The sequence below is a fragment of the Nitrosopumilus sp. genome (assembly GCF_025699255.1).
GTDB lineage: Archaea > Thermoproteota > Nitrososphaeria > Nitrososphaerales > Nitrosopumilaceae > Nitrosopumilus.
Genome location: NZ_JAILWA010000009.1, coordinates 1 through 52682, shown reverse-complemented (window position 1 = coordinate 52682; position 52682 = coordinate 1). Strand labels below are relative to the sequence as shown.

Below are 52682 nucleotides of genomic sequence, written 5' to 3'. Positions count from 1 at the left end.
TCCTGGTGCACTCTCTTGGTTCTGTCCTGGAGCTTCACCACTATTTCCTGGTGCACTCTCTTGGTTCTGTCCTGGAGCTTCACCACTATTTCCTGGTGCATCCTCTGGGGTTTCATTATTTTCATCTAGTTCTTTTGCTAGTTCACTATCCTCACTTGTTTTATCTAAAATATCATCAATTTCTCCTGTTTTGAGAACCTCTAGTGTATCTTCTAATTCTCTAATTGCTTTTTGAGTTAATCCTAAATTCTCTCCTTTTTCTAACATCTCTTCAATGTCTGCAATACTGTTATCTACAAATTCTTGTACTCTTTCATCTTGGCTTTCTTCAGCTGCAGTGTTCATCTGATCTATGATGTCTCCTTTGATCTCATTTGCTAATGCTAATTTTGCCTGAGCATTTGGAATGTCTCCATTTGCTAAAACCTCTTTTGCTAAATTGATTGATTCATCATAATCTTCTAAATTCACATCTATTCCATTTGATTCTGCTAACTGACGTAATTCGTCAATTTCTTCATCAATTTCTGTAATCTGTTCTTGAATATCAAACACATTTGCAGCAGTTAATTGCTTAATAATGCCTGGTGGTATTCCTCCAACTCCCAAACCTTGTCCATTTGAAATTCCGTCATCTGATGCACTTCCAACACCTGCTCCAAATCCTGGTGGAATTTGATTCAATACAAGAGATTCTTCTAATTCTCCAATTACTGATGCTGAATCCTCAAATAATGCCATTGCAATTAGGGCGTGCTCCTCAGCAGTTTCTGTATCGCCTTTTCCTAGAGCATCAATTGCTTTTTGATATTCTTCTTGTCCCATATCATAAAATGTCTGAGCTGTTGATGGTACTTCTCCTGCTGATTCTAGTGATTCTTCAAGGTTGGTTAATGTTAAATCAAGAACCATTTTGATTGGAGAATCTGTTTCAGAATCAACAGTTTGAGCAAAAGCTGAAGGTAAACTAACGGATAATACGAAAAGTGCAATTAGGCCGAAGAGGCTTGTTTTCAACACAGATTTTACGTTATGATTGGTAATAACTGCCCAGTTCGATTTATTCAGGCGTCTGGTTCGAAGTTTTGTCTTAACATAATATAATATTACAAATGGCAAAACAAAATACATTCCAACATTTATCAGAATCACCCCAATGCCAAATCCTAAAACTTCATGCTCAGATTCTGCAAATGTCATGATTGAAAGTGATGACAGTAATGGTGTGATTCCAATTTTTACAAATTCATTAAACATTGGATTCTCTCTTTGATAATCTGCAATGTATGGTGAGAAAGAATAGTAAAATTGATTGAATGATGCCATAAACGCTGTTCCAGAATATGTATTCATCAGTTGATTGTCTCTAATCTCTCTTAGAAACTGAACTTGAGGTGACATTTCTGAACCATATGTTGCAGTTGCAATTAGACATCCTCCACCATCTTCTGATTTTTCATTTGTATTCATGATTTTCACCAAACCTTTCTCATGTGGTTCAATTCTGATCCATGAATGTGTTGAATTTTGATGAAATTGACTGAATTCTACATTATCTCCGTTTAGCAGAACCTCGTTTGGATTTGTCATTATTGCTGTAGGGATGATTGTCAAAACAATTGCCTTGTCTCTAATGATGAATTGAATTTCTTCAGAATTTGCCGAAAATTCATCAATTTTTGCTGCAGTGATTGCCTCTATTTTATACTCTGAATTATCTACTGGCACAAAAAATTCCTTTGATGTGACTGGTCTGATAGAAAAACTCAAAGAAATGTCTCCTGGCGGGAGGACATATTCTTCATCTGTAATCTCAATTGGGATTGTGTTTAATGAAACTAGTTTTGCTAATGGTGGTAAACTGACCTTTGATTGTAGATCACTGGTGTATTTTAGCTTGAAAACCCCTGATTCGTAGGTTAGGATATCTGCATTATATTTGAGATCTACTGCGCTTGCCCCTAATGTGGCAATTTTTAGTAATTTTTGATTTTGAGTGGTGCCTAAAACCACATTTTCTTCATCTATTGCCAAAAGATTTGAAATTTGATCTGAAACTATGTTCACATCAATAGTAGAAACAAATGTTTTTGGAAATAATGTTTGAGAAATCTTTGCTTTTCCTTCTGAATTGACATCTATAATGATGAATTGGTCTTCTAATTGGGAAAATACAGTTGAAACTCCAATTATGATGAGAAGAATTACAATGATTTGTAATTTCATTACTCTACCTTCTAGGTGATGCTGGTCCGCCTACTCCTGAAATGTCAACCCACTGACCATCTACAAATCTTTGTAGTTTGTTTGTCATACTGTTATAGAATAATTCCCCTTCTGTTCCATTGGTAGCAGGTCTACTGAAATATCCTTCTTCAGTATCTAATTCAAATGGATTGGCATTTGATATGAGTTCTATCGTCTCTTCTATTCTTTCCAGATCGCTTTGTAATAGTGTAATGTCTAATGCAAATGATACACATTCAAATTTTGTAACTTCTCTAATCTCTACAGTGCCGTCTTCTTCAGTAAAGAAAATCTTTCCTTTGGAATCTACTCCGTGAACAAAATATTCCACAACATCGCAATCTGAATACACTAATGTTTCGATAACTTCTCCGTCTCCTGAGTAAACATCAATTGAAATATTCATTCCTTTGTTTTTGAGCAGTGTGTTTTTTGATTCTAGAGATTTCTGAACTAATGTATAAAATGGTTTTTTATCTTTACTTGGAACTGATTCTAGTAAGAAATTTGCTTCTCCTTGCACAAACCCTATTCTGGAAAATGAATCAAATGAATTCTCAAAATTTGTTCCTGTAGGGTTTACCCTTACTATGATTGTCTTTGCAACATTGTCATGATTTAGTGTTACACCTGCATACGCTTCAATAATCTCTAGATTGGAGTAAATTGTAGAAAATGTTAGCAAAATTGCTATTGACGTAATCGTAATGACGGCTAATCTCTTATTATTCAATAATGAAATAATCTGATTTTCCTTTATAAGCAATAGTATGTAATTCCACTTTTGGTACCCCAAAAAGAGGAGGTTCGCATGGTTCGAACCATTTTTCACGCCTAATCGAGATCTTTGGTTATATCAATTGTAACCACTACAATCTCTGAAGAAAGATGAACATTGAACAACAAACTCCAACATTTGACTCAAATTCAGTGGTTTTAGACTCTCAAATGGAGTCATTATTAAAAATGACAAATGATGTCATGATGAAGATTAAAATCAATTCAAAGGAGATTTCCCTATGACATATCAGTACCCAGATAACCCTTCAATTGATCTTCTGTTAAAAATGACAAATGATGTCCTTTTCAAACTAAAAACTAAAACTGCGGAGGATTCCTTTTGAATTCTGAAAATCAGATCAGCTTATTTGATAATGAATCAGACACTGCTATGTACAAGCATAAACTAACTCTTGAAAAAATTAAAAATGAACTAATCAGTTTTGGCCTTACCAAAAGTCAGGCAAAGGTGTTCATATATCTCGGCAAGTATGGATCGAAGACAGCTTCTGAGATAGCAAAAGCACTACAATTGCCTAGAACTGAGACATATCATCTGGTCAATTCTCTTCAAAACATGGGATTAGCTGTTGCAGAACTGTCTCATCCTACAAAATACACTGCTATGGACATGGCAGAAGCTGTGGCAACATTGGTCAAACAAGAACAAGACAGAATTGATACCTTGGCAAACAAAGAAGAATCCTTGTCTGCAATGTGGAAAGAGATTCCATTCTTTGCAGTAGAGACTGATGAGTCAAAATCTGAGAAAATGCAATTACTGCATGGAAACGGACCGATCACAAACAAAATCAAAGAAATGGTTGATTCAAGCACCGATGATTTCAGAATCTTTGGCAGTGTATCTGATCTACTCAGAATGTACCATTCTGATGTATTTGACTGGATAACTGATGGTCAAACCAATCTGAAAATGGTAGTTTCACCATTGAACAAAACTCCTGAATTCCTATCTGACATGAATTCCGATTTGATTAGAGCAATGCCTTCTAATTCTGAAAACAAGTGTTTTGTAATAAATGACAAAAAAGAGGTTCTCATCTTTATGCGAAATGCAAATCACCCAACAAGACAAGTTTTTGCTTGGTGGTCTGATTCTGAAACTCTGGTAGATATGATGAGTTCATTATTTGAACTATCTTGGGAAAAAGGAGAGGCACTATATTGAGTACTGTTTTAGCTCTTGAAAGCCTACAAAACGAAATTTCTTTCATGGCACAACATTCGATAAATGAAGGCCGTGAGAATCTAAATGACCTTGAAATTGAACATTTAATCAAAATGACTAATGATGTTCTTCTTAGAATAAAACAACAAACCCAGGAGATGTACAATTGAACTTCTTTAAACAATTTTACTTGTTACTGACAGGTCAAATTGAAGAATTATCTGAGGAAATATCTTGGTGAGTATGGTGAGAAAATTCTACTTACTTCTAACTGGTCAGGTAGAACAATTATCAAAGGAGCTTGACGATGAATCGTTGCGAAGATAGACACGAGAAAAGATACAAGATTACTTACAAGCCTGCACCTGGCGGTAGATATACTCCGCAATGGTTAGTATGCTCAAATTGTGTTGAAAATAAGCACTGTTTTGGAGATGAAGACTTGATCCTCTCTATTGAGAAAATTGCATAATTCAAAAATTAAACCTTCTAACAGCAAGTCTATTCTGTTTCATCTCAAAGTATTAGATGAGGAATTGGAAATTTCCAAAGATCTTTCAGAGTATCCTTGCTAATTGATCAAGTGTGGTGAATTTCATTGAGGTTCGATACGTTCGAGTTCTATTTCATGCCTAATCGAAATCCTTGGTTATATTCATTGTAACTTATAGTACAATGAAGAAAAATGAAAACAACACAAAAAACTATTATGTTTGATTCTCATTCAGAGTATTTCCTTGATGCTGAAATGACGAATCTCTTAGAGATGACAAATGAAACCCTTTTGAAAATTAAATTACGTGCAAAGGAGATTTACCCATGATCTTCCAGCATGTTCAAGATTCTCAAATGGAAACCTTGCTTAAAATGACTAGTGATTTTATTTCAAAAGTCAAACAACAAAACTTGGAGGCTTCTCCATGAACATTTGTGAAATCTGTTTAAAATCATATCTTGTAGGCCACAAAGGATGTTGCTCTACTGATTGCTATCTAAAAGTACTGCAATCAAGACTGGATACTTGCTTTAGAAATGATAAGAGTCATACCCAGTTATTGATGGCTATGAACTAATTTCTGGGATATTTTTATACATTTGAAATTACATCTAGTAGCCTTTTTTTCTCCAGACTGTATTTTTCATGATTTTTTACATAATTCTTGATTGCAATTGCAATCAAATTAGTGTCTAAATTCTCCTTATTTTTTAAAATTGTCTCTAACAGGACTTCTTTAGATGTTTCAAACTCTAATTTTTTCTGAGAAATATTCACAAAATCTGTTCGTTTTCTACATTTTAATAATTACTATTGTTTCCGTCTTGGAAATGTTTTCTAATTTTAGACATTTTGTATTTACTAGAGTCTACTTTGTTCTCTTTTTCAGTTAGTATTTAATGAGATTTATCCCTAGCATATACGATATGGATTCCATGGATGTAGTCGATGAAGTAAACGCTCTGTTGAAATTAGGTGTTGGGGATGCATATAGATTAGAACACATCAAACAATCTTTTATCCAAAATAAGAATATCTGGATTACTGATAAAAATTATCTTAAACGTTTACGAGAAAAATATCTAATCAAACAAACTTTGGATGATTCTTCAAATGAAGAAATAGTTTTTGAAAATGAACCTGAAAATCAAGAAACAATTCATTGTTGGAAATGTGGAAAAAAGGGTCCGTTGGGTGCAAATTTTTGTATGATTTGTGGTTCTTCTCTTTTTGAAGTAGGTGACAATATTGTATCTACTGAACCAAAATCCAGTAAAAACACATTCAAATCTATTCCATTAAAAATTCCAATTATTGTTGGGATTCCTCTTCTTGTATTGATTATTTTAGGTGCAGGATATTCTCAAGGTTATTTTGATAATTCATTTGAACGTAGCTCGTCTCCTGATATTTCCCCATCTCCAACTGTGATTGTTGATGAGGACTCTACTGGTGAGACTGATTCCAAATGTGGTCCAGGAACTGTATATGATTCAGAGTCTAATTCGTGTATTTTAGGCTAGATTTTCTGAATTGAAATTTTTATTTTAAAATAATATAATTTTATACTGTGGATATTGTTATCTCATCAAATAATTCTTCAGCTCGTTTGATAATTTTTTTATCATCTGTATCAGGATCAGCTGAAATTAACACCAAATTTTTTCCGATTGGTACACTAATAATAAGTTGCTTTGTTCGTCTTGATGCGATATAATCAATTGGACCAAGAACATCATCTAACTCTCTTCTCATATTGAAATCAAGTTGCATTTGCATGTATAGCATTCTAATTCTATCTTCTGAAAGCAATGGGGTTGCTCCTTTTTTGAACCCTCCTGCAACTAACCTGCCTAACTCGTTGATTACCCCAACATGACGAATTTTGTCTTCTTCTGATAATGCACTGCATGCTGCATTTAGCTTTTGAATATCTTCGACTGATAAAAGACTCATGTTTTTTTACATTCTTCCCCATTCAAATAGTTTCTTAAAAGAAAAAGGTAATGATTATCATTATTATTGATATTTGTAGTCTTCATTAATTACGTTCTAGCCCTTTGGTTTTTCTCCATTCTATTTCATTTTGTTTCTTACATGAAACATGACATTTCTTTCCTTCTAATTCTGTAATGCCTTCTGAAATATTCATATCTTTTTGGCAAATACAACATTTCATTGTTGGCTAATTATGATTAAACTCTATTAAAACAAATTGGTACATTTTTGGAATAATGCATAAATAATTACTTTCATACTTGATGTATGGAAAAAGCACTCATCATTTCAATAATTACTGTTATCGTATTTGGAATTGGTTTTACTGTTTACATAGCCCAAAATATCACGTGACCCTCTGAACAATGATCACTAGAGGGATGGACCGGATGGGTAGTGGCACTGTAGCGGTTCTTTTTTGAGTTCCGTTGTGCCTAGGAATTTATTTGATTTAGGTTTTCTTGTAATATCTTCATACCTTGTTTTTGTAACATTCAAAAACAGACAAGCTCCTATATGCAATTTTTTTTTTTTGATATAGCATGGGACACAGAAAATCTTTCATTTGGTTATTCGCATCTGTAGTTTTTATGTTTAGTTTGAGTACTTTGCCTGTTATGTCTCAAGATGTATTTGCCCATTCTGCAGTAGTCTCTGCATATACTGCAAATGACCCTGATGATGGTGATACTGTTTTTAGTGCTGGAGATACTTTGACAATCACTACCTCTGCTGCCACAAATGCTACTGTTGGCTCTGTAACTGATGCTACTTTTGTAACTGGGAACTTTACTTTTGCTGTTGATCCCTTGGCAGGACTGACTTTTGGGGCAGGCAATGATTGGACTGCTGAATGGACTGATGCATCAAACTTGGTAATTACCATTCTTAATACTGGAGTAAATACTCCTGTAGTTGGAGTTTCAACAGTTGTTGTTACAGGTGGTAATACTATTGGTGAATCTGGTAATCCTGATGATTTAGGAATGACTGGTCCAGCAGATACTCTTGCGGGTGATTTTGGATTGTTTGTGGCAGCATCTACAACTTCTGATGGTAATGGTAGTGGATGTGATAATTGTGAAGCTCCTACCCTTGGTCTTGATAAAAATAACAAACGATTAGTTGATAATGGTTTTACATACAATGGTAACCCTATAGATGTTGAACGTTACTTTACTCCATATCCACTTGTAACAGTTAATGTAGGAAAACAAAATGTAGCTGAATTCAAAATTTATGATGACAATGGTCCTGATTCAGTATCTCATTTTGAATTGGCTTTTGGTCTTGCCAATGGGGAATCTATTGGAAAAAGTAAAGCTGTAATTAATTGGGATAGAGCATTTGATGGTATTGAAACAATCACTTTAGATGATCCTGAAAATGTATTAGATAATATCAGAATTACTACTTCAGAAGGTTATTGTTCAGAGAAATCCCAACAAAAATGCCTCATAGTTACAGTTGTTCATACCTTTAGAGCACCACTTGACTTTAACATCCTTGGAACAAATGTATGGGATGAAAAACGCAACGCATGGCAAAACTATTACAATCATGGAATTGAGGTTGTAGGCGAATCTCTAAACCCTCCAAAAGAACATGATGGAATCAACAAAGGTCACATTTACCATCTAACTGAAACTAGTAAAACTACTGCAGTTGATGAGTTTGGAAATTCATGGACTTTGCAATATGGTTTATGGAACATGGATTATGTTGATAATAGCAATGCTCCAGTCACTTTGTTTTTGAAAGAAATGACTCCGACCGTTAACGGCTTTGCAGGTTCTGATCAATTTGGAAAAACATACTATTTGACTGAAACTAGTGTAACTACCGCAGTTGATTTGTTTGGTAATGCATGGTCGTTAGAATCTGGCACATGGGTTATGGATTCCATTGACAGTAAAATGATTTTGGATGGTGCTCCTATGGGAGGTTATGACAGAACTGATTCTGAATTTAGCATTTACAAGCATGGGCAATCCTTATTGGCTGAAAACAAACTAAACGACATTTGTTCTAGTTGTTTTGACGAGTCATATGGTGAGATTGATCATATCTTTGCATATGAATTTCCAGCCTCAGAGTAATTTCATTGATGGATTCAAATCTTCACAGTTCCGCAACTCTGATAGTCCTTAAAACCAAAAACAGCTGTAAACTGCTGTAAACAAATGTCTAGAACTGTTTCTGCAAGAATCTCGACAAAGATGCATGATGAATTAAGAGAGCGATGTAATCTGATTGGGGAATCAATTAATGACTTTATTGTAGCATGTATGGAGATTGGTCTTCATAATTCATCAGAATTTAATTTTGGTGATGAGTTGATGGATGAAATTGAAGAAAAAAAGTCAACTTCTTAAAATCTATTGCTACTTTGGGTTCTGTTTCTCTGATGGGACATTTTCTTTGTGTTTTCGGTCGAGACATGACTATATTTCGATAACGTACATTTTCTTATCATTCACTAGCAAGATATTCTCATTTTCAAAAAATCCCATTTGGTTCTTAGATAAATCCACATTTGGGAGTAATTTTTCATGAATTTCGGTTCTTTGTCCTAATTGTACTTCTTTGCCATTTCTAATCACTTTTTTTACATACAAAGAATGCCAAACAAGGAAAAAAACTAATTCATTTTTCCACTTTTCATCATTAGGATCAATAGGATACATTTTTTCAAAAAATGTCTGCAAATCCTTTGCCATGTCCTCTCCAAATTTAGTTAGATTGATTGGGGTGTGTCTAGATTCCTGTGAAAGTGCTTTTTCATCGGTCTCATGAAAATATGGTTTTTCATTGACTACATACAGATGATAATGTTTGTGTTTTTCATCATTCTTTTTTGCGTATATGTCAAGAGGTTTTTGTTTATTTTCAGTAATTTTGATTATTGTATTTTCATAACGTATGGTTTTAACATTTAATGGGAATTTCCCTTCAATTTCTTCTTCTAATTCTTTGATGCGTTTTGGATCAAGGTTTTCCATTTGTCTTTTCTCTTGATGTTAATTCCACATAACTCTGCTGATGTCTTTCCATTTAATCCCATATGAGGTCTGACGTAATTGTGATAAATCGGTACTGTTGCGTTGTAGGTTGAAAATTATGCCTGTTGTCTATCGGTTGATGATAATCATAAATGAACATCATCCAATTAATTATATTTGATATTTGTACCAGTTTTGATATGGTAAACCAATCAATAGTTATTGGAATTGCAATTGGTGTGTTTTTTGCTGGAATTGGAATAGGATATGGAATAACACAAAACTCCGCCCCTCAAAATAATTTCATGCAAATGACACCTCAACAAATGCAACAAATGATGAATGATCCTGATATGATGAACCAGTGGCATCAGACTATGATGAATGACCCACAGCATATGCAACAAATGATGGGTATGATGATGAACAATCCCGAAACAATGACACAGATGCACAACATGATGATGAATAACCAACAGCACATGAACATGATGATGCAACCTATGATGAACACCATGATGAACGATCCACAATATCAACAACAGATGCTTGACATGATGATGCAACATCAGGGAATGATGAGCTACATGGGTAACAATACTCAATGGCAAAACATGATGGGCAATCATATGATGGGTGGCAACATGATGGGAATGCATCCTTAAAAAAACAAAATAATGATTTTGACTATGGTTGCAATCTTGTAACCATACTCAAAAATCTCTTTTACTTTTTGCTTGCGTTTTGAATTACCTTTATCCATTTGTTGTCTCTCTTGATTTCACTCCTGCATCCTTGATCTGTAAAAAATTGGAACATAATGTCCCTAAATGAACAACCAGAGAAAGTCAGGCAAATCTACCTAAGAATGAACAGTGTCGGAATTTTGGTGCTGTTGTCTTGTCGGGACATGAAAATCATAAACCATTAAGATGGAATATCGAAAGATAGGCGTATACTGCAATCATGCAACTACCGATGAAAACTATTGCCCACTTCTTTTTAGTTAACAATCTGTTTGTTTAGAAATGCTATTTTGGATTAAAGTTTTCCACTTGTCTTTACTTTTTTGATTTCTATGCTGCAAACTTCAGCAGAGGTCTTATTATCTAATCTTCTGCGGGTTTGAAGTAATTATGATAAATTTGACTAATCGTCAATCACTGTGATTTTTGAACTCTTTGCAAACCTTTCTCTTAATCCGTCTATATTCCCATCATGTTCTGTGAGAAAATGCTCTACCATCTCATCCAAACTTGAAGATTTTCCAAAATCCGTCTTTGCTATGTTCATTGGCGTTATTTGTTCTGGATGGTTTTCTGACCATTCCATCAATCCTTGTTTGATTTCTTCAGCAATCTTTGCTCGAAGATCAATTCTTTTTACTTCATTTTTCAGAAAATCAATCTCTCTTTGCTGTCTTTCAAGTTTTTCTATTTTCTCAGTCTTCTTTTTGTTTTCATGTCGTAGACGCTTCTCATTTGATATTGTAAGATTTGGGACTGCATTGAGATATTCCTCTGCAAGCTCCAAAGTATGGGTCTTGAAATAGTTCCTATCTAGTTTTATCAATCCCGTATGTCCCATCATGAATTCTTTTTTGATTAGTGATCCTAGTGGAGAATCCCTTGATAGTGATTCCTTGCATGTCTTGTTCCAGAATCTTCTAAATCCGTTCATTATTGGAACTTCGTATCTTTTCCCTTTGATTGATTCTCTTAATCCTGCTCTCTTGATAATTCTCTCCACTCTTCTTTTTACTCCTATTGGCGTAGTTCTTCTAAGCAATGTTCCTTCCTTTTTGAAGATTGGGTCTTTTGGTTTTGGCACTCTTCCAACTTCTCTAGTCCAGTCTGATTTGTAATCCATTATGGCTTCATATGCTTCTGGTGTGATAAATGCAGGATATCCTTCGTTGGTTCCTTGGTAAATTCTGATCATTGCACATGCTACACTTGCATGTTCTTCTTCTGATTCTGTAATGTCAAACTTTAGTTGCCCGTCTACCTGATATATTGGAGTCAGATCCTGCCAGTTCAAATCGAACCCTCCTGCTCTAATCCCTGAACTTGCACTGAGCAGAATTATTGCTCTGTCAATAGAACCGTTGGTAAATTTTAGCATCTTTTGAATCTCATCCCGATTCCATCCTCTGGAATCTGAAACATTGTCTTGTTCTGGAAATGTTGCATAAACCCTATTCCAAGAAATCACAATTCCTGACATGTCAAAAAGTTTCTTTATTGGCTTGAAATAATTACTAATTGAGCTTGGATTGAGATACTCTGAGTTTTCTTTTGCCAGTTTGGTTCTCTCTTTGAGTTTGATTGATAAATTGATCAAAAGATCACGAATCCAATCTGGATCTTCTTTTGCAAGTTTTACAAACTGGTTTACTCTATCTTCAAAATCTCCTTCGAATATGTCCTCAAAAATATTGCACAATACTTGGCGTAGCGTTCTGGTGTATTTCTCTCGGGTCTCCTTGGCTTTGATACCTTGGTGGAATAGCTCTAGAGGGCTTTCCTTGCCAATCCTTTGAAACTCTTCTTTTGTTATCTTCATTTCCTAATTCCATATGTGGGTGGAACCATAAAAGGACCATCAGAGTGGTGGACCGGATGGGATTTGAACCCACGACCTTTGCGGGAAAAAATTTCCTTACGCAGTGTGAGTGCGTCATCCAAACCAAACTAGACGACCGGTCCAAATATTTAGAATAACGAGTAGTTTTTTTGTCTTTGCTATGTGATTATGTCACAATTACCTTGGCCTTTTCTACTAAATCTGAAAAATAATCTATATGATATTACAAGAATTTGATGCAATTATTGACAGGATGAAGTTGGCATTTGAGTATGCTGATAATTTAGGACAGTATGTGGAAGCAGCTAGGATATTGTTTCAAATGAATGATCAACTTCCAGATGATCTTCAGCTTGTCTTTGAGGATCTTGATGATCCTGAAGCTGCAAAATCTTTTGCCAAACAATACTATACAGAAATAAAATCAGCAATTGTAGATTATAGACAAAGATTGATGACTGTTTAATTCTATTTCTTGACCCCGAGATTTCTATTCTTTAGTCTCAAGTATGGGTTTCTGCATTTTCTACATCTGGTTGCATCAATATCATTTCTGCATCCACATTTGAAGCAAATTCTCATAACAAGACGTGCTTGTTGTGCTATTCTCTTTTTCTCCGGGTCTGTAATTGGCATTTAATTGTCTCCTTTATCTCTCTCTTTTATTCTAATCGGATTTTTCCATTTTTCCGGCTAGTAACACTGGTACTTCTGCAGGTCTTTTTGCTACTGGAATGTTTGCTTTATTAAACATCGATACTTTGGATTCTGCTGAACCATAGGTTCCCATTACTATTGCTCCTGCATGTCCCATTCTCTTTTCTTTTGGTGCTGCTCTTCCTGCAATGTATGCTACAGTTGGTTTGTTAAATCCACTATCGATAATTCTTTGAGCCAAAATCTCTTCTGAATCTCCACCTATTTCCCCAACTACTACTAATCCTTCCAAATCTGGAATATCTTTGATCATATCAAATGCATCAATTAGTCTTGTACCGTTTACAGGGTCTCCTCCAATACCAATTGTAATGGATTGCCCAAATCCTGAATTTGTTAGTGCATCAGAAATTTCATAAAGCAAAGTTCCACTTTTTGACAACACTGCAATTTTACCTGCCTTAAATGGCATTGGTGGCATAATTCCAATTTTAATTAATTCTGGAATCATTATTCCTGGTGTGTTTGGACCAATAATCACTGCTCCTTTCTTTTTTGCCAAATCTAATGCTTCCATGGTATCTCTGATTGGTACGTGCTCAGGAATTGCAACTAGTAGTTTGATTCCTGCTTCTAATGCATCTTTGGCAGCTGACAAGAAGAATTTTGCTGGAACAAAAATTATTGAAATTTTTGCATCTGTTGCATCTACTGCTTCTTGCATTGTATTGTAAATTGGTACGCTCTCATTCCATGTTTGCCCACCTTTACCTGGTGTGACTCCTGCAACTATGTTGGTTCCATATTCTAACATTTTACCTGCATGCAATGAACCATATGATCCGGTAATTCCTTGAACAATTACTCCTTTGTTGTTATAATCTGATTCTCCTGGTTTTCCTTTTAGTAATCCAAAAATATCTGTCATTTTTTTATCCCCATCACTGCTGCATTAATTGCCTCTTCTACAGAATCAAATATGTTGGTTCTAGAACCATCAAGCATCTCTTTTGCTTTTTCAGATTCTGTTCCTTTTAGTCTGGCAAATACTGGTAAATCAATTAGGTTATCTTCATATGCTTTAAGAAATGCTTCTGCAACTACAGTGGTCTTTACAATTCCTCCGTAGAGGTTTACTAGGATTCCTTTTACTCTGTCTAACTTACTAATCAAAGTCAATGCTTCGTACACTGATTCTGTAGTTGCACCTCCTCCTACATCTAGAAAGCATGCAGGCTTGCCGCCGTTGTCTGATAACATATCTAGTGTTGACATTACTAATCCTGCACCATTTCCAACAACTGCAATGTCTCCATCTAGTTCAACTAGGGAAAACCCACTTTTTTCAGCTTGTTCTTCTATTGCAGTTTTTTCTTGATATTTTTGTAATTCTGGGTGTCTAAAGTTACTATTATCGTCTGTCACAAATTTTCCATCAAGTGCCATGATTGAATCATCTTGCATTATTGCTAATGGATTTATCTCAACTAGCTCTGCTTCTTTTTCAATTGTAAGTTTTGATAATTTCTTTAATGTATCTACAAATTGTTCTGCTGTGTTTCCTTCTAATTCCATCTCTTTTGCAACTTCTCTTGCAAGTTCATCTGAGACTTCTCCTAATCCCACTTCTTTGATGATTTGGTTTTTTACTGATTCAATCTCTACCCCACCTTCAGTAGATGCAATTATTGTATAGCATCTTTTTGAACGGTTCAAAAACAATGATAGATACAGTTCTTTTTTAATATCTGCCATTTTTTCAAGTAAAATTGCTCTTGCTTTTTCTCCTTTAATTGTCAAGTCCATGACTTGAGGATATTTCAACTCAAATTCGTCATCGTTTTGACATTTTTGAATTCCTCCTGCTTTTCCCCTGCCTCCTACAGGCACCTGAATCTTGATTACAAATGGATATCCTAATTCTTTTGCATGCTTTCTGCCTTCTTCTATGTTAGTTGATGAGATACTTTTAAGAAGATTAATTCCATATTCTCGAAATAGTTCTTTAGCCTGAAATTCTAGTAATTGCATGCAAAAATCATGAATTTTACGGTCTTTATTAACTATGATGCTATTTTAATTGCTCATCAAGAAAATCAATCATTTCTAAAAAGCGATCTTTGCTTTTTCTCAACAATTCTTGCGGATACTCTTCAATTGTAAATACAAACTGCTGATGAAAGCTTGGAACTAAAATGCCTCCTGATGTAACCATCTGTTCAATCACATACCCTTTGGTAAGTGTGCAGACAATTTCCTCATAGGACTCTTCCTCTTCTTCTAGTGTTTGTCTATACAGAACAATGGGTCTGTTTGTTTTTGCAACAATGTTTGAACCCTTTTCTAACAGATCTGACAAATGCTGGATTTGCCAAGCATCCAGACTAATCTGTTTTACCATGATATCAATACGTGATTTTTCTATTTAACCGTGATAAAACAACGCATATTCACAACATGTCGTCAATAAAGTCACCTTGATGATGAATTTTAAATAAAGAAAATGATTTGGCACTTATGCCATATCTAATGCTCTAGAATGTTTTCTTGTATGTGGTCTTTCTCCAGCATATTTTCTTCTCATGTGTCCAGACGGTCTTCCGTAGATTAACTCTAGGAACCAAGACTCATGTTCAATCTCTTCAGCCAAGATGTCTTTTGCAATATCGTATGTAGCAGGATCTTTACCTAAAGTCATTTTGCAAATTTTATCCCAATTGACAATTGCACCTTGCTCTGCTTTAAGACATTTTTCTAGAATCGCTTTATGATCTGTTGGATTTGCTGGAAGTTGTAAGAATTCACAGCCAGAAATTTTGATAAATTCTGTTGCATCATTTGGAAGAGATCCACCTAATTGGTAAATTCTCTCAATACATGATTCGAAGTGACTAAGATCCTCTAATCTTGCATCTTCGATAATTCCTTTCAATCCCTCACCTTCCATGCCTGTACAATGTGCTCTAAGATTGGTAAAGTAATAGTACGCAGTAAATTCTACAGCTGCATTTTTGATTAATTCTTTAACCAACTCATCCACATCTAGGCCGTTTTGTTTTAGAACGTTAATTCCAACAACATTTGGTTTTGATTCGGACATTTGCTTATGTCATTTGTGTTTGTAATAAAAATATTCCATTTCTTTCAAAAAATCATTCTACAGAAATTTTGATTTTTTGACCATCAATATCGTCATCTTTGTATTCTTTACAAGTTTCCTCAAAATTCACTTTTTTGACTCGTACAAGAAATGCTAGTTCCTCAGCTTTATCTTTGACCATTTCAAGTGATTCTTCATCAAGTTCTAAAATTGATGCAACTTCTAGAACATCTGTTGGCGTATATCCTCTTTCTTTTCTTAATGTCTGCAGTCTTCTTGCAATGTCTTTGATTAACCCTCTGGCCATCATCTCTTTATTTCTGGATGTTGAAATTAGTACAATGTAGTTGTCTCTTTTTGCCGCTGCAAAATTCTCGCTTGCATCAAAATCTATTGTAAAATCTTCCTTGTCTAATGAAATTATTTCTCCATCTATATTAAAATCATATTTTGATTCTTTTTGCAAAGATGAAATAATTTCTTCTGGATTTGTTTCATTAAATGTTGACACTAATTTTCCCATGTGTTGTTTTGCTTTTGGTCCAATTCTTTTTCTTTCCAGTTCTACGATTCCTTTGATTGGTAATCCTAATTGTTTTAATTCTAGAATTTGTTCAAGACCTGAATCTCTTTTTGTTTCAAAGATAGAAAATTTTTCTACATTTAGTTGAGATTGCAATAACTCTGATAATGATTGTAGTTTTTGTTTCTGTCCTTCTTTAACACAAATTTGTGCTTCATTTAGAGGCCATCTCCTCTTTAGTTTTCCTTTCATTCTTGCAGCAGATGAAATGGATACAACATCTTTCATAATGTCAAATGCTTCTTCAATTTCTTCATTTACCAATGACTCTTGATATGATGGCCATTTGTCAAGTAGGATGCTTTGTTTTCCGGGAAAAACTGTTTGATATAGATGCTCACTTGTAAATGGACAAAATGGATGAATCAGAATATCTAATGTCTTTAGAATTTCACCAAGTACGGCATAAATTGCCAATCTCCTGTTCTTTTTGCCTTCGTCCTCATCCCATAACTCTCCTCTTGTAATTGGGATGTATATTTGACTAATATTGTTGATGATGTAATCATCAATTGCTTTTGCTCCTTCATGAAACTTGCATGTCTGATTTTTTTCAGTTAGTGTTTGAATTAATTTTTGAAGTTTCGATAATAGCCAAATATCTGGTGACGTAAGCAGATTATTTTGTTTTGCCCATTCGATTGTGTTAGTTTGATCAAAATTGTCGTATTGGCTATTTTGTTGAAAGTACAGGTGCAGATTGAATAATGTATTTATCACCTGGTATGGTCTTGACATTAATTCATCAGTACTGAAACTTAGCGGTTCGATTGGGCTTGCCTTCCACATAAAGTAGAATCTTACCAAATCTGCAGGATATTTTTGAAGCAATTCTGCTCCTTCCAATACATTGCCTTTGCTTTTGCTCATTTTACCTCCTTTCTCATCAAGCACATGTCCTTGAAACAAGAATGCCTTGTATGGCGGTGTTGCTGTGTTATTCAAAATTACATTTTCAATTAACAATGTATATGCCCATCCTCTAGTCTGATCAATTCCTTCTGTAAAGAATGGTGCGGGAATTTCGTTTGCATACTCTTCATCTGTTAATGATGAATATGGAGCTGAACCACTATTGTGCCATGTATCTAAGACGTATTCTTCTCTTTTTGTGTTGACACTGCTGCATTTTTTGCATTTTACTGTAATGTTATCAATCCATGGTCTATGTAATTCAAAGTCTGGTCCATCTGGCAATTTATCTGCAGCATCTACAATATCTTTTCTTGTAAAGAACCAATTCTTTTCACCACAATCCTCGCAATTCCAAACTGGTAGTGGACATCCCCATATCCTTTCTCTAGATATACACCATGGGTGTCTCTCTTTTATGATTCCGAGAAATCTATTCTTTGGTTGCTCAAAATAATATTCTACACTTTCTGCTGCATCAATTGCTTTGTTTTCTAGTCTATCTAATTTGTAAAACCATCCTCTGCGGGCAAGCCATACTATTGGATGGTGTGACCTCCAACAAAGTGGGTATTTGTGCTTGATCTTGCCTATTTTTACTAAAGCATTATGACCTTTTAGATCCTCTACTATCGTCCTGTCTGCATCTCTGACAAACATTCCTTGATACTTTCCAGCCTTGTCTGTGAATTTTACTTCGTCATCAATTGGACTAAAAATTTTGACTTTTCTTTTATTTGCAATTTTGATATCTTCTTCACCGTTTGCAGGTGATAGATGTACAAGTCCACTACCTGTACTTGCATCTACAAATGTTTCAGATACTGCAACATGATAATTATCTAATTTTGAAATTTCATCTAATTCTGGAATTAAATCTAATAGTGGATGGATGTATTTCTTTCCTTCAAATTCAGAACCTTTTACCGTGTTGATAATTTTATAATCTTCAATTTTTAATTCTGTCATTAATTCTTCTAATCTAGTTTTTCCAATGACCCATGTTTCGTTTTCAACTTTAACATAAGCATAATCTTCTTCGGGTTGTAATCCTACCATTGCATCTGTAACCAGTGTAAATGGCATTGTTGTCCATACAATCAAAAATGCATCTTCATTCACTAGTTTTACTTTGTAGTATAGTGAAGGGTCTTTGACTTCTTCATACCCTTGATTCACTTCTGCATGACTAAGTGATGTTTGGCAACTTGGACAATATGCAATAACTGTAAAATCTTCTTCTAAAATTTTATTTTCATATGCTTTTTTGAGCACTTGCCATTCTCTTTCTATGAACTCGTCTCTAAAAGTCCAATATGCTTTTTCATGATTAAATGACATCCCAAGCATCTCATCTACTTCTACCCATGTTTTGTTGAATTTCTCTACAACTTTTTTACATTCTGAAACTATTCTTTCTACTCCGAATTCTTTGATTGCTTCAGTTTTTCCACCTGTGACTCCAAGCTCTTTTTCTACCTGCAATTCTACTGGTAGACCTTGTGTGTCCCATCCACCGTTAAATTCAATTTTTTTGCCCTGTAGTGTGTTGAATCTGTACCACAAATCTTTGATCACCCTGCCTCTAAGGTGTCCTGCATGGGGAATTCCATTCATGGTTGGAGGACCTTCAATAAATCGAATTTTTTCTGGTTTATCTGATGCAAAAATTTGTTTTTCTAAATCTATGGTTTTGATGTATTCTTTTACTTGAGATTCGATTGCTTTTGCATCAAATTTGGCAGAAAGTTCCATCTGGATTTTGATATCTTTGTGGCATTATAAAGCTAAATTGATTTTATGAGACTTGGATTATATAATTGGCCAAAAGATAATTTTTGTTGGTAAATGTATTAGTTGTTGGTTCTGGAGGACGAGAACATGCATTGTCTTGGAAATTATCTCAAAGCAACAAAGTTGAAACTGTCTTTACTGCACCTGGAAATGGTGGGACTCAAAACAATGTCCAAATTGATGTAAATGATTTAGACGGGCTAGCAAATTTCGCTCAAAAAAATAATTGTTTTACTGTTGTTGGACCTGAAGATCCACTGGCTGCAGGAATTGTTGACAAATTCAACAAGTTAAATCTCAAAATATTTGGACCTTCTCAAAAGGCCGCTCAACTTGAATCAAGTAAGATATGGGCAAAGAACTTTATGAAACGAAATAACATACCAACTGCACGTTTTGAAATATTTGATGATGCTCAAAAAGCTCGAGATTATGTTGCCTCGCTTGATTACAATGTCGTTGTAAAGGCAGATGGATTGGCAGCTGGTAAGGGTGTAATTGTTTGTAATAGTACTGATGAGGCATTTTCTGCAATTCAGACAATTTTAATTAAAAAAACCTTTGGCGATGCTGGAAATAGAATAATTATTGAGGAGAGAATTGATGGCATAGAAGCCTCCTACATTGCACTATCTGATGGTGACGTGGCAATCCCCATGGCTTCAAGTCAAGATCATAAGAGAATTTTTGATAATGATGAGGGTCCTAACACTGGTGGGATGGGTGCATATTCTCCTACTCCTATAGTTGATGAAAAATTGGCTAAAATAATTCAAGAAGAAATTATTGAAAAAACAATCAATGCTATGAAAAATGAGGGAATTTTATTCAAGGGATTTTTGTATGCTGGAATTATGATTAGGGATGGACAACCATATGTTTTAGAATACAATGTTCGAATGGGTGATCCTGAATGTCAACCAATTACTATGAGAATGGATTTTGATTTGTATGATTACTTTGTTGCAAGTGTCAATGGCACTTTATCTTCATTACCTCCTGCTTTATGGAAATCACAATCTGCAGTATGCGTAGTTCTTGCATCTAAAGGATATCCTGAATCATATTCAAAAAATGATGAAATAACTGGATTTGATTCTATTCCAAACAATGCTTTTGTTTTTCATGCTGGTACAAAAAAATCTGATGGAAAAATTCTTTCAAATGGAGGACGTGTATTAGGAGTGACTGCTCTTGGTGATACTTTGGATTCTGCTATAACCAATGCATATGTAGCAGCAGAAAAAATTTCATGGTCTCAAAAATACAATAGAAAAGATATTGGCCAAAAAGGTCTTTCTTATCTCTGAGTTTGAAGCATTTTGTCTTCAGTGACTATCCAATCAATCAAAATGTCGTGATCTGATTTTGGAATATTTTTTACAATTTGTTTTTCTAGTGTAATGGAAATGGTTGTAGTTTTATTTTCGGCTAAAAACTTGTCATAAAATCCATGACCGTAACCCAGCCTGACTCCTTTTGGTGATATGCCTACTGTTGGAACTATGATCACATCTAGATTGTTCTCTACCGGACAATCTTCTTTTGGTTCCATTATGTCAAAACTACCGTGTTCTAGGCTTGAAAAATCAACAATTTTTCTAAATTCCATTTTTTCTCCAATTACTTTGGGCAAAAAAACCTCTTTTCCCTGACTGAGTAACTCTTGGATGATGTCTTGTGTAAATATCTCGCTTCCAATTGGATAGTACGCCCCAATTTTTTTGGCATTTTTAAATGCATAAATTTTATTTAATCTTTTTTGGATCTTCTCACTTGCAATCTTCATTAAATCAAATGATGTGTTGTCTCTCTTCTCTAATAGAAGATTTCTGAGAGATTCTTTTTCTGGATTATTTTCCAATTTGACTACTCAATGACGCTGCTGTGATTGTATTTTTTAACAGCATTGCAACTGTCATAGGTCCAACTCCCCCTGGAACTGGCGATGCAAAAGATGCCTTTTGAATAATCTCATCATAATCTGCATCTCCTACCAATTTTTCTTGAAATCTTGAAATTGCTACATCAATTACCACTGCTCCTTCTTTTATCATTTCAGATGTCAATTTGAATTTGGTTCTATCTCCGACTGCTGTAATTATGATATCTGCTGCTTGACATAATTCAGTTAGATTTTTGGTTTTTGAATGACATGTTTGAACTGTCGCATTTTTTTCTAGTAACAAATGATATAGTGGCTTTCCCACAAGATTACTTCTGTTTATCAAAACTACGTTTTTTCCTTCCAAATCAATATTGTGATAGTCAAACATTTCCATTACTCCTGATGGAGTACATGCAACAAGTGCTGCTTTTTTCATTCCGAGCAATCCTGCATTATGTGGAGTTAGACCATCAACGTCTTTTAGAGGTGAAATTCTTGAAATGGTTGCAAACTCATCTAATTGATTTGGTAGTGGTAATTGAACCAAAATTCCATGTACTGAGTTATCTGCATTTAACTCATCAATAATTTTTGTTAAATCTGACTGTGTGATATTTGCATCTAGTTTATGATCTTTAGTTATTATTCCTACTTCTTCACATGCTTTGTGTTTGTTTCTCACATATGTTGCAGAAGCTGGATTGTCTCCCACCAAAACTGTGGCTAAACAAGGCATTATTCCTTGATTTTTTAACTCCTCTGTGGCTTTTTTGACTCTTTCTTTGACTGATTGGGCAATGATTTTACCATCTATTTTTACTCCTACCATACTCTGTTTTTGATTTGTAGATATTTAATTCTTGGAATTCTTTGTGGAAATCTTAGAAAAGAAATTAAATGGTAATTTTTCTAGTCATGTCATGTTTGTAATGATTGCAGATATTCAACTCAAAGATGGGGCTGAAGAAGATTTCAAAAAATGGTTTGCAGAATCAAACAAAGTTTTGTCTGGTTTTCCAGGATTCATTTCAAGAAAATTCTTAAAATCTTCTGACGGAAGTTATAGAATTTTGGTAGAGCATGAGAGTAAAGAGACTTTCATCAAAATGCATCAAAGTCCTGAACATGAAAAAATTCATCCAACTGGACATTCTTTTATGAGTGCTGATCCTCAAAGAAAAACATACACCGTAGCTGCTGAATAAAATTGAAACTAGAGTATGATTTAGATACATATCTCAAAAAAATCAAAAACAGTAGTTCTTATTTTCATACTTTTATAAATAAATATAGTTTAGCTGCAGGAATTTTAGTTTTAAAACCTGGAGAAGAAGATACTCAAACTCCTCATGATAGTGATGAAGTTTATTACATTATTTCCGGAAATGGATTTTTACGAATTAAAGATAAAGATTACAAAGTTTCAAAAGATAAACTATTTTTTGTAGCTAAAGATGTTGAACATTTTTTTCATGGAAATACAAAAGAACTCAAAGTATTGTATTTTTTTGGCGGCCCTGACTCTTAACCTATGATTGTTTTTCTACCTGAAACTCTGATTTTTTTTCGTGCAAACAAATTTACTGCTTCAGGATAAATTCGATGTTCTTCTTTTAGGATTTTTTTAGATAATGACTCTTCTGTATCTTTTTCATTAATTTTTACTGTTGCTTGAATAATTACGGGTCCTGTATCCATTCCTGTGTCTACAAAATGAACTGTACATCCTGAAACTTTGGATCCATATTCTAATGCTTGTTTTTGGGAATCTAATCCTGGAAATGCTGGTAATAATGCAGGATGAATGTTGATAATTCTATTTTTGTATTTCTTTACAAATTCAGGACTAATTATCCTCATAAATCCTGCAAGACATACAAGACCATTTCTTGGTGTAACTCCATATTTTGTTAAAGTTGAAATAATTTTTTTATCATATTCTGCTCTTGTTCCTTTGAATCCTTTACTTTCAACAATTTCTACAGGAACTCCTATCTTTTGAGCAATTTTCAATCCTTTAGCATCTGGTTTGTTTGAAATTACTATTGCTGGGTTGATTGGTATTTTCTTTTTCTTAATTGCCTTTAAGATCGATTCCATGTTGCTCCCGCGCCCTGAGATTAGAATTCCTAGATTTAGCAACTAGTCAATAGTAGATCAAACCTGCAATTTATATCAAATCCGTCAAGCATTATTTTTATTGCCTAGAAAAGTTAGGATGACGAAAAATGGAATCCTGTGCGAAGTTGGCGAAAAACGAGTTAATTTAGATCCTAAAAATAGTGATTCTGCAGGAATCAACTTTGTTTCTCATGCACACTCTGATCATCTTCCATCCAAAAATGGTGGAACAATTCTTTCTTCAATTGAAACAAATGAGATTGCAAATCTGAGAGGATTCAAAATGCTAAATCATGTGGATTCTCTTGATGACTTTTCTTTAATTGATAGTGGTCATATTCTTGGTGCAAAGGGATTGCTATTTGATGATATTTTCTATACTGGAGATATTTGTACTAGAGATAGAGGCTTTCTAAAAGGTGCAAAAATTCCAAAATGTAGGACTCTAATTACTGAATGCACTTTTGGATTACCTGAATTCATTTTTCCCAAATTGGAGGATACTCTAAAACAAGTAAATGAATTGATTTCTGAACTATATGGGAAAGGGATTCCTGTTATTTTGATGGGCTATCAACTAGGAAAAGCTCAAACCATAACTCAGTTTTTTGGACATTGGGGGCCTTTGTATCTACATGATTCCATAAAAGACATGAATTCCCTTCATCAAAGATTTGGTGTTTCATTACCTGATGGAATTGGACATTCTGAAGCTGAAAAAAATGGTTTGTTAGAAAAAAAACCTTGGATAATGATTGCGCCAATGTTGTCAAGTAAAAATAAATTTGTTCAAGACATGAAATCAAAATATGGGGCAGTAACAATTGGATTTAGTGGTTGGGCCCAATCAACAAAATTTTCTTTTGGAAGAAGAACTGATTATTCTATCCCTATGAGTGATCATTGTGATTACGATGAATTAATTGATATGGTGATAAAATCAGAAGCTGAACAAGTTTATACCATCCATGGATTTGTAGATGAATTTGCTGAAGATTTAAGGAAACGCGGCATTAGTGCACAACCTTTACTTGAAAATTCTTTAGATGATTTTACTTAGTAAATTCCCCACACTCACAATCTTCTACTAAACATGTTTCAGAATTTCTAATGTGATCATGTGAGAAATGTTTACAGTTTTTATTTTTACATATTCTTCTTTGAGCTTCTTTCTGTACTACTGCTTGAGCAATTTCATTTGCCTTATCTTTACTGTATCCTTTTTTATCAATATAGAAATGAACTACTCTGTTGTATAGCATCTCTGGATTGAATTGCTTCTCTAACAATACTGTCTCCTGCTATTTCCTCTTCTAAAACTTGATCCTTTATGGCAGTCACATTTACAAGATTCATCATTACAAAATCCTTGATTCTTTTTCATCATATTGTCAGTACGGTTTTATTATATTTGAAGGACTCTTCTTTCTGAATAACCATTTGTTTAATCTTATTCGAAAAAATATGTTATTTTTTAGTAAATTCTAGAATTATCTCAAAATTACGCCTATATCCATTAGATTTGTATGAGTGGCATTAGTAACGATGTTGCCTTTTTGTTTTTGAAAGAATCTTCCAGAATCACTGTTTTTGAGAAATTCTTTCATCATTGATAAATCCACTTTTACATTCTCCGTAATCGCTCCTGCAAAAACTGAATTGCCATCTATTCCATCTGTCCCAATTGAGGCGATAACTATTTTTTTTAATTTTTGAGAATTTTTTAATAGCCGTAAAACTAATTCTTGATTTCTTCCTCCCATTCCTTTACCTAACACTTTGACTGTTGGCTCTCCTCCAAAAAGTATACATGTTTTTTCTTCATCAGAAATTTTTTCAATAATTTTTGTTACTGCTTCTTTAATGTCTCCAAATAATTTCAAAGTAGTTATCTTGTATCCTTTTTCTTTTGCTTTAACTTTCATGGCTTGCAAGCAATCCTTGTTACTTGCAACAACAAAATTCTCAATTTTAGGCTTTGATATTTCATTGGTACTGTTTTTGCCTTTTTCTAAAACATCTAAAACTTCTTGTGGCATTTTCCAACGAATTTTGTATTTGTTAATGACTTCTAAAGCATCTGAGTATGTTGTGTTATCCATGTATGTAGTTCCAGACGCAATTGATGATAGATCATCTCCTTCTACATCTGACATCACTAAACTTACTCCTTCACATTTCATATTTTCCACCAATCTGCCTCCTTTGATTTTTGATAGATGTTTTCTAATACAATTAAACTCTTGAATTGTGGCTCCTGATTTTAGCAGTACATCTGTCACGTGCACTTTATCCTCTAGAGTAATTCCATCTGGCATTGCAAGTAATGATGAGCCTCCTCCAGATACTAGAAAAATTATTAATTCTCCACTCTTTTTATTTTGTACAAATTTCATGACCTCTTTGGCTGCTTTTACACTTGTTTTGTCTGGTTTTGGGTGTCTGGAATTAAAAATCTGAAATTTTTTCCCCTTGATAATGGATTTTGAGCCTTTGGGAATAACGATAATTCCACTTTTTATTGGAACTATTGCATTTAGTGCTCTAGTCATAGAATCTCCTGCTTTGCCAAACGCTACTGAATAAATATTCGAATATTTCTCTAGATTGAAAATTTTCCCATTTATTTTGATTTTATTAGGTGTAACATATTTTGGAAGAATATTTTCTGGATTTGCTGCTTGCAACCCTTCTTCTAAAATTTCTAGACAATCTTTTTTCTTTTCAGAAGTTGCCAAATCATCAAAATTTTGGATTATCATACAGTCATTCACTAATGCAAGATATAATAATAATCAATGATGCTTCTGATTTATGCAAACAGTACGCATTCCAAAAGTTATCAACTTTGGAGAAAATGCACTTGGTGAAACAGAATATCCTAAAAATGCATTAATTGTCACTACGGTTCCTCCAGAACTTTCTGACAAATGGATTGCAAGAATGGGAATTCAGGATTATATGCTGTATGATCAAGTAAAACCTGAACCATCAATTGATGATGTCAATGCTGTTATTTCACAATTCAAAGACAAAAATCCATCTGTCTTGATTGGACTCGGTGGTGGAAGTTCTATGGATGTAGTAAAATATGCTGCACCTGAGATGAAAAAAGATAAGATCTTAATTCCTACAACCTTTGGAACCGGAGCTGAAATGACAACTTATTGTGTTCTCAAATTTGATGGTAAAAAGAAATTGTTACGTGAAGACAGATTCTTAGCTGACATGGCAGTAGTTGATTCATATTTTATGGATGGAACTCCTGAACAAGTCATTAAAAATTCTGTATGTGATGCATGTGCTCAAGCAACCGAAGGCTATGATAGTAAACTCGGTAATGACTTGACTAGAACTCTGTGTAAGCAAGCATTTGAGATTCTTTATGATGCAATTATGAATGACAAACCAGAAAACTATCCTTATGGATCAATGCTTTCTGGAATGGGATTTGGTAATTGTTCTACAACTCTTGGACATGCATTGTCCTATGTGTTCTCAAATGAAGGTGTACCTCATGGCTATTCCTTGTCATCTTGTACTACCGTGGCACACAAACATAACAAATCAATCTTCTATGATAGATTCAAAGAAGCAATGGACAAACTTGGATTTGATAAATTAGAACTCAAAGCCGATGTTTCTGAAGCTGCTGATACTGTCATGACAGATAAAGGTCATTTAGATCCAAACCCAATTCCGATATCTAAAGAAGATGTTGTAAAATGTCTTGAAGATATCAAAGCAGGTAATTTGTAAAAAATCTAATATTTTTTACTTTTTTTCTATTTTCTTGATAAACTGCGAAATTGGCAGCTTGATTAAACTTTTTATTCTAATACTCTGACGTACATGTACTTGAGCGATAAAAAAATAAAATTTGGAATTCAAAACGGCCTAAATGTTGCAAGGGCTGGCTACACAGAAGACCAAATCTTGACTGCATGTATGCTTGCTGATAAAACTGGTTATGATTCAATTTTCTATATGGACCACACAAATGTTCCACAATGGAAAAATGCCACAGTTCTTGATCCATGGGTTATGTTATCTGCAATTGCAGCTGTTACTAATAATGTAGAATTAGGAACTTGTGTCACTGATGCCATACGAAGACATCCTTCCAACATTGCTTTAGCTGCAATTACTCTTGATAGAGTGTCTAAAGGCAGGGCTATCTTGGGAATTGGTGCAGGTGAAGCTCAAAATCTAAAAGAGTTTTGTATTCCATTTGAAAAACCAGTTTCAAAATGGGAAGAACAAATTGAAACTATTCATACTTTATATCAATCAACACCTGATAACACTGTTGATTATAAGGGAAAATATTATCAGCTAGAAGGAGCATGTTTACAAGCTCCTCCAATTAGAAAACCACGTCCTCCTACATACATGGCATCTGGTGGTAAACGTACTCTTGCATTAACTGGAAAACTTGGTGATGGTTGGTTGCCTATAGGTTATACTCCTGAGCTTTTCGAAGATCATAAAAAACAAATCGAAGTTTCAATGGATACTAATAACAGAACCCAAGAGGAAAAAGATAATTTCCAGTTTGCACTGGACATTGATGTTTATTTCTCTGATGATGCAGAAGCTTCTTGGGCTAAAATGAAAGAGGCTGTAAAAGTTAGTTTGTTCAAGCCTGAAGTTTTGAGGGTTCATGGATTAAAAGAAATTGAAGGATTTGATTTTGTAAAATACTTTACAGAATATTCAATGTCTGATCAAAGTTGGATTGTAAAGATGAGAGAAGCTGCAACAAAAATCCCTGATCCTGTTGCTCGTTCATCTACTGCAGTTGGAACTCCTGAAGATATGATTCCAACATTTGAACGATTCATGGATGCTGGTGTTAATCACTTCGTAATCAGATTCTGGGGTAAAAATTACTTTGGCTCTATTGATAAATTTGCCAGTCATGTAATGCCTGCATTACGTGAAAAAGCCAAACAATAAGACGTTCTTTACAATAACATACAGCAAATCATTTAGACCACTAAGATATTCTATGTATGATGGATGACGACCTCCCTGAATCAGTAAAAAAATGTCTGGATATTTTAGAAGAAAATGTGGAAATTTTGGCAAATTTAGAATATGATTTAGAAGATGAAAAAGAGGACGAATTAATTCCTGATATGGAACTTCATAATTTGTATGATATGACTGAGGATGTTGCTGAATCTGCGAAACTAAAACGAGCCGAATCTAATTTTACTCGACGACAAGCTGAAGATTCATTATGATTTATGTGGTCTTTTTTTCTTTGTAAAAGATTTTGCCCTGCGTTTGTTTTTTTGTTTCTCTAATCTTTTTCTAGTACGTTCGGTGGCATTTGTTGAACCTTGTATGATTTTTGTTTTACTGCCGTCTCTTAACATAATCTCTTTACCTTTAAAGCGAAATTCTACATCCCTACATTTTATGTAATATTTTCTGAGACAAAAAAATATTCTATTGTTTGTTCCATGCATTTCTTTGACTTCTTTTGATTTTTTTAATTCATTTAGGATATTTCTGAGTAATCCTTTATCGATGTCTGTAATTCTATGTAATTCCCTAAACCAAATGAATTTTGATTCTGAACCCCATTCTTCTAGAATATTCAAAACTATTTCTGTTGCCTCTTCTCGTTCTTCATCAATTTCATTCATTTTCTTCTATTAATTTCTCCTAAATTTAGCAATTTAGATTAATGAAGAATTTGGATGAAAAAAGTCAAGTTTTAGAATGTTTATTGCTTTTGATAATTTTGGTGATTGGAATCTATGACCAATGAATTCAAAACAGAATGCGATGATTTAGAATGTAGGATTTTAGAAATTCAGGCAATGGCTAAAGAATTAGACGAAGAGGAATAATTCTATTTTTTTGTTTTTCTTTCCTTTATTCTGGACTTTGTAACCTTTACTGTTTGTTTTTGATTGTTCTCCATCTTAGTTGCTATCGAATCTATTTGTTTGATAATTTTTGCCTGCGTTTCTGAAGAATTTGCTTTTAATAATTTCTTTTTTAATTTTTTTAGTTGACTAGTATATGCCTCAAAATCTTCTCGTAATTCATTTAGATATGGATCATTCATTATACTTTTTTATTTTTGTTGTATTTTAGAAGTTTCTATACTCTGGATTTATAATATTATTTGATTCCATTACTTTATGCAACTAACAGGTGTCCTTCAAATCAAATCTTATGAAAAAATTAAAGAATTTTTGAATGAGGAACATGTTGGACGTTTAGCAAGTTTAGATGAGAATGGATATCCTCAGATAATTCCTATGAACTTTGTTTTTTTAAATGATGCAATTTACATGCATTCTCATGTAAGAGGCGAAAAATTAGAAAATATATCTAGAATAAATAAAGTTGGATTTGAAGCTGATAGAGAATTAGAATTCCTGCCTTCTTATTTTGAGGATCCACACAACGCCTCTCTTGCAGATACATTATACATCAGTGTTGTAATAAAAGGCGAAGGAATTCTTGTATCTGATAGAAATGAAAAAACTCTTGCACTAAATGGATTAATGAAAAAATATCAACCTGAAGGACAATATGACCCAATTCAATCTGATATGCGTGTTTTAGATGCTGTAAGTGTCATCAAAGTAATCCCTCAAACTCTTCATGGAAAATACAAAATCGGACAACACATGAGATCTGCAGATAGAATGACTCTTGCACAAAAAATACTAAAGAGAAATTCTCCTTCTGCATTAAGTACTTTGAAAATTATGGGCTTTGAGGTAACTGAGAATGGTTTGAAAATGATTGATGAGCCTGTTTGGTAATTTTTATTTGATTTAGATATTATCCATCTTTACTCTGTTCTTGTTTGCATGTTCTTTGAATTTTTTAAGAAATTCGTTTGTTTTGAGTTTTAATTCTATCATAATTTCCTGCTCTGTTTCTCTAAGTTCTTTATCTACATCCTCGTCCATTTTGAGCACTTTTTATTTTTTAGAATGTAGATTTAAAATAATATCTAATTTCCCAAATTTAGTACTATGTTTACTTGTAGTCTTAATTGTGTAAGCGTTAGCTATAAGTTCAGTTTTGGGGGATTATTTCTGTTGGAACAAACCTCTACATTTGAATTGGAATCTGAATATGCTCCTACAGGAGATCAGCCCCAAGCAATTGATGCTCTCATAAAAGGTGTACAGAAAGGAACTGTTCAGACTTTGTTGGGTGTTACTGGAAGTGGAAAAACCTTTTCTGTTGCAAATGTTATTGCAAAAACTGGTAAAAATACACTTGTAATTTCTCATAACAAAACTTTAGCGGCTCAACTCTATTCAGAATTAAAACAATTTTTTCCAAAAAACAATGTTGGATATTTTGTTTCTTATTATGATTATTATCAACCTGAAAGCTATCTTCCTCAAACCGACACATATATCGAAAAAGATACCCAAATCAATGAAAAAATTGAAAAGCTAAGATTAGAAGCAACTGCAATGTTGCTTTCAGGAGAACCTACCATCATCGTGTCTACTGTTTCTTGTATCTATTCTCTTGGTAATCCAAAAGATTGGGAAGACTTGGCAATTACAATTAACACTGGTGATGAAATTAAAAGAAATGAAATAATTCGTAGGTTAATTGATGCCCGCTATGAAAGAAATGATACTGAAGTTGCCCCTGGAAATTTTAGAGTAAAAGGTGATACTATTGACATCACTCCTGCATATTCTGAAGATTTAGTTCGAATATCTCTATTTGGTGATGAAGTAGAAAAAATTACTTTGTTAGATCATGTTTCATTAAAAGAAAAAAAGATACTATCACAAATGAAAATATTTCCCGCAAAACATTACCTGATTGCAAAAGACGTTCGTGAAAAAGCTGTAAAATCTATTAGAAAAGAATTAGGACAACGTCTACCCGAATTAAATGAATTAGAAAAACAAAGACTTGAAATGCGAACAAACTATGATTTAGAAATGATTGAGGAATTGGGATATTGCTCTGGGATTGAAAATTATTCTAGACACTTTGATGGACGAAAAGCTGGAGAAAAAGCATTTTGTTTAATGGATTTTTTTGGAGATGATTATCTTTTAGTTATAGATGAATCACACGTTACACTGCCTCAATTACATGGTATGTACAAAGGTGATCACTCTAGGAAAAATGAACTAGTAACATATGGATTCAGATTACCTAGCGCATTTGATAATAGGCCCTTGAAATTCGAAGAGTTTGAAAAATATATTCAAAATACCATCTTTGTTTCTGCAACTCCTTCAGAATATGAGAAAAAAACCTCATCTCAAATAATTGAACAACTGGTAAGGCCTACTGGGTTATTAGATCCTTTAGTCGAAATAAAATCTACAAAAGATCAGATGGATGATTTAATCCTAGAAATTAACAAACGAACTACTAGAAATGAACGTGTTTTAGTCACAACTTTAACAAAAAGAATGGCTGAGGATTTAGCTGAATATCTATCAAAAAAGCAAGTTAGAGTCAGATACATGCATTCTGAAATTGAAGGTTTTCAGAGAACTGAAATTATTAGACAGTTACGTTTGGGAGAATTTGATGTATTAGTTGGAATTAATCTTCTCCGGGAAGGTCTTGATATTCCTGAAGTTTCTTTAGTTGCAATTTTAGATGCAGATAAAGAAGGATTTCTTAGAAATTTTACTAGTTTGATTCAAACTTGTGGTCGTGCTGCTAGAAATTCAAATGGAACTGTAATTATGTATGCTGATAATACTACAGAATCTATGAAAAATGCTATGAATGAGACTAAACGACGTAGAGAAAAACAAATTCAATATAACAAAAAACACAACATTGTTCCAAAAACTATAATCAAATCTGTTCCTATTCAAGAAGTTTCTCTAGATGATTCAAAATTAAAATCTGTCCATGATCTTGCATCAGAAATTATTGATTTGGATGCACAAATGAAAAAATATTCTGAAGATCTAGATTTTGAACGTGCAATAGAATGCAGAGATAGAATAAAAAGAATCGAAAAGGAGATTGAATTTAAAAATGACAGAAAATAAATTAAAAATTCGCGGAGCACGCCATCATAATTTAAAAAATTTAGATATAGATATTCCAAAAAATAAACTAGTTGTTATCAGTGGTTTATCTGGTTCTGGAAAATCTACATTAGCTTTTGACACAATTTATGCTGAAGGACAGAGAAGATATGTAGAATCTCTTTCTGCATATGCTCGGCAATTTTTAGAGATGATGGACAAACCAGATGTAGATTCAATTGAAGGTCTTTCTCCTGCCATATCAATTCAACAAAAAACAACTAGTAAAAATCCACGTTCTACTGTTGGCACTACTACTGAAATATATGATTACATGAGATTACTGTTTGCCCGAATTGGAATTCCTTATTGTACAAATTGTGGACGTAAAGTTTCGACCCAATCTGTGGAAAGAATATGTGATTCTGTCCTCAAAGACTTTTCTGGTAAAAAAATACTTGTTTTAGCACCTATTGTTCAGAGAAAAAAAGGCACATATGAAAAATTATTTGAGCAAATCAAAAAAGATGGTTATTCTAGAATACGTCTAAATGGAGAAATTTTGAGCCTAGATGAAGAAATTCCTCCTCTTGATAGGCAAAAATGGCACAATATTGAGATTGTAGTTGATAGGATAACGACTGAAAAATCTGAAAGATCTAGGCTTTTTGAAGCCATACAAACTTCCATAAAAGCATCTAAAGGTGATGTAATGATTGCAAGTGAAAAATCTGAAAAAATATTTTCACAAAACAATGCTTGTCCTTACTGTGGGTTAACTGTAGGTGAATTAGAACCTCGATCTTTTTCGTTTAATTCTCCTTTTGGAATGTGTAAAACATGTAATGGTTTGGGTGTCAAGATGGAGTTTGATGCCGATTTGGTAATTCCTGATAAATCCAAATCTATTTTGGATGGAGCCATTGTTCCTTGGAGTGGTAGATTTTCTGCATTTAGACGACAAGCATTAAGAGCAGTTGGGAAAAAATTTGGATTTGATTTAATGACTCCTTTTGATAAAATAAAATCTAAACACTTGCAAATTATTTTGCATGGTACTGACGATCTCATTGATTTCACATATCGTTCAAAATCTGGTGATTCTTCATGGCAATCTACAAATACGTTTGAAGGTGTTTTATCTAATCTTCAGCGTACTTTTATGGAAACTGATTCTGAATCTAAACGAGAATGGCTAAAACAATTCATGAGAGATACTCCTTGCAATGTATGTAATGGTAAAAAACTGAAACCAGAATCTCTTTCTGTAAAAATCAATGAAAAAGGCATCATGGATGTTTGTGATATGTCTATTGATCATTGTTATGATTTTTTCTCATCTTTAAAACTAACAGAGAATGAACAATACATTGCACGAGATGTTTTAAAAGAAATCAAGGAACGCCTTGAATTTTTGATGAATGTTGGATTGAATTATCTGACATTAAACAGATTAAGTTCAACCTTGTCTGGTGGTGAGTCTCAAAGAATTCGTTTAGCTACACAGATTGGTTCTAATTTGACTGGTGTTTTGTATGTTTTAGATGAGCCTACAATTGGATTACATCAAAGAGATAATACTCGACTCATTAAAACGCTAAATAAACTACGAAATCTTGGAAATACAGTAATAGTTGTAGAGCATGACGAAGAAGTTATACGAAATTCAGACTGGATGGTGGATTTGGGTCCTGGTGCTGGTGTTCATGGGGGAAATGTTGTTTTTGAGGGTACAGTAAATCAAATTCTTCAAAACAACAAATCCGTTACAGGCAAATATCTTAAAGACAACTCTTTAATCAATTTACAAGATAAAATTCGTAATCGTTCAGGTTCACTTGTTATCAGAAAAGCATCTGAAAATAATTTAAAAGATATAGATGTTGAAATTCCTCTAGGGCTTTTTGTTTCAGTTACTGGTGTATCTGGTTCAGGTAAATCTACTTTGATAAATGACATCTTGTTAAAATCTCTAGAAAATCATTTCTATAAATCAAACATTCGTCCAGGAATGCACAAAGAAATACTGGGATTGGAAAACATCGATAAGGTTATTGCAATTGATCAATCTCCAATTGGACGAACACCTCGTTCAAACCCTGCTACCTACATAGGAGCTTTCACTCCGATTAGAGAATTATATGCAAATACTGCTTTATCAAAAGAACGTGGATATGCACCTGGACAATTCTCTTTCAATGTGCCCGATGGTAGATGTTTTGCATGTGATGGAGATGGAGTTAAACAAATTGAGATGCAATTTTTGTCTGATGTCTATGTAAAGTGTGATGAATGTAAGGGTAAGAGATACAATACTGAAACATTGTCTGTATTGTATAAAGGAAAAAATATTTCTGATGTTTTAGATATGACTGTTTATGAGGCGTTAAATTTATTTGAAAACATTCCTTCAATAAAACGTAAATTACAAACGGTATTTGATGTTGGATTGGGTTATATCAAACTAGGACAATCTTCTACAACCTTGTCTGGAGGTGAAGCCCAAAGAGTAAAACTTGCATCTGAATTATCTAAAAGAGGTACTGGAAAAACATTGTATATTTTAGATGAGCCTACCACCGGCTTGCATTTTGCAGATGTTCAAAAACTATTGGATGTGTTAAATAGATTGGTAAATCTGGGAAATACTGTTGTAGTTATTGAGCATAACATGGATGTAATCAAAAATTCTGATTGGTTAATTGATCTAGGTCCTGAAGGTGGTGATGAAGGAGGAAAAGTAGTATCTACTGGTACTCCTAAAGAGATTTCTAAGGCCCCTGGAAGTTATACTGGAAAATATTTGAAAAAATTGTTAAAAAAATGACTTTTGATATATCTAAAATCACGATTCCTACTGATCCCGGTATTTATCTTATGAAAGATGTTGATAGAAAGATCATCTATATTGGAAAAGCAAAAAATCTGAAAAATCGAGTTAGATCATATTTCAATAAAAATCAAAATTATAAAACTCAAAAACTAGTTGAAAATATTTCTGACATTGAATTTGTTTTGACTGACAATGAAAGCGAGGCTTTTCTTTTAGAATCAAACATGATCAAAAAATATCGTCCACGATTCAATATTGAATTAAAAGATCAACAAAGATACACGTATCTCAGAATTTCTGATGAAAAATATCCTAGACTTTTGGTTTCACGTAGAACTCGTGATGGAAAATTTTTGGGAAAAGGAAAAACATATGGTCCTTTTACTCAAGGCAGTTCAAAATTACTCACAATTGGAACTTTGAGAAAAGCTTTCCAAATCAGAATCTGTAAAACTCTTCCAAAAAAAGTTTGTCTAGAGTATCATCTAGGAAACTGTGAAGGTCCCTGTGAATTTAAAGATGCTCAGGAAAGGTATCCTAAACATGTTGTAGCACTTGAAGATGTCTTAAAAGGTAAAAATCAAACAAAAGTATTCACTAAAAAATTAGAAGAAGAAATGCATCAGGCAGCAAAATTGCAACAATTTGAGCGTGCAAAAGACATTCGTGACACTTTGATTAGGCTTGGTAGTCTTCAGACGAAACAAAAAATGGAATATGTTGAAAACTCCGATGAAGAATATTTCGGCATTGGAATAAGAGAACAATCAGCAGTTGTAATGAATTTTAGAATGATTAATGGGGTTATTCGAGATAGTGACAAATATTTTTTTGATTTAGTTGGTGATAATACATTTTCTAATTTTTTATTTCAATATTATTCTACACATAAAATTCCTAAATTTATTTTTGTGAGTGAACTTCCAGAAAATAAAAAACTATTGGAATCCTTATTGTCTGAACAATCTAATTCTAAGGTGACTATTCTTGTTCCCAGTAAGGGAAAGAAAAAAGATATTGTTAATTTACTTTTAAAAAATATCAGATTAATTCATTCTAAGGGTGGTGATCCTGGCCTTGTTGAATTAAAAGAGATTCTGAATTTACCTGTAATTCCTAATATCATAGAATGTTTTGATATATCTAATCATGGTCAAGATTTTGCTGTTGGTTCTATGTCTAGATTTGTTGGAGGAATACCTGATAAATCTGGCTATAGAAAATTCAAAATAAAAACTATTTCTGGTAGAGATGATTTTGCAATGATTGGGGAAATCATTAAGAGAAGATATTATAGATTATTGGAAGAAAATTCTGAACTTCCTGATTTAGTTGTAATAGATGGTGGAAAAGGGCAACTTAGTGCTGCGATGAATTCTTTGAAATCTCTTGGTTTGGATTTGCCCTGTGTTTCATTGGCAAAAGAAAATGAAGAGATATTCTTACCTAGTACTAAAAACCCCGTAGTCATTCCAAAGTACAAACCCTCTTTGAAAATTTTACAGTATGCTCGAGATGAAACTCATAGATTCGGTGTAATGTATAATCGAACAATAAGAAAAAATCAAATAAAATAAGAAAAAAGGAAAATTTTTGGTTAGTTTACTGTGACACTACCAATCATCCATGGATGTACCATACAGAAGTAATCGTAGCTGCCTGCTTTGTCAAAAGTAAATGCAAATTCTGCATCTGCCATTACTAGGCTGCTATCAAATACGCCAGATGGACCATCAGCTGGACTACCACCAGTTACTGTGTGTGCGGCTGTGTCTACGTTAATCCATTTTACTGTGTCTCCAGCTTTAATTTTCAAATTTGCTGGTAAGTAACATGCATTACTTTCTTCACATCCTGGAACTGAAGTACCTTTTGGAATATCAACAGTGTGTGTTTTAGGTCCTGTTGGTTCTTTAACCATTGGTTTTTCTTCTTTAACCATTGGTTTTTCTTCTTTAACCATTGGTTTTTCTTCCATTGCCACTTTGTCTTTTAATTGCACTTCTTTTTCTGCAACCTTTGGAGCGTCTGATTTCACTTTATCTACAATGTCTGCAAATGGGTCTGTTTGCGTCTTGGTTTCTGTAGTTTGTGTTGTGGCTTTTGGGGTAGTAACAGTTGGTGTATAATCAACAGAGTCTCCTACAACTGCAATTCCTACACCTACTAGTGCTATTGCAATTGAGAATACTATTGCTGCTTTGTCTATACCTGCCATAATTGATCCATGACTTTCCATATGGTAAATAAATCTAATCTTCTATCTCTTTCAACATCTTTTTCATAATTTTTGAAATAATTGCAAAATTTACGTTGATACCTTGAAAATTGTGTATGATCGCTCTAATTGATGATAAAGGCTTGTCAATGATTATGGACAACTCTTTCTTTTATCAATCTACTACCTAGTATAATCACAAACTGCAAATGAGCTCTCACCAAGTAACTATCCGTTTTTGGTCTTAAGCTCTTTTGCATCTAGTATTTTTTTGGCAGGATTATTTTTTTGTTGAATAAGTTCAAACTCTACTTTTAGTTTTCTTTGAGTAATTAGTTGATTTATGAATTTAATCTTCTTGTTGATAAATTCATCATTAATCGATAATTTGTTTGTGATCTGATCAAACATTTCTTTATCATCTAATTTTATTTTGATATGATCTTGATTTTTTATTATGAATACTCCAATTCCCCAAAACAATCCGATATGTAATGCGATATATTTTGATTGAATGTTTGAAATCCTGTCTTTGTAAATTTCTACATGTTCTCTACTTTGCTCTGAAATTGAATTTTCAGTATGAATTATCCACGAAACCTTTCTTGTATTTCCGTCTAAATAAAAGACATGGTGCAATTGTCAACCAAAAAGGGGTCTTTTGTCTATATAATTTGAATACATTACTTATGATCAAAGATTGAAAGATGTATTCATGCTTGAATCTCATGCCTTCTTCTCGAAAATGGTCGATGAATTAGTTGAATTTTCAGAATATGATCCTGAATTAGCTGATGGAATCAAATGGTTAGATGATCAGGCACAGAAAAAAGGTATCACGTTTTATGATATGGTTTTTGAAGTATTGTATAAACACGATGTAAATTCCAAAGCTAAAGATTGGCTAAGTACTAGAAATTAGATTTATTTTCTCAAATCTAGAGTTTTATATTCACACCCTTCTGGCCCACAATATTTTCCAACGTAAACTGCTTTTGGTCTATACAATGCTGGTTTTGGTGCTGCTTCTGCAAATTTTTCTTCAATAATGTGTGCTGCCCATCCTGCAACTCTAGAAATTGCAAAAATTGGAGTATTAAGATCCACTGGGATTTTTAGCATATAGTAAATTGAGGCGCTGTACAAATCTACATTAGGATAAATATCCCTGTCTTTTTGAGATTTCATTTCTGCAATTGTTGTGGTTTCTACTTTCTCTGTCATTGCAAACCATGGTTCTTTAGTTTTCTCTGCAAGCTTTCGAGATAGCTCTTTTAAAACTTGGGCTCTGGGATCATATGTTCTGTAAACTGCATGACCCATACCCATAATCCTTTCACCTTTGTTCATTTTTTCTTTAATCCATTCTTCCACTTTGTTAATTTCTCCAATTTCTAGTAACATTTTCATCACTTCTGTATTTGCTCCTCCGTGTAATTCTCCACTTAATGCCCCAATTGCTGCACTTGCGGCTGAATACATATGAGCTCTTGTTGATGCTACTTGCCTTGCAGTAAATGTTGATGCATTGAAAGTATGATCTGCGTGTAAAATTAAACACGTGTCAAAAATTTTCTCCACTTCTGGATCTGGTTTTTTTCCTGACATCATATATAGAAAATTTGCAGCATGACTTAATGATGAATCTGGATCTACAATTTCTAATCCATTTCTAATTCTCTGCCAACTGGCAATAATTGTTGGAACTTTTGCAATAAGATTAATTGCTTTTTCATAACTGGCCTCCTTGTTTGAAAATTCCTCATCATAATATCCTGCAAGTGCCGATACAAATGCTTGAAGCATATCCATAGGATCTGCATCTTTTCTCCAATTCCCCATGTTTTTTTGCATTTGTTTTGGAATGTATCTTGCTTCAATCAGTTTTGCATTAAATTCATCTAATTGTTGTTTATTTGGCAATTGATCATAAAGTAAAATGTATGCTGTTTCTTCAAAAGTTGAATTTTTTGTAAGATCTAAAATATCGAATCCTCTGTAGATGAGCTTACCTTTTTCACCGTCTATATGTGAAATTTTGGTATCTGCAACCTCGATTCCTCTCAAGCCGATATTTTTTGTCTCCATGTTGTGCCTACGGGAAATCTTCTATTATATTTTCGCAAAAATCATGTCTATGAAGTTTAGTAATTAGTCTAATATGTCAATCAAATAGTTTACCTTTTAACATATTATGACGTATTTTTCTCATTGTTAACTAAACGAGAGAGATCTAGAGAGACGTTTATGGAGAAAATTTCCAGAAAAGCCAAAGGAACTCAACTCTCATACAATACTGTTCTTAACAATTGGGAGACCTTCTCTGAGGAAAAATTCCAACAAAAAGACATCATTCCTGATCTAAAACTAGTTGAAGAAGAGACATTGTGGGATACCTTGCAGTCTTGGATAAACTGGAATTCTGAGCAAGAAAACATGCCACAAACAATCAGAAACTGGTTTTCTCTACTGAAAAAATATCTCTACCATCGAGGAATAAAACTAACAAAAGAAGACGTCTCAGAAAACTTAGACTTTCCTCTAAAAATTCAAGAGACTCACTATCCAATGTCTCTTGAGGAAGCACAATCAATCATTGAAGCGGCTCCATTCAAAAAGAAGATCATGTATCTGTGTATGCTTTCAAGTGGAATGAGAATTGGTGAGATATGCCAGATAAAGAAAAAACATTTAGATCTTGACAAGTCTAGAATACAAGTAAACATTCCATCATCAATTGCAAAGTACAATCGAAAGCGAACCACGTTTTTCAGCAAAGAGGTTACCCCACTTCTCAAAAGACATCTGAGAAAACTCTCTGATGAAGACATGATTTTTGGAACACATGAGAATCCAAAGTATGCAGAAGTAAATCAGATGCAACAACTAAAGCGACTGTTAAACAAAATTGGACTATATCAAAAACAAGAAAACGGTCACGGAAAAATCACCAGTCATAGCTTTCGTGCTTATTTTATCACCAAGGTATCTAGGTTTGATAATGACTTGGCTCATTTTCTTGCAGGTCATACAAAGGGTGTGTACTTGCCACAATATGACCGACTGACAGATGATGAGAAACTAGAATTGTATCTAAAGATAGAAGAAAAACTTCTCATTGATGATTCTGTAATAACAAAGGCAGAACTAGAAAAGACACAAAATGATCTTTCTGAACTTGAAAAAGTCAAAGAAGATAATGAAAAAATCTTGAATTGGATTGCAAGACAAGAAAATAAAAAATAAATTTTTTGTATCATGCAATCTAACTATCAAATCTCTTAAGGGGAATTGTCCCTTTTGTTAAAGACACTATCAACTCCAAATATTTTTCAAAAATGGTGAGAATTATCCTAATTTAAAATTCTTTGAAAATAATATGAAAAAAAAAAGAAATCATTGGAAAATTGGTTGTTGACCAAAAAAATGCCAATAGGAATACTTCCTTGGTCGGGCAGTATGAAGACTATTGAATCCCAATTTTTCCAATGATTTTGATCTTGCATGACTTGTAAAGTTATGATAGATCAACATACAAGATCAACATTATTGAAATTGTGAAATTATTATAGATGACTGAAATTATATTTTCATATAATATCATATTAGATTAAGAATTTAATTTCATATTTCTATAACAAAAAAATGAAATGACAGTCATGTTTATTATGAAAAAAATGCAATCAAAAATATGAATCAAGAAACTAAACCTTGGGTACTAGTAAGCAGTGTACAAAAAGAAACCAAACCCGTAGATCTTGAAATGATTGCTCCACAGATTTCAACTCTTGTAGACGAATGGCAATCACAGGGAAGAATAATGTGGTCAGGTGCATTTGATAATCAAGTTTCATCCATGGCTGTTTTTGAAGCAACAGAACAAGAAGCAAAAGAATTTTTTAAAAAATACAAAAACATTTGTTCAGGAATACTAACTTACGAGTTGTATCAATGGGACGCAATGCCAATACTATCAGTTTTATCAAAGTAACTGATACTAATTTTTATTTTTTAATTGACATGAAAAATTTCATACTTGTACAATGAATAAAAAATAAAAAAAGAGTTTAAACTCTTAGGCTGATTCTAGATTTTGCAGTTATTGCAACTATGCTTATGATTGCAACTGCCAATACCATCATAGCAACTGTACCAAATTCTGGAACAACTGTACCAATAGTATTCATTTTGACAAGAATTGCATCTACTTGAGTATTAATTGCGGAGCTTGATTCACCGTTTTTAATCATAGTTCTAAGATCTTCTCTAAGCATTACTTCTACTTCTTCCATGAGTTCTTTTTGACCAATCTCAATTAGAGGAGCTTCTAAGAATTCATAGTTGTCAAGATAAGCCTTGGTTGCCAGGCTTAGAGCCAAGTCAGTATCACCCTTTGCATACTCTACTTTTGTTTGTTCAAGTAATGTTTGGATGTTCTCGACATATTCTAGTAGGTTGGATTCCTTATTTTCCACTCCCAAGATTTCGTCAAGTTCATGAATTATGCCACCTGCAAGTATTTCAACTTGTGAAGGATCTGCCCTTGCATCATATGCTGCCCAAAGATCTCCGTATAGTTCTTCAATCTCTTCAGCTGCATGATGATCAACATCAGACTCTATTTCAGCAAAAATCTGCTGAGATCTCCATACAAATGCAGAACCATCTTGGAATTCGGCCATTTCGCCAATTACTCCATCAGATACTGCCTCACCATATTCAGCTATTGATGTTTCAAGTAAGACCTGCATTAATTTTACCTTGAATGCAGTTTCACTACTTAACTCATCTCCAACAACGGTAGAACGTGCAATTGCTACTACACCTTTTGCATCATCAATTGCTTGCTGAGCTTGTGCTCTAGATATCTCGGTGTTTGCCCTGTTTTTTAATTCCATTAATGTTTCTTGAACTTGCGCATCAAGGTTAGGATCTGCTGCTTTGAGTTCAGGTTTCATGGAGTCATACAGTTCTGCAATTGGATGCGTTGCATGAATCAATGCCAGTTCCGCATTTTTATCATCAAGGTTCTGTTCAAGTGCCCAGAAATGTCCAAGTGTTTCTTCCAAGGAAGAAGCAAATTCTATTTTTGGTTCTAAGGATTCGTCAAGTTCATGAATTATGCCACCTGCAAGTATTTCAACTTGTGAAGGATCTGCCCTTGCATCATATGCTGCCCAAAGATCTCCGTATAGTTCTTCAATCTCTTCAGCTGCATGATGATCAACATCAGACTCTATTTCAGCAAAAATCTGCTGAGATCTCCATACAAATGCAGAACCATCTTGGAATTCGGCCATTTCGCCAATTACTCCATCAGATACTGCCTCACCATATTCAGCTATTGATGTTTCAAGTAAGACCTGCATTAATTTTACCTTGAATGCAGTTTCACTACTTAACTCATCTCCAACAACGGTAGAACGTGCAATTGCTACTACACCTTTTGCATCATCAATTGCTTGCTGAGCTTGTGCTCTAGATATCTCGGTGTTTGCCCTGTTTTTTAATTCCATTAATGTTTCTTGAACTTGCGCATCAAGGTTAGGATCTGCTGCTTTGAGTTCAGGTTTCATGGAGTCATACAGTTCTGCAATTGGATGCGTTGCATGAATCAATGCCAGTTCCGCATTTTTATCATCAAGGTTCTGTTCAAGTGCCCAGAAATGTCCAAGTGTTTCTTCCAAGGAAGAAGCAAAGTCGGCTTTGTCCTGATAAGATTCTGCATATACAGCCTGTGAAAACGAAACAGAAAGTACGATAGATGTCATAAGAATTGTCAGTGTTTTTACGTTTGTCATTGGAAAATTGTTTTGAAAATGTTGATTTAAAGGGTAGGTGAGTTCTTGTTTTTTATTTCAAAAACATAGAATCAGACTAAGACAGTTACATGTCCAAAAGATTACAATTCAATCAGAATGGATGCGCGTTCATTTTCATCTAGTTCCTGTTTGACAGCATTTAGTATGTGAGATGACGAGGTTAAGCTGGAGTAATCAATTAACTTTAGATCATTAATCAAGTAAACTTGTGGTGCGACATCATTATTTCTAGACTCTAGAAAATCATCCAGTTCCTCAAGGATGGATATTTTTCCGCCTTGGAAAATTTTTCCATTTTTCAGATATTTTTTCATCTTGCCAAATCGGTCAAGTACTAACAACGGATGGCGATGTTTTTTACTAAAAAGGCGTTTTTCAGTTACATGTCCTGCAAATACAAGATAATGATCAGACTCAAAGCTCAGATCAGTTAATTCTTCAGAAATTTGCATAATTTCACTAGCCCGTCTTTTTGCTTCAGATAATGTGAAAACATTTTTTGTCGTTTCTGCACTGTCTAGTTCCACGTTTCCAACTGCAGTTAATCTCAAGATGGATCTGTCTGGAATGTATTGACTGTCAATCACAATTGATTCTGGGACTGCACCCTTGCTAATCATAATGGCATGAATTTTTTTGTGTGCCTGATTAATCAGTTCAGGTGTTGGATTAATCAGAGTCTGTTCAATTTCTTCTTGCAACATAGAGGAAGCTACGCCAATAGATGAGATAATTTCAGCATGTTGTGCCTTTTTGTATTGTAATTGTAGTTGCTTTGCAACAAATGGAACAAGTGTAGAAGCACCTCCACCACCTCCAATTAGTTGTGTTGTATCTGGATTTAATTTGAATTCTTTTATAATTTTGCTAATTGTTTTCATAATCTCAAAAGAGGATGTTTGAATGATGGATTGTGCAATTTCAATAAATGTCACTCCAAGTTGTTTTGCTAAAAGTTCAATTGCAATTTTTGCAGATTCCTGGTTAGCAAATGCATAGTCATTCTTTTCAATCATGCCCAAAGCATTGGCAGCACAGGTGTTGGTAATGGCATACAATCCACTTTCACACTCTATTGCAACATACTCCTCGTCGTTTTCTTTTGGTTTTATCGTGGTGATTTTTCCATTTTTTAATTCCTCAGGTTCTGCAAAACAGGAATATTTCAGACCTGCAATGTGTGCACTTCTGGGACCCACCTTCCAGACTCGATTATCTCTTAATCTCACCATGCTTCCTCCAGCTACTCCCAAAATCCTTACATCCATAGAGCGCACACATGTAGGATGATCTTTGATGGTAACGTACTGGAATTCAGGTTTTCCGTTTTTAATGATGCAGATATTGGTACTTGTTCCACCAACTTCAACAAAAATGCCATTGGTAATTTTGAGATGTAAAAGTGCTCCGGCTACACTTGCTGCAGGACCAGACAAAATAGTAAGGACAGGTTTTGTTTTAAAAGTGTCAATGCTTGTAACGCCTCCATCGCCCTTCATTATCATCAATGGTGCGTTAATACCTACATCCTGAATTGCGTGTTCTACAAAATTTGCAACTTGAAATGTTTTAGGCAGTACACTTGCGTTAATTGCTCCAGTAAGTGTTCGTATTTCAAGTCCATAAGTTCCAGAAATTTCATGAGATGCAGTAGACGGCAAGTTTAGATCCGCAGCATTTTTCATTACAAACAATTCATTTGAGGGATCATCAACTCCAAAAGATTCGGTTGCAACAATTACTTTTGCACCTTTATTTTGTAACTCTTTGATTGCATCTTTTACCTCTTCTTCAGAAATTAAATGAGAAGTATCTAAAAATGTGTGACATGTTTGAATATCTTGTTCGGAATTGATTTGCGCATCTTGCAGGTTAGTGCGTTTGATGACCTCTTTTTTTTCTGGTCCCACACCCATAGAAATGATTCCGACTTTGGATGTGTCAGACTCCAACAGAGCATTAATAGCTTGAGTGGTGCTGTGTGAAATTAATTCTATGTCTCCTATGTTTATTTTAGATTCATTCAAAATCTCAGATATTGTTTGGATGATGCCCTCAGAAACTCCCTTTTCTGAAGAATGTGTTGTAGGAACTGTGGATTTAGAAATTATTGAGCCTGTTTTAACGTCAATTGCAACAGCTTTTGTAAAAGTTCCACCGACATCAATTCCAACTCGAACTCTTTGGTCACTTGACATTGGCTGTACCTCTAGATTTTCTCATTGTTGCCAGTTGTTTTTCCTTATTTGGTCTCAATATCAATACGTATGATGATGCAAGTAAATAAACACCCAACAAAATAATCTGAGCAATTACAGTCTCTAGTGTTGGATATATTCCAGTCATTGCAGCAAGGTTGATGTCTAACCTAGGAATTATTCCAATCATGCTAGTGTATGGAACAATATCCAAAATTTGAAGCTCTCGTATTGCATTTCCTAAAAATGCAATTGAGAGATAGGCCCCAACTCCCATTGTAAGGCCAAACAATGCACGCAATGGCAATCGTTTTCCAAGTTTTTTCATTACATAGTACATACCTAACAACGATACAATGCCTAAAACAAATCCAAGACCAACATATGCTTCCATGTATTTTGCAAATCCAGACATGGCCTGATAAAATAAAACAGTTTCAAATCCCTCTCGATACACAGTAAAAAATGAAAGCATTACAAAAACCATAACGCTGCCAGTTGTAGTAGCCTGCCACACTTTGGCCTTTACAAACTCCATCCATTTTTTATGTTCAATTTTATTTAATACCCAAAAGCTCACGTAAAATAAAACAGCAGTTGCAGACAAAGCAGCTATTGCTTCCACTAACTCTCGATTAGCTCCTGAAATTTCAATGACATACGATGCAATTATCCAAGTAATTGCAGTTGCAGCAAACGCAGCAAGAATTCCATAGTAGATGTATTTCTTTAATTGATTGTTTCTTGAGGCTTCAAGATAAGTCATGATTGCACCAAGAATCAAAACAGATTCCAGCCCCTCTCTAAAAATTATCGCAAATGAGGAAGTAAACGCAATTGATGGGGCCAAAGTACCAGTACCACTCACCAATCTTTCGGATTCGTCTAGATTCCTATTAATTGAAATTACTACCTCTCTGACTTTTTCTAAATCTTCTTTTTTGTCAATAAGGTTTCGAAGCTCTGCAAATTGATATTCCACCTCCAGAGTAAAATCAGGAGCTATTGTCCTTAGTGGGATTTCTACAAACTCATAACTATCCAAATAAGCTGTTCTGGCAGTAGCATATGCTGACTGAAAATCACCGTTTTCATAAAAAATTACAACGTCATCAAGAGAATCTCGTATAAAATCAACCTCATTTCTAACGCCAGACTTTGCCTCCTCAGAAGCATCACCCATTTGTTTAAGATCATCTGTTTTTGATTCTTTTTGTTCAAGTGTATTTGGATTAGACAGGAGTTGTTCAGAGACTAGAGATTCAGATTTGTAAAGATCTGGGAGAATTTTAGTTTCTAAAAATTGTTTAATTTCTTCGGGGGAATCTTCATTGTTTATCATGTCACGCAGGTTTTCACGCATGTCAATTTCAAGAGTGTAAAGTAAATCCTTGTCTACTTTTTCAATTGCAGGCTCCAAATATTCAAAATTATCAAGGTATGCAATTATTGCAGTTTCTTCAGCCGTCTCGTAGTCTCCAGATTTAACAGATTCAATTAATTCATCATATAAAGTGTAGATGTTCTGATATAGTTCCAGATGATCAAAAGAGACAGTTTCCGTACCAAGAATATCTTTTTGTATAGCAGTGATTAGATTTCCAACTTTGACGAAATCTATTTTTTGTTTTGCAAGACTTTTAAGTTCTTGGAAGAAAGACTCAATTTCAAGACTTAGCCTGTCATCAAAACTTGTTTCAACAAGCAAGTCCTCAGATCTTTGAATTAATTTAAGTGAAATTTGGTATGATATTTCATCATTGTTTTGAATTCCAGTCTGATATCTCTCATCAGCCACTGACAATAAATTTACAATAACATCTTCTGAAGACAATTCATATGGAATTTCTTCAAGTAAGTTTTGAATTTTATCAACATCAGATAAAACGTCGTCATTTGCATCAATCTTTGAGTGCAAATCAAGTAATGAGATATGAATCTCATCCACATGTTCAGAACCAGATGATCTAAGAGTCTGAACATATTGTCCAAACAATTCAGACGTAACAGTAGAGTATCGTTTTGCGTTTTCCAAATCATTTGAAATCAGGCTAGATCTAATTTGGTCTAGCCCCAAGGAAGTAATTTCAATCCCTGTTCGGATTGATGCTGAGTCATATTCTGCATACGTTTGATCAATAGCACTAATACATATGAAAAATGCAAAAAATAGTGACAATATTCTGATTTTCATAAAGAACTTAGTCAGAAATTTGCTAGTACGTATTTAAATTTCTGATTGGTTCTATAATCATAGAATGAAAATATTCATGCTTGGAAACCAGATCTCAATAACATATTCTACGGTATGATTCCATTCTTTTAAAACAAATAGATTTTTTATTAGCAGGAATGTAAAACAGAATTTCCAAGATGAAAAAAATTAATGTTTTAGAAACTGAAAAATTTGATATTACACATAAGATTCTAAAGATATTGTCGGATTTGGAATCCAGACATATTTTATTTTCAATCATCAACAAATCAAAAAGCGTACAAGAAATAGCAAAGGAGTTGAAAATTCCACTCAGTTCAGCATATAAAAAAATTCAATCACTTCAAGAAAATGCATTGATTTCAGATGAATTAACGTTCACAAAAAATAGACGTAGGGCTAGACTGTACCAAAGTCGTATTATTGATGTGAAAATTTCTATTTTTAAATTTGAACCAACAATCACACTTAAAAAAAATTTAAAAAATAGATATGAGTAAAAGTACTTCTATGAAGATCTGCACTCTATGTGGCAATATTTTTACAATATATCCCATGACAAACCCCAAAGACAAGTGTCCAAAGTGTCATGGACTTTTAATTCCTTGAAATGACCTGTCGTGGAATATGTGAAAGATATCGCTCTGAAAGAAAGAGGTATAATTCCATTACGAAACGATGTACATCTTGCGACACATATCTAGAGTATGAGGGTATACAGTGTCCTTGCTGTAGAACTCAGTTGAGAAGTAAAAGAAAAAGTAAAAATCGATAATCAATTTTACATGGAATCATATTCACTTCATCATCTTTATACCAACAGTGACACGAGTATTATATGTTTTTAAGATCATTAACTATTCTAAATGATTAGAATATTGTTTTAAAATATTGATATTTTTGTATATTATATCATCAATAAAAAAATCAGTTTACTTTTAAAATAATAAAAATATTCTTAAGAAATACATTACAAAAATATGTTCTATTTATTTGAAATCAATTCTTGTTTTAAGAAATTGTTTTCTTCAATCATTTTAAACATGAGGGTTTTTTCTTCTTTGTAATGACTTGTAAAAACACAAAAAACATTGCAATTTTTAGCATTGTTTCACTATTTGCATTGACTTCAATTTGCATTTCAAATGTCTATGCTGAAGAAAGTAGAACATACAAAATGGTGGGCGAAATTACACCTGTTCTAACATTTACATTCAGAGATGGCGTTGAAACATATGAATTCCCTGTTTTTGAAATGGGAGAAAATTTTGTAAGTAATTCTGGAACCTCGTTTTCTGTAGAGGGAACCGTAACACATTCCCCATTATTGCACAAAGCGATGGATGAGTCCTACAAGTATAGATTTTCAAATGCGGCATTTGATTACCAGTTAAAGTATTTTGATGTTGATGTAAATTTTGTAAAGAAAGGTGAATCAGTCCTTACTCTTGATTATGACAATTGTAGAATAGATAATTACCAAGTAGAGACACTTGACTCAAATGACTATGAAAGTTATTTCAAAGAAGTTGGATTTGCTATTGTTGATAAAATAGACTTTATCTGCAGTGGAATAACTATCCCTAATAACTCACAAGTGATGTATAAAGACAAAACATATGTTGATTTTGGAGATTCTGAATTTACTTTTGCTAACAATATGAGATCTGCCCTGACTTTTACATATGAAAACGGAATAGAAAAAATCCAATTCCCTGTTTTTAACATAATTTCTGGTTATGCAGAATCTTCTGAAAATGTTGTTGCAGAATTTCAAGTAGAGGGTGTTTTAGAACAATATCCTTTACTGTATAATGCAATTGAGCAATCAAGGAAAGTATCCGGACTTACAACTGCATCAAATATCAAATTTGATGTCTTGGCAGAATTTACAAACGGTGAATCTACTCTATGGGGTATTGATTATTCCACTTGTAGAATATCTGATGCCCAAATAACTACAAAAACTGACAAAGAAGAAGGTTTCACAGGAAAGAGTGGATTTGTTCTAGTTCATCAATTGTCGTTTGTTTGTTCTGGGATGAAAGGAATAGACATGAACTATGATGAACTTCGAGGCAATACCCCAAGTTGGAGTTCAAACCCATTGTACAATGAATATGTAGAACCAATTCAAAATACTGACAAAGATTTGAGTGCAATTACAACTTTTACTTTCAACAATGGTATTGAAAAAATAGAATTCTCTATGTTCACGCAAAATGAGATTTTATCCACTCTAAATACTGGAGATACGAGGATTACCGGTAAATCCGTTTATCCAACTATAGAGTTACGAGGTATTGTAGGTGATTACCCAATGCTGTACAACTATGTAGAACAACTTCGTACCCTCCAAGGTGTAAGTGGAACTCAATCCAAAGAACTGGTAGATATTGATGTAGACCTTGTTTCCGGTGAAGAAACTCTTCGCGGATTTAATTATGCAAAATGTAGGATAATTGATTATCAAATATCCACAAGTGCAAATAGTGAAGAAAGCTATGTCAAAAATAGCTTTGCATTGGAAAATATTTTTGACTTTGAATGCCAAGGATACCATCCAAACAATCCTGTCTATGATACAATGTTTAAAGTAGAAAAAGCAAATACCCAAAGTTCAAAAGATCTTAGAAATACACAAGACTGGCGCTCTGATTTTATCTCAAAGCGACAATAGTTTTTCTTAAAACTCTTTTTTCATTTTTTATTATTGCACAAGTATGAAATTTTTTTTATAGACATAAAAAAATTAAAATCAGTTACTTTGATAAAACTGATGATATTAGCATTACGTCCCGTGTTCTTATATCAAAATACAATATTGTTAATCATTCTAAGACAACTAGTGTTTTTCATGTGTTGCCAAAGTACCTATGGCAGTATTAATTGCAGAAATTTCTGCTACAAACTTGTCATCCGATGATGTGATTATTACAATATCTTCATTTTTAGGTTTTAATGATTCTATTAGATTGTCTCTAATCTCCAATTCGTCTTCAAAACATCTCATCTGATCTCCTGAAAAAACAAATTCTCCTTCTCTGAAAATCAAAGTTAGAGAATCACTTGCACCATAAAGTATTGCAAAATCCCTTTGCTGCATTCCGTTGCCAATATCATCAATATATTCTCCTTTTAATAAAATCGCACAATTATGTTTTCCATTAGTCAGGCAACATTTTCTTAGAAAAGTTTGTGATGGCATAATTGTTTGGAATTTTCCTGCAAACTTTTTTCCTTTGTTTGTAAGAAATGTCCCAGCTTTGATGGAATCAACCAATCCGTATTCTTTTAGATGTAAAATTAATGTCCTAACAGCCCCTTCGCCAATTTTTAGTTCTTGACAAAAACTTGCACGACTAACATATTTTTGATTTGATAAATGCAAAATTGATTTTAAAACGTGTGGCATGCTAAAAGTTAATGCCTTACTATTTCCCTTTCTTGTTACAACTTTTTGTAATATCCTGATCTGTTGATTCATTGGTATTATTTCACGCCTAGAATATATAAATTGGATGAATTATCCAATGATTTAAATAAATTAGTAAAATCTAAACTCACATTGTCCAAATCAAAAGGAATTACAATTGTAGAATCTAAAGTTCCAATCTTTGCAATAGGACTACTTGCTATGGTTTTTGCAACAGGTCTGTTTGTTGTAGGGTTTGATCAAGGGCATATCTTCAGTGTTGTGTTAGGGGAGCAGGCCTTTGAAGATCTTTACATTCATGAATTAACACACGACATGAGACATGCAGCAGGATTTCCTTGTCATTAGGTGATATGATGTGAAGACAATGATCTTTCTTGCAATAGTGTTGGTTTCAGGTGCACTAGCTGGTACTATTCATGGTATTGTAAATCTTGCAATCGTGGAACCATATCTTGATGAAGCAATAGGAATTGAAAATCAAAACCTATTTGATTCAGGCGAAGAAGAAAACACTCCACAATTCTGGGTAGAATATGATGCTTATCGTGATTGGCAGAAAGGTGGACAGGTTCTAGCTGGTGCTATTTTGGGTACATCCGTTGGGGCATTGTTTGGAATTGTCTATGCATTATCAAGACATGTGTTACCTTCAGGAAATGAACTGAAGAAAACACTTACTCTTGCAGGCGTTATGTGGTTGGCATTATTCTTTATTCCTTTTTTGAAATACCCTGCAAATCCCCCAACGGTAGGAGATGGAGAAACTGTAGTGCTAAGAGCCGTTTTGTATTTGTCTTTTATTGCTCTATCTGGATTTGGGGCTGTTGCATTTTACCAATTATCTAAAAAAATAAAATCAAAATCAAAAATCATATCTTTAACAGGCTATGGAATATTTATTGCAACAATGTTTACACTAATGCCCTCAAATCCCGATGAGGTAAATGCTCCAATGGATTTAGTTGATGAATTCAGAATAATGTCTGTTGTTGCAGTAAGTGTATTCTGGGTATCTGTGGCTGTAATTTTAGGAGTATTGTGGCATAAATTTAGACCTCATTCTCAATTACCTATTGCCAAAAATGGTTAACGCAAGCAGATGATTAATCTAATTAATCATAACCCATGACAGTTGCAGCAGCAAAATTTTCATAATGCAAGTAGAGATACTGTAACTAAGAGAAGCAACAATGATCTTGTTGATGTGGTTTTCATTGAATCAAGACAATTCAGCACTTCCAAACAAGACACTGAAAGTCTTACACCAAATCAAAACTTTGTTGTATTTTTGCAGATTAGTTCCTTCTGGAATATCATAATTTTGATTTCCATTATTTGCTTTGAGTTTTCCTAGATTAACAAAGTCTGATGCCTTATCGTCTGTTGCCAAGTACACATACAAATCAGGTCCATTAGTTGATTCAAAGTTTTCTAGTCTGAGAATGTTGCTTTCATCTTTTGTTGGAATTGTGTAGGCATCTCCTTGTGCATCATGAATTCCATCCCCAACACCAATGAATGAACCTGAATAAGACATTGGAATAGTCTCATCCATCATAGTCTCATCCATCATAGTCTCATCCATCATAGTCTCAT

At 33.8% G+C, this 52682-nt stretch carries 56 protein-coding genes and 1 tRNA gene; 27 read left to right on the top strand and 30 right to left on the bottom strand.

The genetic code is table 11. From position 1 onward, the window contains the following. On the bottom strand, positions 1 to 2226 hold a 2226-nt coding region (locus tag K5781_RS08300; RefSeq protein ID WP_297442749.1), incomplete at its 3' end, for a CFI-box-CTERM domain-containing protein. 4 nt (positions 2227 to 2230) lie between these two features. Then, complete coding sequence (locus tag K5781_RS08295) at positions 2231 to 2980, bottom strand: hypothetical protein (RefSeq protein ID WP_297442744.1); 750 nt, start codon at positions 2978 to 2980, stop codon at positions 2231 to 2233. 387 nt (positions 2981 to 3367) lie between these two features. Between K5781_RS08295 and K5781_RS08290 the strand changes: the two genes are divergently transcribed. The 4 genes from K5781_RS08290 to K5781_RS08275 all read left to right on the top strand — a co-directional run bounded on the left by K5781_RS08290 (position 3368) and on the right by K5781_RS08275 (position 5039). Continuing rightward, positions 3368 to 4216, top strand: coding sequence for a helix-turn-helix domain-containing protein (locus K5781_RS08290; protein ID WP_297442741.1), 849 nt, complete (start codon positions 3368 to 3370; stop codon positions 4214 to 4216). Next, a complete protein-coding gene (locus K5781_RS08285; protein WP_297442738.1) occupies positions 4213 to 4386 on the top strand; it encodes a hypothetical protein in 174 nt (57 codons plus the stop codon). Before K5781_RS08290 ends, K5781_RS08285 begins: the two co-directional genes overlap by 4 nt. Before the next feature lie 137 nt (positions 4387 to 4523). Beyond that, positions 4524 to 4688, top strand: coding sequence for a hypothetical protein (locus K5781_RS08280; RefSeq protein ID WP_297442735.1), 165 nt, complete (start codon positions 4524 to 4526; stop codon positions 4686 to 4688). Between the two features lie 213 nt (positions 4689 to 4901). Further along, the gene (locus K5781_RS08275) at positions 4902 to 5039 is read left to right on the top strand and encodes a hypothetical protein (RefSeq protein WP_297442732.1); all 138 of its coding nucleotides are present in this window, start codon (positions 4902 to 4904) and stop codon (positions 5037 to 5039) included. 264 nt (positions 5040 to 5303) lie between these two features. On the opposite strand, the gene K5781_RS08270 is transcribed toward K5781_RS08275, so the two are convergent. Further along, complete coding sequence (locus K5781_RS08270; RefSeq protein ID WP_297442730.1) at positions 5304 to 5489, bottom strand: hypothetical protein; 186 nt, start codon at positions 5487 to 5489, stop codon at positions 5304 to 5306. 149 nt (positions 5490 to 5638) lie between these two features. On the opposite strand from K5781_RS08270, the gene K5781_RS08265 reads away from it, so the two are divergent. Next, entirely contained in the window at positions 5639 to 6235 is a 597-nt protein-coding gene (locus K5781_RS08265; RefSeq protein WP_297442728.1) for a zinc ribbon domain-containing protein, read from the top strand. Positions 6236 to 6275: 40 nt separating this feature from the next. On the opposite strand, the gene K5781_RS08260 is transcribed toward K5781_RS08265, so the two are convergent. Together K5781_RS08260 and K5781_RS08255 are read right to left on the bottom strand one after the other, a co-directional pair. Then, complete coding sequence (locus K5781_RS08260; protein WP_297442724.1) at positions 6276 to 6668, bottom strand: DUF6659 family protein; 393 nt, start codon at positions 6666 to 6668, stop codon at positions 6276 to 6278. Positions 6669 to 6753: 85 nt separating this feature from the next. After that, positions 6754 to 6891, bottom strand: coding sequence for a hypothetical protein (locus K5781_RS08255; protein WP_297442722.1), 138 nt, complete (start codon positions 6889 to 6891; stop codon positions 6754 to 6756). Between the two features lie 361 nt (positions 6892 to 7252). Between K5781_RS08255 and K5781_RS08250 the strand changes: the two genes are divergently transcribed. After that, entirely contained in the window at positions 7253 to 8809 is a 1557-nt protein-coding gene (locus K5781_RS08250; RefSeq protein WP_297442720.1) for a hypothetical protein, read from the top strand. Between the two features lie 84 nt (positions 8810 to 8893). Further along, a complete protein-coding gene (locus K5781_RS08245; RefSeq protein WP_297442718.1) occupies positions 8894 to 9085 on the top strand; it encodes a YlcI/YnfO family protein in 192 nt (63 codons plus the stop codon). 69 nt (positions 9086 to 9154) lie between these two features. Here the strand turns inward: K5781_RS08245 and K5781_RS08240 are convergent, their stop codons facing one another. Beyond that, the gene (locus tag K5781_RS08240; RefSeq protein ID WP_297442714.1) at positions 9155 to 9712 is read right to left on the bottom strand and encodes a hypothetical protein; all 558 of its coding nucleotides are present in this window, start codon (positions 9710 to 9712) and stop codon (positions 9155 to 9157) included. A 200-nt stretch (positions 9713 to 9912) separates the two neighbouring features. On the opposite strand from K5781_RS08240, the gene K5781_RS08235 reads away from it, so the two are divergent. After that, a complete protein-coding gene (locus tag K5781_RS08235) occupies positions 9913 to 10377 on the top strand; it encodes a hypothetical protein (protein ID WP_297442711.1) in 465 nt (154 codons plus the stop codon). A 484-nt stretch (positions 10378 to 10861) separates the two neighbouring features. Here the strand turns inward: K5781_RS08235 and K5781_RS08230 are convergent, their stop codons facing one another. Together K5781_RS08230 and K5781_RS08225 are read right to left on the bottom strand one after the other, a co-directional pair. Then, a complete protein-coding gene (locus K5781_RS08230) occupies positions 10862 to 12277 on the bottom strand; it encodes an integrase (RefSeq protein WP_297442708.1) in 1416 nt (471 codons plus the stop codon). A gap of 45 nt (positions 12278 to 12322) precedes the next feature. Then, a tRNA-Val gene (locus K5781_RS08225) sits at positions 12323 to 12420 on the bottom strand. Between the two features lie 95 nt (positions 12421 to 12515). On the opposite strand from K5781_RS08225, the gene K5781_RS08220 reads away from it, so the two are divergent. Next, positions 12516 to 12764, top strand: a complete 249-nt coding sequence (locus K5781_RS08220; RefSeq protein WP_297442705.1) for a hypothetical protein — start codon at positions 12516 to 12518, stop codon at positions 12762 to 12764. 2 nt (positions 12765 to 12766) lie between these two features. On the opposite strand, the gene K5781_RS08215 is transcribed toward K5781_RS08220, so the two are convergent. The 6 genes from K5781_RS08215 to ileS all read right to left on the bottom strand — a co-directional run bounded on the left by K5781_RS08215 (position 12767) and on the right by ileS (position 19305). Beyond that, entirely contained in the window at positions 12767 to 12934 is a 168-nt protein-coding gene (locus tag K5781_RS08215) for a 50S ribosomal protein L40e (RefSeq protein WP_048115813.1), read from the bottom strand. Between the two features lie 31 nt (positions 12935 to 12965). Continuing rightward, positions 12966 to 13883 (bottom strand): CoA-binding protein, encoded by a 918-nt coding sequence (locus tag K5781_RS08210; RefSeq protein ID WP_297442700.1) that lies wholly within the window; start codon positions 13881 to 13883, stop codon positions 12966 to 12968. Then, on the bottom strand, positions 13880 to 14986 hold the full coding sequence (locus tag K5781_RS08205; RefSeq protein WP_297442697.1) for an ATP-grasp domain-containing protein: 1107 nt from the start codon (positions 14984 to 14986) through the stop codon (positions 13880 to 13882). Before K5781_RS08205 ends, K5781_RS08210 begins: the two co-directional genes overlap by 4 nt. Before the next feature lie 40 nt (positions 14987 to 15026). After that, the gene (locus K5781_RS08200; protein WP_014965470.1) at positions 15027 to 15356 is read right to left on the bottom strand and encodes a hypothetical protein; all 330 of its coding nucleotides are present in this window, start codon (positions 15354 to 15356) and stop codon (positions 15027 to 15029) included. A gap of 114 nt (positions 15357 to 15470) precedes the next feature. Next, on the bottom strand, positions 15471 to 16055 hold the full coding sequence (gene dps, locus K5781_RS08195; protein ID WP_297442693.1) for a DNA protection during starvation protein: 585 nt from the start codon (positions 16053 to 16055) through the stop codon (positions 15471 to 15473). A gap of 52 nt (positions 16056 to 16107) precedes the next feature. Beyond that, entirely contained in the window at positions 16108 to 19305 is a 3198-nt protein-coding gene (gene ileS, locus K5781_RS08190; RefSeq protein WP_297442690.1) for an isoleucine--tRNA ligase, read from the bottom strand. A gap of 86 nt (positions 19306 to 19391) precedes the next feature. Between ileS and purD the strand changes: the two genes are divergently transcribed. Further along, the gene (purD, locus tag K5781_RS08185; protein WP_297442687.1) at positions 19392 to 20654 is read left to right on the top strand and encodes a phosphoribosylamine--glycine ligase; all 1263 of its coding nucleotides are present in this window, start codon (positions 19392 to 19394) and stop codon (positions 20652 to 20654) included. On the opposite strand, the gene K5781_RS08180 is transcribed toward purD, so the two are convergent. Both K5781_RS08180 and K5781_RS08175 read right to left on the bottom strand, forming a co-directional pair. After that, positions 20645 to 21208: a 5-formyltetrahydrofolate cyclo-ligase gene (locus K5781_RS08180; RefSeq protein ID WP_297442684.1), complete on the bottom strand. Its 564-nt coding sequence runs from the start codon at positions 21206 to 21208 to the stop codon at positions 20645 to 20647. The genes purD and K5781_RS08180 overlap by 10 nt on opposite strands. Beyond that, a complete protein-coding gene (locus K5781_RS08175) occupies positions 21198 to 22061 on the bottom strand; it encodes a bifunctional 5,10-methylenetetrahydrofolate dehydrogenase/5,10-methenyltetrahydrofolate cyclohydrolase (protein ID WP_297442681.1) in 864 nt (287 codons plus the stop codon). The genes K5781_RS08180 and K5781_RS08175 overlap by 11 nt, the downstream gene beginning before the upstream one ends. A gap of 91 nt (positions 22062 to 22152) precedes the next feature. Between K5781_RS08175 and K5781_RS08170 the strand changes: the two genes are divergently transcribed. Both K5781_RS08170 and K5781_RS08165 read left to right on the top strand, forming a co-directional pair. Beyond that, the gene (locus tag K5781_RS08170; protein WP_366848160.1) at positions 22153 to 22437 is read left to right on the top strand and encodes an antibiotic biosynthesis monooxygenase; all 285 of its coding nucleotides are present in this window, start codon (positions 22153 to 22155) and stop codon (positions 22435 to 22437) included. Positions 22438 to 22439: 2 nt separating this feature from the next. Further along, complete coding sequence (locus K5781_RS08165; RefSeq protein ID WP_297442675.1) at positions 22440 to 22760, top strand: cupin domain-containing protein; 321 nt, start codon at positions 22440 to 22442, stop codon at positions 22758 to 22760. Here the strand turns inward: K5781_RS08165 and purN are convergent. Then, positions 22757 to 23374, bottom strand: a complete 618-nt coding sequence (gene purN / locus K5781_RS08160) for a phosphoribosylglycinamide formyltransferase (RefSeq protein ID WP_297442673.1) — start codon at positions 23372 to 23374, stop codon at positions 22757 to 22759. The genes K5781_RS08165 and purN overlap by 4 nt on opposite strands. A 76-nt stretch (positions 23375 to 23450) precedes the next feature. Here purN and K5781_RS08155 point away from each other — a divergent pair, with 76 nt between their 5' ends. Next, on the top strand, positions 23451 to 24413 hold the full coding sequence (locus K5781_RS08155; protein ID WP_297442670.1) for an exonuclease: 963 nt from the start codon (positions 23451 to 23453) through the stop codon (positions 24411 to 24413). On the opposite strand, the gene K5781_RS08150 is transcribed toward K5781_RS08155, so the two are convergent. Both K5781_RS08150 and K5781_RS08145 read right to left on the bottom strand, forming a co-directional pair. Then, on the bottom strand, positions 24406 to 24642 hold the full coding sequence (locus K5781_RS08150) for a hypothetical protein (RefSeq protein WP_297442666.1): 237 nt from the start codon (positions 24640 to 24642) through the stop codon (positions 24406 to 24408). The two genes, K5781_RS08155 and K5781_RS08150, sit on opposite strands and share 8 nt — an antisense overlap. Positions 24643 to 24843: 201 nt before the next feature. Next, a complete protein-coding gene (locus tag K5781_RS08145; protein WP_297442663.1) occupies positions 24844 to 26115 on the bottom strand; it encodes a DUF4147 domain-containing protein in 1272 nt (423 codons plus the stop codon). A 52-nt stretch (positions 26116 to 26167) separates the two neighbouring features. Between K5781_RS08145 and K5781_RS08140 the strand changes: the two genes are divergently transcribed. The 3 genes from K5781_RS08140 to K5781_RS08130 all read left to right on the top strand — a co-directional run bounded on the left by K5781_RS08140 (position 26168) and on the right by K5781_RS08130 (position 28602). Further along, positions 26168 to 27112, top strand: a complete 945-nt coding sequence (locus tag K5781_RS08140; RefSeq protein WP_297442660.1) for an iron-containing alcohol dehydrogenase — start codon at positions 26168 to 26170, stop codon at positions 27110 to 27112. Between the two features lie 93 nt (positions 27113 to 27205). Next, positions 27206 to 28312 carry an LLM class flavin-dependent oxidoreductase gene (locus tag K5781_RS08135; protein ID WP_297442657.1) on the top strand — a complete coding sequence of 369 codons (1107 nt, stop codon included), beginning with the start codon at positions 27206 to 27208 and terminating at the stop codon, positions 28310 to 28312. A 59-nt stretch (positions 28313 to 28371) separates the two neighbouring features. Continuing rightward, positions 28372 to 28602: a hypothetical protein gene (locus K5781_RS08130; RefSeq protein ID WP_297442752.1), complete on the top strand. Its 231-nt coding sequence runs from the start codon at positions 28372 to 28374 to the stop codon at positions 28600 to 28602. On the opposite strand, the gene K5781_RS08125 is transcribed toward K5781_RS08130, so the two are convergent. Both K5781_RS08125 and K5781_RS08120 read right to left on the bottom strand, forming a co-directional pair. Then, a complete protein-coding gene (locus K5781_RS08125; protein WP_297442654.1) occupies positions 28597 to 29010 on the bottom strand; it encodes a hypothetical protein in 414 nt (137 codons plus the stop codon). The genes K5781_RS08130 and K5781_RS08125 overlap by 6 nt on opposite strands. Positions 29011 to 29219: 209 nt before the next feature. Then, positions 29220 to 29438, bottom strand: a complete 219-nt coding sequence (locus tag K5781_RS08120; RefSeq protein ID WP_297442651.1) for a hypothetical protein — start codon at positions 29436 to 29438, stop codon at positions 29220 to 29222. Positions 29439 to 29514: 76 nt separating this feature from the next. Here K5781_RS08120 and K5781_RS08115 point away from each other — a divergent pair, with 76 nt between their 5' ends. Then, positions 29515 to 30147, top strand: a complete 633-nt coding sequence (locus K5781_RS08115) for a pyridoxamine 5'-phosphate oxidase family protein (protein WP_297442649.1) — start codon at positions 29515 to 29517, stop codon at positions 30145 to 30147. Between the two features lie 12 nt (positions 30148 to 30159). Here the strand turns inward: K5781_RS08115 and K5781_RS08110 are convergent, their stop codons facing one another. After that, on the bottom strand, positions 30160 to 30297 hold the full coding sequence (locus tag K5781_RS08110; protein ID WP_297442646.1) for a hypothetical protein: 138 nt from the start codon (positions 30295 to 30297) through the stop codon (positions 30160 to 30162). A gap of 132 nt (positions 30298 to 30429) precedes the next feature. Here K5781_RS08110 and uvrB point away from each other — a divergent pair, with 132 nt between their 5' ends. The 3 genes from uvrB to uvrC are packed head-to-tail and all read left to right on the top strand — an operon-like array spanning position 30430 to position 36771. Beyond that, positions 30430 to 32382, top strand: a complete 1953-nt coding sequence (uvrB, locus tag K5781_RS08105) for an excinuclease ABC subunit UvrB (RefSeq protein ID WP_297442643.1) — start codon at positions 30430 to 30432, stop codon at positions 32380 to 32382. Further along, complete coding sequence (gene uvrA, locus K5781_RS08100; RefSeq protein WP_297442640.1) at positions 32369 to 35188, top strand: excinuclease ABC subunit UvrA; 2820 nt, start codon at positions 32369 to 32371, stop codon at positions 35186 to 35188. Before uvrB ends, uvrA begins: the two co-directional genes overlap by 14 nt. Beyond that, the gene (gene uvrC, locus K5781_RS08095; protein ID WP_297442637.1) at positions 35185 to 36771 is read left to right on the top strand and encodes an excinuclease ABC subunit UvrC; all 1587 of its coding nucleotides are present in this window, start codon (positions 35185 to 35187) and stop codon (positions 36769 to 36771) included. The genes uvrA and uvrC overlap by 4 nt, the downstream gene beginning before the upstream one ends. A 20-nt stretch (positions 36772 to 36791) precedes the next feature. On the opposite strand, the gene K5781_RS08090 is transcribed toward uvrC, so the two are convergent. Beyond that, positions 36792 to 37412: a plastocyanin/azurin family copper-binding protein gene (locus tag K5781_RS08090; RefSeq protein WP_297442633.1), complete on the bottom strand. Its 621-nt coding sequence runs from the start codon at positions 37410 to 37412 to the stop codon at positions 36792 to 36794. Positions 37413 to 37640: 228 nt separating this feature from the next. After that, the gene (locus K5781_RS08085) at positions 37641 to 38051 is read right to left on the bottom strand and encodes a reverse transcriptase-like protein (RefSeq protein WP_297442631.1); all 411 of its coding nucleotides are present in this window, start codon (positions 38049 to 38051) and stop codon (positions 37641 to 37643) included. Between the two features lie 106 nt (positions 38052 to 38157). Between K5781_RS08085 and K5781_RS08080 the strand changes: the two genes are divergently transcribed. After that, positions 38158 to 38334, top strand: coding sequence for a hypothetical protein (locus K5781_RS08080; RefSeq protein WP_014965448.1), 177 nt, complete (start codon positions 38158 to 38160; stop codon positions 38332 to 38334). Between the two features lie 2 nt (positions 38335 to 38336). Here K5781_RS08080 and K5781_RS08075 read toward each other — a convergent pair whose 3' ends face one another. After that, positions 38337 to 39500, bottom strand: coding sequence for a citrate synthase (locus K5781_RS08075; RefSeq protein WP_297442626.1), 1164 nt, complete (start codon positions 39498 to 39500; stop codon positions 38337 to 38339). 159 nt (positions 39501 to 39659) lie between these two features. On the opposite strand from K5781_RS08075, the gene K5781_RS08070 reads away from it, so the two are divergent. Further along, entirely contained in the window at positions 39660 to 40658 is a 999-nt protein-coding gene (locus K5781_RS08070; RefSeq protein ID WP_297442624.1) for a site-specific integrase, read from the top strand. Positions 40659 to 41103: 445 nt separating this feature from the next. Further along, positions 41104 to 41403, top strand: a complete 300-nt coding sequence (locus K5781_RS08065) for a hypothetical protein (protein ID WP_297442621.1) — start codon at positions 41104 to 41106, stop codon at positions 41401 to 41403. Positions 41404 to 41479: 76 nt separating this feature from the next. On the opposite strand, the gene K5781_RS08060 is transcribed toward K5781_RS08065, so the two are convergent. The 3 genes from K5781_RS08060 to K5781_RS08050 all read right to left on the bottom strand — a co-directional run bounded on the left by K5781_RS08060 (position 41480) and on the right by K5781_RS08050 (position 47626). Continuing rightward, positions 41480 to 43213, bottom strand: coding sequence for a PEFG-CTERM sorting domain-containing protein (locus tag K5781_RS08060; protein WP_297442618.1), 1734 nt, complete (start codon positions 43211 to 43213; stop codon positions 41480 to 41482). Between the two features lie 101 nt (positions 43214 to 43314). Continuing rightward, positions 43315 to 45432, bottom strand: a complete 2118-nt coding sequence (locus K5781_RS08055) for a hydantoinase/oxoprolinase family protein (RefSeq protein WP_297442615.1) — start codon at positions 45430 to 45432, stop codon at positions 43315 to 43317. After that, positions 45422 to 47626, bottom strand: coding sequence for an FTR1 family protein (locus K5781_RS08050; RefSeq protein WP_297442612.1), 2205 nt, complete (start codon positions 47624 to 47626; stop codon positions 45422 to 45424). The genes K5781_RS08055 and K5781_RS08050 overlap by 11 nt, the downstream gene beginning before the upstream one ends. A 179-nt stretch (positions 47627 to 47805) precedes the next feature. Between K5781_RS08050 and K5781_RS08045 the strand changes: the two genes are divergently transcribed. Together K5781_RS08045 and K5781_RS08040 are read left to right on the top strand one after the other, a co-directional pair. Beyond that, entirely contained in the window at positions 47806 to 48147 is a 342-nt protein-coding gene (locus tag K5781_RS08045) for a hypothetical protein (RefSeq protein WP_297442609.1), read from the top strand. A gap of 566 nt (positions 48148 to 48713) precedes the next feature. Next, entirely contained in the window at positions 48714 to 50327 is a 1614-nt protein-coding gene (locus K5781_RS08040) for a hypothetical protein (protein WP_297442606.1), read from the top strand. Positions 50328 to 50492: 165 nt separating this feature from the next. Here K5781_RS08040 and K5781_RS08035 read toward each other — a convergent pair whose 3' ends face one another. After that, a complete protein-coding gene (locus K5781_RS08035) occupies positions 50493 to 51134 on the bottom strand; it encodes a DUF4443 domain-containing protein (RefSeq protein ID WP_297442603.1) in 642 nt (213 codons plus the stop codon). Between the two features lie 81 nt (positions 51135 to 51215). Here K5781_RS08035 and K5781_RS08030 point away from each other — a divergent pair, with 81 nt between their 5' ends. Beyond that, on the top strand, positions 51216 to 51431 hold the full coding sequence (locus K5781_RS08030) for a CbtB domain-containing protein (protein ID WP_297442600.1): 216 nt from the start codon (positions 51216 to 51218) through the stop codon (positions 51429 to 51431). 10 nt (positions 51432 to 51441) lie between these two features. Next, the gene (locus K5781_RS08025; RefSeq protein ID WP_297442598.1) at positions 51442 to 52176 is read left to right on the top strand and encodes a CbtA family protein; all 735 of its coding nucleotides are present in this window, start codon (positions 51442 to 51444) and stop codon (positions 52174 to 52176) included. A gap of 129 nt (positions 52177 to 52305) precedes the next feature. Here K5781_RS08025 and K5781_RS08020 read toward each other — a convergent pair. Continuing rightward, on the bottom strand, positions 52306 to 52682 hold a 377-nt coding region (locus K5781_RS08020), incomplete at its 5' end, for a DM13 domain-containing protein (RefSeq protein ID WP_297442595.1).

What these genes read in the sequence shown, in the direction of transcription:
- K5781_RS08280 (WP_297442735.1), top strand. Translation starts at nt 4,524, where the DNA reads ATGAATCGTTGCGAAGATAGACACGAGAAAAGATACAAGATTACTTAC.
- K5781_RS08275 (WP_297442732.1), top strand. Translation starts at nt 4,902, where the DNA reads ATGAAAACAACACAAAAAACTATTATGTTTGATTCTCATTCAGAGTAT.
- K5781_RS08265 (WP_297442728.1), top strand. Translation starts at nt 5,639, where the DNA reads ATGGATTCCATGGATGTAGTCGATGAAGTAAACGCTCTGTTGAAATTA.
- K5781_RS08260 (WP_297442724.1), bottom strand. Translation starts at nt 6,668, where the DNA reads ATGAGTCTTTTATCAGTCGAAGATATTCAAAAGCTAAATGCAGCATGC.
- K5781_RS08255 (WP_297442722.1), bottom strand. Translation starts at nt 6,891, where the DNA reads ATGAAATGTTGTATTTGCCAAAAAGATATGAATATTTCAGAAGGCATT.
- K5781_RS08250 (WP_297442720.1), top strand. Translation starts at nt 7,253, where the DNA reads ATGGGACACAGAAAATCTTTCATTTGGTTATTCGCATCTGTAGTTTTT.
- K5781_RS08245 (WP_297442718.1), top strand. Translation starts at nt 8,894, where the DNA reads ATGTCTAGAACTGTTTCTGCAAGAATCTCGACAAAGATGCATGATGAA.
- K5781_RS08240 (WP_297442714.1), bottom strand. Translation starts at nt 9,712, where the DNA reads ATGGAAAACCTTGATCCAAAACGCATCAAAGAATTAGAAGAAGAAATT.
- K5781_RS08235 (WP_297442711.1), top strand. Translation starts at nt 9,913, where the DNA reads ATGGTAAACCAATCAATAGTTATTGGAATTGCAATTGGTGTGTTTTTT.
- K5781_RS08230 (WP_297442708.1), bottom strand. Translation starts at nt 12,277, where the DNA reads ATGAAGATAACAAAAGAAGAGTTTCAAAGGATTGGCAAGGAAAGCCCT.
- K5781_RS08220 (WP_297442705.1), top strand. Translation starts at nt 12,516, where the DNA reads ATGATATTACAAGAATTTGATGCAATTATTGACAGGATGAAGTTGGCA.
- K5781_RS08215 (WP_048115813.1), bottom strand. Translation starts at nt 12,934, where the DNA reads ATGCCAATTACAGACCCGGAGAAAAAGAGAATAGCACAACAAGCACGT.
- K5781_RS08210 (WP_297442700.1), bottom strand. Translation starts at nt 13,883, where the DNA reads ATGACAGATATTTTTGGATTACTAAAAGGAAAACCAGGAGAATCAGAT.
- K5781_RS08205 (WP_297442697.1), bottom strand. Translation starts at nt 14,986, where the DNA reads ATGCAATTACTAGAATTTCAGGCTAAAGAACTATTTCGAGAATATGGA.
- K5781_RS08200 (WP_014965470.1), bottom strand. Translation starts at nt 15,356, where the DNA reads ATGGTAAAACAGATTAGTCTGGATGCTTGGCAAATCCAGCATTTGTCA.
- dps (WP_297442693.1), bottom strand. Translation starts at nt 16,055, where the DNA reads ATGTCCGAATCAAAACCAAATGTTGTTGGAATTAACGTTCTAAAACAA.
- ileS (WP_297442690.1), bottom strand. Translation starts at nt 19,305, where the DNA reads ATGGAACTTTCTGCCAAATTTGATGCAAAAGCAATCGAATCTCAAGTA.
- K5781_RS08175 (WP_297442681.1), bottom strand. Translation starts at nt 22,061, where the DNA reads ATGGTAGGAGTAAAAATAGATGGTAAAATCATTGCCCAATCAGTCAAA.
- K5781_RS08170 (WP_366848160.1), top strand. Translation starts at nt 22,153, where the DNA reads ATGTTTGTAATGATTGCAGATATTCAACTCAAAGATGGGGCTGAAGAA.
- K5781_RS08155 (WP_297442670.1), top strand. Translation starts at nt 23,451, where the DNA reads ATGACGAAAAATGGAATCCTGTGCGAAGTTGGCGAAAAACGAGTTAAT.
- K5781_RS08145 (WP_297442663.1), bottom strand. Translation starts at nt 26,115, where the DNA reads ATGATAATCCAAAATTTTGATGATTTGGCAACTTCTGAAAAGAAAAAA.
- K5781_RS08140 (WP_297442660.1), top strand. Translation starts at nt 26,168, where the DNA reads ATGCAAACAGTACGCATTCCAAAAGTTATCAACTTTGGAGAAAATGCA.
- K5781_RS08135 (WP_297442657.1), top strand. Translation starts at nt 27,206, where the DNA reads ATGTACTTGAGCGATAAAAAAATAAAATTTGGAATTCAAAACGGCCTA.
- K5781_RS08130 (WP_297442752.1), top strand. Translation starts at nt 28,372, where the DNA reads ATGGATGACGACCTCCCTGAATCAGTAAAAAAATGTCTGGATATTTTA.
- K5781_RS08125 (WP_297442654.1), bottom strand. Translation starts at nt 29,010, where the DNA reads ATGAATGAAATTGATGAAGAACGAGAAGAGGCAACAGAAATAGTTTTG.
- K5781_RS08120 (WP_297442651.1), bottom strand. Translation starts at nt 29,438, where the DNA reads ATGAATGATCCATATCTAAATGAATTACGAGAAGATTTTGAGGCATAT.
- K5781_RS08115 (WP_297442649.1), top strand. Translation starts at nt 29,515, where the DNA reads ATGCAACTAACAGGTGTCCTTCAAATCAAATCTTATGAAAAAATTAAA.
- K5781_RS08110 (WP_297442646.1), bottom strand. Translation starts at nt 30,297, where the DNA reads ATGGACGAGGATGTAGATAAAGAACTTAGAGAAACAGAGCAGGAAATT.
- uvrA (WP_297442640.1), top strand. Translation starts at nt 32,369, where the DNA reads ATGACAGAAAATAAATTAAAAATTCGCGGAGCACGCCATCATAATTTA.
- uvrC (WP_297442637.1), top strand. Translation starts at nt 35,185, where the DNA reads ATGACTTTTGATATATCTAAAATCACGATTCCTACTGATCCCGGTATT.
- K5781_RS08090 (WP_297442633.1), bottom strand. Translation starts at nt 37,412, where the DNA reads ATGGCAGGTATAGACAAAGCAGCAATAGTATTCTCAATTGCAATAGCA.
- K5781_RS08080 (WP_014965448.1), top strand. Translation starts at nt 38,158, where the DNA reads ATGGTCGATGAATTAGTTGAATTTTCAGAATATGATCCTGAATTAGCT.
- K5781_RS08075 (WP_297442626.1), bottom strand. Translation starts at nt 39,500, where the DNA reads ATGGAGACAAAAAATATCGGCTTGAGAGGAATCGAGGTTGCAGATACC.
- K5781_RS08070 (WP_297442624.1), top strand. Translation starts at nt 39,660, where the DNA reads ATGGAGAAAATTTCCAGAAAAGCCAAAGGAACTCAACTCTCATACAAT.
- K5781_RS08065 (WP_297442621.1), top strand. Translation starts at nt 41,104, where the DNA reads ATGAATCAAGAAACTAAACCTTGGGTACTAGTAAGCAGTGTACAAAAA.
- K5781_RS08060 (WP_297442618.1), bottom strand. Translation starts at nt 43,213, where the DNA reads ATGACAAACGTAAAAACACTGACAATTCTTATGACATCTATCGTACTT.
- K5781_RS08055 (WP_297442615.1), bottom strand. Translation starts at nt 45,432, where the DNA reads ATGTCAAGTGACCAAAGAGTTCGAGTTGGAATTGATGTCGGTGGAACT.
- K5781_RS08050 (WP_297442612.1), bottom strand. Translation starts at nt 47,626, where the DNA reads ATGAAAATCAGAATATTGTCACTATTTTTTGCATTTTTCATATGTATT.
- K5781_RS08045 (WP_297442609.1), top strand. Translation starts at nt 47,806, where the DNA reads ATGAAAAAAATTAATGTTTTAGAAACTGAAAAATTTGATATTACACAT.
- K5781_RS08040 (WP_297442606.1), top strand. Translation starts at nt 48,714, where the DNA reads ATGACTTGTAAAAACACAAAAAACATTGCAATTTTTAGCATTGTTTCA.
- K5781_RS08035 (WP_297442603.1), bottom strand. Translation starts at nt 51,134, where the DNA reads ATGAATCAACAGATCAGGATATTACAAAAAGTTGTAACAAGAAAGGGA.